This is a genomic window from Roseibium sp. AWQ4_290, from assembly GCF_056160985.1.
The window spans coordinates 1-57,671 of record NZ_JBSWYG010000029.1; the positions used below are offsets into that span (position 1 = coordinate 1).

Below are 57,671 nucleotides of genomic sequence, written 5' to 3' on the forward strand. Positions count from 1 at the left end.
CTACAATCCGCGCAGAAGGCACTCGGCTTTGGCATGGAAAAGCCCATTGGCATTCGAAGCCAGGGCCGCTTAAATGAGAACTCGGGGCGGAAACAAACCGTGACAGGTCCAACCGAAATAAGTGCCCTATCGTAAATTTTCTGAAATATCTTTCTTTTCATGATCTTCGTGCCACTTTATGAACAAGGTGCCTTGACGAGGTTCTCGAAAAGGTTGTGTGATTGGCGCCTGCATTCGATGTGCGGGGAGGACGGGTTCGGCATGGCAGAGAACGCTTCTTTGGATCAGGAAAAGCTGTCGCTGGAAAATTGCGACCGGGAGCCGGTGCATATTCCAGGGCATGTGCAGCCCTTTGGCGTTCTCTTGGCTACGGACAAGAGCCTGAGCACTTTTCAGTGGTGCAGTGAAAACGCGGAAGCTTTTCTGAGCCTCCCACTGCAGGACATTCTTGGAAAACGGCCCGGGCAGCTGTTTTCCGACACCGCACTCCATGACATCCACAATGCGCTGTCGGTTTCAACCAGCAGAAGTATCCGCGGCAATGTGGGCACGGTTCAGGTGGGACATGCCAACTTTGATTGCTGGGTTCACGTCAATGCAGACGGGTTTCCGGTCATCGAGCTTGAAGCGCTGGATTACGACCGGGAGGATGGGGCTGTGTCCGAAAACCTGCGGACAATCTGGGCCCTGCTCGCCCGCTTGCAGCAGACCGAGGAACTGGACAGCTTCCTGAAAGCGACCGCGACCGCCTTGCGCTCCATCACCGGATTCGACCGGGTGATGGTCTACCGCTTTGACAGCACTGGCGATGGCGAGGTTCTGGCGGAAGACCATACGCCGGGGCTGGAGCCCTTTCTGGGCCTGCGCTTTCCAAGCTGGGACATTCCGCAGCAGGCCCGGGCCATTATGGCGAAGTTGCCGCTCCGGGTGATCGCGGATGTCAGATCAGAGCCGGTTTGGCTGCGCGGCACAAGTGAAACCCTGCCACCGTTGGATATGACACTGGCAGCCCTGCGCGGCACCTCAAAGATCCATATTGAATATCTTTCAAATATGGGGGTGGCTGGCTCCATGACCCTGTCAATCACAGTCCAGGGCAGGCTCTGGGGCCTCATCGCCTTTCACCATCGCAAGCCGCGCCTGATCAGCGCGGCCTTGAGAAACTCGTCGGAGATCTTTGCCCAGTTCTTCTGCCAGCAGATGGAACAGCGCGTGGCAGCGGCCCGCAGCGCCTCGCGCGCCATCTCGGTCACGCTGCAGAAACGGATGCTGGCGGCGAGTGGCCAGGTGAACGAGCTGGCGGGGCTGGTGAAGGAAAGCGCTGATGCCTACTGTAAGGTGACGGGGGCCGATGGCCTGGCTTTTATGGAATCCGGGAATGTTCAGCTTTATGGCAGCACTCCGCCCGCAGAGACGGTTCAAGAGCTGAGTTCCGCTCTGTTTGGCGGCAGCGATGCAGCCCATGTGGTCTGCGTCAGTTTCAAGGACCGGCTACCGGATCTCGCCGGACCGCTTGGGGCAAGTGCGGGCGGCATTGCGCTCAAGATCGGGTCGCAAGGGGCGTCCTGTTTGCTGGTGTTCCGGGATGAGGTAGCCCGCTCGGTTACCTGGGCCGGCCAGCCGGACAAGACTGTTGACGATACCGAGACCGGCCCACGCCTGCGGCCACGCGGAACTTTTGCTGCCTATGTGCAATCGGCCGCAGGGCGCTGCCGGCCCTGGGAAGAGATGGACGTAGAGGCGGCTCTGTCCGCTCAGGAGACCCTGTCTCAATTGGATGATGCGTTGCACCGGCATCTGGGGCAGAAGGTGGAGCGGCAGCGGAATATCTATATTGCTGAACTCAACCATCGGGTCCGTAACATTCTGGCGCTGATCCGCTCGATTTCCCGCCGCGCACAGGAATCGGCCAGTTCCCTGGAATCATATGCCAAAGCCCTGGAGGAACGGATTGCCGCGCTCGGCGCCGCGCATGACCTGGCCACCAACCGGATTGCAACAGGCATCAATCTCTATGATTTGTTCCGCACGGAAATCAAGCCATTCCAGACATCCGGCAACCCAAGATTGTATTTCAATGGCGATTCTTTTGCGATTCGGGCGGATCTGGCGCCTATGCTGGCTCTTGTCATCCATGAACTCACCACCAATTCAGCCAAATATGGCGCCTTGTCCGTCAGTGACGGCAAAATCCTGGTTTCTTTCCGAGCAGACCGGGGCGGGGTGGAGGTTGAGTGGAAAGAGGAGGGGGGGCCGCCCACGACGGCGCCCAACCGCGTCGGGTTTGGCCTGGGCCTGATCGAACGGGCGATCCCTTACGAAATGGATGGGGATGCCAGGTTGTCGTTCAAAGATGACGGGTTGCTGGCAACGTTCTGGTTTCCCGAGCAGGCGGTTTCTGAGCTCGGTGAAGAGGATCTGCCCCTTTTGGCCATGCCACAGAAGAGGCAGAGGGCCGCAATTGTTCCCAAGAAAGTGCTGGTGTTGGAAGACAGTATGGTGGTTGCCATGGACTTGGCCGATACGCTGGAAAAAATGGGTGTGAGCGAGATCAAGCTGAGTTCCAATATCCAGGAAGCAGAACGGTATCTGGACATTGAGGCGCCGGATCTGGCCATTTTGGACATAACCTTGCGCACTGATACCAGCTATGAAATTGCCCGCCGCCTGCGCGCGGAAGGCATTCCGTTCCTGTTTGCGACCGGCTACGGGTCAGATCACAAGATCCCGAAGGATCTTGGAAACGCACTGGTTATGACAAAGCCGGTCGATCCGGGTAACTTGTCAAATCAAATCATTCATCTCTACAAGAAGTGATCTATGAAAACTGTCCTGATCATGGAAGATAATGTCAGCCTGGCGCTGGATTGGCAGGATGCGCTGGAGCGCAACGGCTACAAGGTGCAACTGACCTATTCTGGAGAAGAGGCCATCGAAGCGTTGAACAATAGCCTTTACGACATTGTCATCACGGACCTGTTCACGAACACAGAAAAAGGCGGGCTGTCACTGATCGGCAAGCTCTGCGCGATGGGACGCAAGGCGCCGCCTGTGATTGCAGTGACAGGGGCTCCTGATCCGGGGGGGGGAGAACTGCAAAGTAGCTTCTTCCTGCAGCAGGCGGCGCGCCTTGGGGCCCAGCAGACGCTCCTGAAGCCGTTTCCGGCGGCGGAACTGGTTTTGGCCGCTGATGCGCTGACAGGCTGGGGCTGACGTTTTGTGGCTCCGGGCATAGTCTGCTTGAGTCAAGCCTTTCCAGGCGAGCGCGTCCGGCCTATCCCTTTGTTCGCAAAACCATGCCGAAAGTCCCGAACATGTCCAGCGCTCCAGCCTCTGCCGTTCCGGGATCGGGTTGGGCTGTCTCCAGCAAGGTGCAGAACCGGCGCCAGTTTGTGCCGCCCGTCCGGGCGCAGGACGTCAAATACCCGTTTCCAATCCTGCTGTTGCGGATTTTCAACTGCGCGGCTCTGGACGACAGGACAGCCCCTCCAAGGGCGGATCCCCGGCAGACATAGAGCTTGCCCCAGGCACCGGCATCGCAGGGAGGCGGGCAGGAGAGCCGGAGCGTGCCTGTGATTTCGCCAGCGCCTTCAAATGGCGTGAATGCCGTGCCGCTGTGACTGGCGGCCTGGAACTCAAGGGGCTGTTTCTTGGGCCTCTTCTCAAGATCTGTCCGCAGCAGGGCAACGGCCTCTTGTTCCATGGCCAGCAGCTCTGCCATGTTCAAGCTGCTTGCGGCGGCCAGACCAGTCTCATGCAGCATCAAAAGCGCGCTCAGAAACCGGTGATAAGCCGTTTCGCTGGAGAAGGGGGCGAGCGCTTCCACGGCGCGTTCCGCATCGGTATGCGCTTGGCTGGTTGCCTGCCGCAGATGGTGGCGCAAGCTGGTCAGGGGGCAGTTCACTGGGGGGATGCCAGGCGCAATTGATGATGATCTATTTGACCGCGCCTGGAGGCTCTTCGGCCAGGAGCGCGTCGCAGGCCGATACGGGGGGGCGTGCAAGACATGCGATCTCGTTCGAAGTCCCTCCAAGCGCAGCCTCCGGTGAGCCAATTCCACCCAACGGACATCGTCGCACCGCTTGCCCGGTCAGCCGGACCGGCCCGCGCGATGTGCCTGGCCGTTAAACGCGATTGGGTCATCAGAGAACTCATGATCACTTGCGCCTGGTATTAGTTCGGATCTTTAAGTGTGATGCTGTCCGGCCGCCGGACCAGATCGATCCAATAGTCAATAAGGGTATCGGCCATCCGGTTCATGTCCGCCACCGTGCTGGGCTTGACGATGTGGGAATTGGCTCCGCAGGCATAAGAGCGTGTCACATGCTCGCTGGCTTCCGATGTGGTCAGCATGATCACGGGCAGGGCGGCGGTGTCGTTGTGGGACCTGAGCTGTTGCAACAGCTCATACCCGTCCATTCGGGGCATGTTAACGTCCAGAAGCACAATATCCGGGCAGTCTCCGGGCTCGCGTCCGGGGGCTTGAAGGGAGTCCAGGAACGTGAGGAAGCTGTCGCCGCTGTCAAAATGGTCAAACTTTACCCGGCGCTTGGTTCGCGCAAGCGCCTTCCTGACAGCAAAAGCGTCAATCGGATCGTCATCCACCATGGCAACATAGGCGATGTCTTCACTCACGGGCAGCCTCGTTGTCAGCACATATGACCTTGAACCTAGTACCTTCCCCTTCGCAGCTGTCCACGGAAATGGACCAGCCCTGCCGGTCACACACCGTTTGGCAGATTGCCAGACCAATCCCCGATCCATCCACTTCGCTTTGCGTGTGGAGCCTTGAGAAGGCATCGAAAATTCTGGCCTGGTCCTCTTGCGGAATACCAAGGCCGTTGTCGGTCACGCAGAACCCGGCCCCTGCTCCATTGCTCAAGGGAGATACCACAATAGCAGGTTTTTCACCGGATTTGTGATATTTTACGGCATTGGACAAAAGGTTGGTCATGAGTTGAAGGGTCATGGCTTCATCGCCGCGCACGGATGGGAGTTTTTCGATGGTAATTTTGGCGCCCGCTTCCCGGATACGCTCATCCAGATCGGCAACGGCCCGTTTCGCAATTTGCGACAAGGGCAGCTCTTCGCGTTGAATTTCCGCATTGGAGGCTTTGGAGAAGGACAGAAGATCCCGGATCAGACGGCGCATTCTGGAGGCGGCATTCTGCATGACATCCATGTAGAAGCTGGCGTCGCCCTCCAGCTTGTCCCCATATTCAGTGAACAGCATGTCGCCAAATTGCTGGATCTTGCGCAAGGGCTCCTGAAGGTCGTGGGAGGCGATATAGGCGAATTTCTTTAGCCCGTCATTGGCATAGGCCAAGTCGGAATTTGCCTTTTCAAGGGCAACAAACGCCTCATTCCGGTCGGTCACATCCACCAGAACCGCCAGGGTCCGCTCCGGCTGACCCTGTTTTCTGTCAATGATGCCGGAGAGTTCCACATCGATCAGCGACCCATCCTTTCGGATAAACTGATACTGCACATTGGTGCAATAGCCCTTTTCCCAGAAGTCGGAAATGATGTTGTCTTTAGCATGTTTTTGCGAGGCTTCGGTTAGAAACAAGGTGCTTTGGTGGCCGATGACCTCCTCGCGGTCATAGCCAAGCTTCTCAAGCCACGTATCGCTGACTTCAACGATGTTTCCCTCATTGTCGATCGAATGCATCATGACGGGAGTGCGTTTGTAAAGGTCCTCATAGGAGCGCTTTTGCAGGTCCAGTTCTGTGTTCACCCGGGCCAGCTCGATCTCCCGTTCTTTCAGATCTGTAACGTCGGTCGATACGACGAGCACCGCCCGTTCATCGTCCTCGTTGAACGTATAGGGGATCTTGTCGGTTGAACTCCAGCCATGCGTGCCGCCCCGGGGCGTGAATTTCTCGATGATGCCGTATTTGGCCTTGCCGGAATTGATGACCTCAAGATCATCCGCATGGTATTTCTCGGCCATTTCCGGAAACAGGTCCTGGGTTTCGGCCCCTTCGGCCTCTTCAACAGTCAGTCCCATGGATCTGGCCGCCGTTTCATTGATGCGCAAAATGCGGTTCTTGTCGTCCTTGTACCAGATCCGCGACGGCACATTGTCGAAGATCAGTTTCAATTCACGTTCGTTCTTGCGCAGTTTTTGGGATTGCTCGACATGCTCTGCCATTAATTCGAACCAGCGCACCAGAAGTTGCATGAAGTCCTTTTCGATGTCGGAAAACGGTTTTACCCGGTCGTGATTGAAATCCAGGAAACTGAGGACCCCGACAAGGTGGGCGTTGAGATGAACGGGGCCACCGATGAAAGCATGTACCGGTTGGCCGTCAATCAAATAGCGCTTGCCGGAAGAGGCTTCCTCTGGGGAGGAAAACGCGACAACAGCATCTTTTGCCACAACTTCCGAGCAAGGCGTCGATTTCAGATCCCTTTCCTTTGCTTCTATGATTTTCTGTGCCGCCTCATTGGCGTAGCTGTAATGGCTGATGGAGTGCTGATCTTCGGAAATACGGGCGAAATACGCACATCTCAGGCCGAAATATTCAGATCCAATTGTCAAAACCTTGTCCGCCAAATCCTCAGTGCTTCTCAGTGTTTTGATGTCAATTGAACTCAGCGCCTTGAGGGCTTGCTCCTGGCTCACGCGCCCGGTCACGTCTGTTGCCGTGGCCATATATTCCAGGGTGTCGGCATGGCCTGATCCCAGCGCGCGGCACGTGATATCCCACCAGGTTTCTTGCCCGCCGGTCTCCAGGTATTGCGAGTGGAACAGGCAGGTCTGACCGGGCTGGAGATTTTCGACTTTCTTGATGTCGATCCGAACCGGATTGCCGGGCCAGTCACCCAGCCGTGAGACATGTTCGCCCAGCAGAACCTTGCGGTCGAAGCCCGCCAGACGGGAAAAGTGCTCATTGGCATAGGTGATCTGGCCATCGGAGGCCCGCCAGCACATGACCACCTGAGGAATGTCAGTCAGCACCTGGTCATAGCGGCTGGCCATCGTCTCGATTTCGCTTTCGGCCCGTTTCAGCAGGTCAATGTCGACAATCGTAATCACCATGCCTTGTGAGGCTTCGGCCTCGTTAAGATAGGGCAGGACCCTGAACAGGTAGTGCCTGTCCTCCACGACGATGTATTCATTGTAGTCTTCAAAGAGATCCCGGTCCGAGCGGGCCCAGGTGAGAAAGCCGTCTGCGTTGAACTTTGCCGTGACATGGGAGATGGGCCGTCCGATGTCCTGGGGGATCAGGTTGAAGGTCCGGGTTGCGGCAGGGGTGAAACGCCGGATCTCCAGATCGCTGCCCAAAAACACTGTGCCGATGTCCGTGGCCTTGAGCAAATGGTCCATGTCGCTGGTCAGTTCAACCAGTTCCTCGATCTTGCGCTGATGTTCGGCACTGACCGTATAGAGCTCTTCGTTAACCGAGTGCAGCTCTTCATTGGTGCTTTGCAGCTCTTCATTGGAGGCCATCAGTTCTTCGTTTGTGGCCTGCAGTTCTTCGTTGCTGGTTTCCAGCTCTTCAATCGTAGTTTGAAGGCTCTCTTCCGTTGACTGGAGATCCCGTTCCAGTTCCTGGACACGCGCCTCAAGAAAGAGGGAGGTCTCTGACGGAGTGATTTCAATATCCGGGGCCGCTCCGCCAGGCTCCTGGATCAGTTCTTGGGTCTCTTCTATGGTCAGTAGCAGAAATTCCACTTGACCATCCGCATCCGGCAGTCCCTCAAGTCTGACGGAATAGGTGACTTTGCCGGCCTCCGTTTCGATCGGCATGGAGCGGCGGAACGGAGTGAAACTGGTGGCTTTCATCCTCTCAAGGCCAGAAGCGACCAATACTCTGAGATGCTGAGGCAGCAGCTCGGTGATCCTCCGGTTGAAACTGCCCGGCTCCAGCTTCAACAGACGGTTGGCATCGCCGAATATGTGGCTGAGTTCTCCTTCGACACTAAGCAGGAACCCGGCAGGGGCGTAGCGGGTGAGCATTTCCTTCAAGGCGTCATTGTAAGCCCGGCGGGTTTCCGTGCGATTGGCCGGAATGCCATACTGAGGCCGGCCATCCGAGCCGGGCATGTTGTCCGGATTCGTCAGGCCGTTGCGGATCAGAAGTGTTGTACTGTCCACCAGCCGGACATCGCGGATCTTTTGAAACAGGCGCCAGCGCTGGTCGATCGTTCGGAATTCGGAGTCCAGTTTGCCGACGGTTTCACTTGGGCCCAGAAACAGGAAACCGTCCTTGCAAAGCGCAAAGTGAAACAGGGCCAGGGCTTTTTGTTGGGCTAGATCATTAAGATAAATCAGTAGGTTACGGCAACTGACAAGGTCAATCTTGGTAAATGGCGGGTCCTTGATGATGTTGTGCTGGCTGAACACAACGAGCTTCCGGATAAACCCCTTGATCTGATAGTAGTTTCCGTCCGCCTCGAAATAGCGTTTGACGATGTCCGGGTCGACATTCTTCACCGCAGAGGCGTCATAGACGCCAGACCCGGCCGCATCCAGAGAGCGGGCGTGCAGATCCGTTGCCAGGACTTTCAGATTGAGCGGGATCGTGTTCTTGCGGGCATGTTCTGCCACCAGAATGGCAATGGAATAGGCTTCTTCCCCGGTCGAACAGCCGGGCACCCAGATCCTGAGCGGTGTTTCTGCCGACATCTTTGCAACGAGTTGGCCGATTGCCCTTTCGCTAACGAGGTCAAAGGCTTCCTGATCCCGGAAAAATTCCGTTACATCAATCAGCAGGTCGTTGTAGAGAGCAGAGACCTCGTTCGGATCGACAGAGAGCAAGTCGATATAGGTCATCAGGTCGTCGACGCTGTGCGCATTGCAGCGGCGCTTGATCCGACGCTCGATGGTCGCCCGTTTGTAGTAGCTGAAATCTGCGCCGTAGCGTTCCCTCAGGATGTGGAAGATCATCGCAAAGGGGTCCGTCATCCGGATCTTGTGGATGCCGCGCAGCGCCCGTGGGCTATCCCCGTTCAAATAGTCTACCAGATAATGGGCCAGAGTTTGGGGGTCGGCGACCGCATCGGCAATGTCCTGGTTGATGACACCCAGGGGCATGCTGTCGAACTTGGCTGTCGAAGGCTCCTGGACAAACACGCCGCCTCCGGCAGACTTGATCGCCAGACACCCCTCGCTGCCGTCTGATCCGGTGCCGGACAGAACGATACCAATGGCGTGCCCGCCGAATTGCTGGGCCAGGGAGGTGAAAAACGCATTGATCGGCAGATTGAGCGCGCCGACCTGGCTTGCCGGCAAGAGAATGAACTTGCCGTTTTCCACCCGCATGTCATGGCGCGGCGGATTGAGATAGATCGTGTTGGCCTCCACCTCCATGCCATCTTCCACCTTGTGAATCGGCATGGTTGAGTGCCGGGCCAGCAGCTCGTTCATCATGCTGCGGAAATCAGGAGCCAAGTGCTGAATCACCACAAAGGCGACGCCGCTGGTGGCCGGCATGGCCTCGAAAAACTGCTCCAGAGGATCGAGGCCGCCAGCGCTGGCGCCAATTGCGACAATGCGGACATCGTCCTCCGTAACGTCTTGGTCCAAATGTGTTGACATCTTGAATGTGGTCCAGCTGCAGGTCTTTAGCGCGTTCTTAATTTAATTTACGTATCGTAATGTCACTTAACGAAGAATCGCAATACTGCGCAGGATTGAAAAAGACAAAAGGTGCAACTGAATGTCCGATAGCCGCAGCGCCAGGCGCCCTCAGACTTTCATTGATTTTCAGAAACGGATCGAGAAACTGGCCACGGTTTCCGATCTTGTGCAAAAGACGCGGCAGTTGGGGGAGATCAGCCAGGAAGTACGGGGGAAGTCGACGGTAGACCGGCAGGCGGCGGCGGAAATCCGCATGATGGCGCACGGCTATATTACCCAGTTTAAGGCGGTTAAACGCAAGTCTGCGTGAGGCTCTGATCTTTTTTGAACGGTGTGAACGGCAGATTGGAACGCGGGCGGAACGGCCCGCGTTTTTATCTGGGGGCTGCTGCCCGCCGGTGATCAAAGAATTGTGAAAATACAGTTATGAGGCGAGTCATTCTGGCTGGCGGCGAAGGAAGCATGCTGGCGATGTGAGCGCTTTCGCCAGGAGTGCTCCGGTCTCATACCAACCTGAATAGATAGAAACCCATCTGATGGCGCTGGTCCGGATTGGCCGGCAAGGCGCGTTGCGCAGGACGGCCTTTATGGCCGTTCAAGCGGCGCAACGCAGTCCGGCGGGCCGGAGCAGGCCACCGGGGCCGTGTTTGAGGTCTGTTCAGCTGCGTTCCAGGTTTTGAACGATAAACCATATCGCCCTGCAACCTGCTCCTTGCCGAACAGTCCCCAAAAACGGTCAGATCGGTTCCTAGCTATTGAGGGTGGTATGAGGCTGATGACCTGGAGCCCTCCCTGGGTCAAGGGGAGGCTTGGATCAGGAGGCTGTGTGCCGGGGAAGATCACCGGACAGGTCCGACTTCTTGCGCTCCTTATCCGCATACATATCCATATCCGCCACCTTCAGCGCTTCTTCCAGTTTTGGAAGCGCGCCGATGCGGAACACCTGCAGGCCGCAGGCGATAGAGGGCTGATATCCCCCAAGGTCCGAAATGGGCAGACCGACTTGAAAGTCGAGCAGGCTTTCAGCCCGGATGACTGCCGCCATGGCGGAGGGGTCCGTGTCGGCGGCCTCAGTGACCGCGCAGAATTCATCACCGCCAATCCGGAAGAGAGCCGTCTGTGATCCGAAAATCTCACGCAAGCGGTTTGCGATGGTGCTGATCAACAGATCCCCCGCATGGTGGCCTTGAGTATCATTCACCGCTTTCAGGCCGTTAATGTCGAAAAAATGCAACCGGACGGAACGGTTTGGCGTGCGTTTGCTTTTCTGGAGCTCCTGCCAGGTCTGATCAAGCAGGCGCCGGTTTCCAAGGCCCGTCAAAGGATCGGTGTAGGCAAGATTGGTGGTCTCGTTTTCCACCTTCTTGCGCTCGATCGCATGCAAAATGGTACGGGTGAGCAACTCGCCGGAAGGCTGGTCCTTGGAGATGAAATCCTGAACACCGAGATGGAGTGCGGCCCGGGCGGCCTCCGATGCGAAACTGCCGGTGCGTACCACAACCGGCACGCCAGGACAGCTGCTAAGGCAGGTTTTGATCAGCGGAAGACCGGCAGCGTCTCTCAAATGAAGGTCCAGCAGGATGGCGTCATAGCGCCGCATAGCGAGCTGCTGCATCATTTCCCGTCTGGAGGACGCCGTTTCCAGGGAAAACCGCCCGGCGCCATCCCGGCGCAACAGCCGGTCCACCAGGAAGCTTTCCTCCCTGTCATCGTCCACCAAAAGAATGTCAACTTGGGACATGACGCAGTTCACCTTTACTCGTCAGTTTTCATTATCGGGCTTTTGTTAATAGAGTCTTCCCCTGCGGAATTATTCAACGCATCAGGAGAAAAAATACACAGAAAAGACCAATTCCCGGTTGAAATCCTAGGGAATTATTTCTTGATCCGAAATCATATATCAATAAGAACATTGTTATTTAATACATAAATCACTCTTATTTATATTTGTTGTAAAATGATTCTATCTATTTGCTGGTTTCGCTTGTTTTTATAGTTTTTTGTGTATGTATAAAGAGAAGGGTGTTCATGCTGTCGAAACGACGTGCTGGACCAAGCTAGGCCGGAACCACCATGAATCAGAAGTTGAAAATTATGATGGTTGACGATGACCCGCACGACGCGCTGGTGATCCAGAGAGCGCTGAAAGTGGGCGGGGACGTCGAATTCCTGCATTTCGAAAACGGCTATGATCTGTTCGATTATTTCGGTCTGTTCAGCTATGAGCGGCAGTCTGAGCATGAGGATGCCCAATGCATCATTCTGCTGGATGTAAATATGCCGCAAAAAGACGGCTATGAGGTGCTGAAGCTGATCCGCCTGAACCCGCGTCTCGGCCATTTGCCGGTGATTATTCTGACGTCACTGGATCTGGAGGAAAGTGTGTATCTTTCTTATAAATCCGGTGCCAATGCCCATATCACCAAACCGTCGTCTCCAGACGAAATGGCCCGCTTTGCTGATGCATTCTCCAAGTTCTGGCTGGACTTGGCGCGCAAGCCCAACCCGGACATTTTAATCGGCGGTGCCCGCAGCCACTAGTGTCGTTTTTGGAATTTTATCCGCTCCGGCGCGCGCTGCACAAATGAGGCGTATTCAAGTCCACCACACTAGAGTATCGTTTGCTAAGTCTGCACCATTTGACCGGAACCGACATCAAGCAGAACACCGGCCCCGTATCTACGACGACGCGCTTGTTGCCATAAGCCTGAAATTCTCCGGCCGGCTCAATAACTTCATTCATCTTCGCAAACTGGCTTCGCTTCGTGTCCGTCCGGTGAATCCGGTCTTCATGGTGCGACGCGCTCTGTTCCGCTGCTTTTGCAGCGGAACACCATTGCATGAGGCGTTGATGCGGTTGATCTTGTGGACGGCGATTTGCGCCAGAACCCAGGTCAGCCAAGCTTGCGGGTCGGTGTTGTTAAGTTTTGCGGTTTCGATCAGGGTATAGGCGATAGCCGCAGATTTGCCGCCGCCTTCTGAGCCCATGATCATTGAATCACAACCTTTTGATTTCACTTAACCACTTTTAGATCCGGCTCAAAAGCGTTCTATAGTCTATTTACATCAATTGGAAACAGCTTAGTCTTAATATGACGGACTTTCAGGGGGGGGAGGCCAGAAATTGTCAATTGAAGGTGTATCTGCCCTAGATTCCGGTCTTCAACATCCAAAGAATTTGGACTTTAAAATGAAATATTTTTTTTCATTTTTCATAACATTGTCCTTCTTATTTTGTTTTTTTATAGATAATGAAGCCAATGCGTCTTCAGAAGCGGACAACGGCTATATTGACGAATTGATAGACGTCATCTTGGCTAAGACTGATACTCCAGATGCCGCCAAGCGCCGTGTCATTGAACGAACAGACGTGTCGCGTGGTAGAAAATTGGCGGCTTTGATTGAGGGCGAGCTTATTGAATACTCTGCGATGGCAACCAGCCCGAAATGGGAAGAAAATCTGATCACGATACGGATCCCACTAAGGAAGGGATTGCAGGGGTACCGTCTCTTTTTCATAAGGCAGCGTGATCAGGAGACCCTAAAAAAGATTAATTCAATTCAGGACTTTAAAAAACTTCCTACTGGGTCCGGGACACAATGGTCCACTCGATTGCCGATGGAGCAAGCGGGATTTGTCGTCATAAATGGCGATAGCAAAGAAAATCTTTTCAAGATGCTTGAGGTGGGCCGGTTTACAACTTTTGGCCGCGGAATTGACGAGATTTTTTTCGAGCACGAACAGATTCGAAATGAATTCCCGGATGTCGTTATAGATACACATATCGCCCTGTATATCCCAACACCGACCTACATATTCGTCTCGCCCAAACGTCCGGATCTGGCAAAAAGATTTGAAGATGGTCTGCGCAAAATGATGCAAGATGGTTCTTTTGACGAAATTTTCTACAAGTACTTTGCAGATGATCTGAAAAAAGCCGGTCTCCATAAACGGAAGATATTTCAAATACCAAATCCGGCTCTTACTCCAGATACGCCTTTGGAAACGCCAGAATACTGGCTAGACCCCGCAGCCCAGCCGCCGTCGTAAAGCGGAACCTTTATGCACTGAATCAAATGTGATGTGACATTGGATTTTGGGTTTGATTCAAGCTTTCCAGCAATGGAGGGTGATTTGTTGGGCCGGGCATTCGTCAGCCTGCCCGGAGCAATCGTATCGCGGCATCCCGCCCGAAGAGATAGAGCAGGCAGCGCAAGGCTTTACCCCGGTCTGTCTCAAGATCCGGGTCGGTTTCCAGGATCAGTCTGGCGTCGTCCCTGGCCACTTCCATAAGGTCGGCATGGTCCTCTGCCCGGGCGATGCGGAACCCGGGCGTTCCCGATTGGCGGGTGCCGAGGATTTCGCCGCCGCCGCGCAGTTTCAGATCTTCCTCGGCAATCAGAAAGCCGTCATTGGTTTCCCGCATGATGTTCAGCCGTGCGCCCGCCGTTTCTCCAAGCGGCCCCTTGTAAAGAAGGACGCAGGAGGACGGTTTGTCCCCCCGGCCGACGCGGCCCCTGAGCTGGTGGAGCTGGGCGAGACCAAACCGTTCTGCATGTTCGATGACGATGATGGTAGCATCCGGAATGTCAACGCCCACTTCAATCACGGTGGTCGCGACCAGAACCTTCGTGTCTCCGCCTTTGAACGCAGCCATGGCCGCGTCTTTTTCCTCTGCGCTCATACGTCCATGCACCAGGGAAATGCGCCGGCCCAGGGCATGTTCCAGAACCCGGTGCCGGTCTTCCACGGCGGCAAGGTCGATTTTTTCCGATTCCTCCACGAGTGGGCACACCCAATAGACTTTTTGCCCGTCCTGAATGGCGGCGCCCACCCGCGAGATGATTTCGTCCAGCCGGTCGAGGGACACGGAAACGGTTTTGACCGGTTTGCGTCCGGCCGGTTTTCCGGTCAGGCGCGAGACATCCATATCGCCGAAACAGGTGAGCACCAGTGTGCGCGGGATCGGGGTTGCCGTCATCACCAGCACGTCAACGCCTTCTCCCTTGCCGGACAAAGCGAGGCGCTGATGCACCCCGAATCTGTGCTGCTCGTCCACAACGACCAGCCCCAGGTCCTTGAAAGAGACAGAGCCTTGAAACAGGGCATGAGTGCCAACCACAAGATCGATCTCGCCCTGATCCAGTTTTTCCTGCAATAGCCGCCGCGTTTTCTGGCTGTCCTTGCCGGTCATGAGCGCCAGCCGGATCCCGGTCCGGCTGCAAATCGCTTCCATCGACGCAAAATGCTGGCGGGCCAGAATTTCAGTCGGGGCCATCAGAGCGCCTTGTGCGCCGGTTTCAATTACCTGGGCAAGGGCGGCGAGGGCGACCACGGTTTTCCCGGCGCCGACATCCCCCTGAAGCAGCCGCAACATGCGCGTCGGTTCGGCGAGATCCCCGTTGATCTCTTCAATCGCCTTGGATTGGCTGCCGGTGAGTTGAAAGGGCAGGGCGTTGATGACGGCCTGTTGCAGCTTGCCTTCGGGTGTGCGGGCGATGCCGCCGAGCGTGCGCATGTTGGCCCGCACAAGCGCAAGGGCAAGCTGACTGGCCAGCAATTCATCATAGGCAAGGCGCTGCAGATAGGGGGATTGCGGCTCGGTGTCCTGGCGGTCCTTGGGTTCGTGGAGCGTGCGCAGGGCGTCGTTGAAATCCGGCCAGCCGGTTTGGTGCAGATAGGCCTCGTTCAACCATTCGGGCAAAACGGGCACGCGGTCCAGCGCAGCGCGCATGGCCTTTTGCAGGGTTTTGGAGGCAAGGCCTGCCGTCAGCGGATAGACCGGTTCGATGGCCGGCATGTCTGCCGCTTCTTCCGGTTTCAGGGAATAGTCCGGGTGGACCATCTGCGGCCGTTCATTGAACCACTCCACCTTGCCGGATACGATCCGCCGCTCCCCTTCCGGGAAGGTTTTTTCCAGCCAGTCCCGGCGTGGATGAAAGAAGACAAAAGTAATCTGGCCCGTATCGTCATGCGCGCTGATCCGGTAGGGCGCTTTTGAGTGGCGCGGCGGGGCATGATGCTGGCCGACTGTTACGTCCAGGGTGACGATGTCACCATTTTCCGAATAGGCGATACCCGGCCTGTGGCGCCGGTCGATCAGGCTGTGGGGCACATGAAACAAAAGATCGGCAACTGTTGCATCCCGGTCCGGCTGGCCGCCGACAAGGGCGGAGACCAGTTTGGCGATTTTCGGCCCGATGCCCGGAAGGGTCGAGACGGGGGCAAATAGCGGATCAAGAACGGGTGGGCGCATCTTGTATAACTGACAGGCTCTTTCAGGCGGCGCGGCTTCAGCGCCTCATCTCTGTTCTTGCATGAAGTGGAAGACGCACGCAATAAGGAGAACAATAAGTGAACAAATATCTGAACCAATTTTCGACAAGGCCCTGACAAGCCAGCTTGCTGGCGTTATATAACCGTCACGATTTTTCCGGACCGGTGGCCCTGTTAAGAGACTGTGCTCTCCAGATCCTTCCGGCGCATCTTTGAAAATAGGCTGACGATGTCCGATACGACCGGCAAACCAAGTGATGACCCGAGAAGCGCCCGGCCGCCCAGGGTAAAGAGGATCCTGTTCCGCTGCTGGCACCGGGGCATGAAAGAGATGGACCTTCTGCTGGGGGGCTTTGCAAACGCGCAGATCGATACTCTGACAGAAGAGGAGCTGCGCGAGCTGGAGCATCTGCTCACCGCCCATGACCAGGACCTTTATGCCTGGATGACAGGCCGCAAACCTTTGCCCGTGGAGTGGGACGGCCCGCTTTACCGCCGGATCATCGCTTATCACGAAACGGCCGGCCCCGCCGGGATCACGCAATAAGAACAAGGACTTATCTTGGTGTTTGACAGGCTGCTCAAGGACCTGGCCAATGTAACTGTGGCCGGGGTGCCCGATGGCGCTGAAAGCTATGCGCTGGCGCGGCTTCTGGCGGAAAGCAAGGCGGACGGGCTGGCGCTTGTTTTTGTGGCGCGCGATGCCACCCGCATGGCCATGATCAGCGAAGCGCTCGGTTTCTTTGAACCTGAGGCGAATATCCTTCAGCTGCCGGCCTGGGACTGTCTGCCCTATGACCGGGTGTCACCGAACCCGGCAATCAGCGCGCGGCGCCTGATGGCTCTCGGCCAATTGGCACGCGGCGTGTCCGGCCCCGGCAAGACGGTTCTCTTGACCACGCTGAATGCTGCCGTGCAGCGCTTGCCGGAATGCAGTTTCATGGCCGAACAGACTTTCGCCATGGCGCCTGGCAATCAGATTGATATGACTGCGATTGCCAACTGGCTGGAAATGAATGGATTTTCCCGCACACCGACCGTGCGTGAGACCGGGGAGTTTGCGGTGCGCGGCGGCATTGTCGACCTGTTCGCGCCCGGAACTGAGGAGCCTGTCCGGCTGGATTTTTTTGGTGACACGCTGGAATCGATCCGCTCATTCAATGCCGAGACCCAGCGCACATCCAAACAGCTCAAGAGGCTGGATCTGGTGCCGATGAGCGAAGTGGTTCTCTCGGACGAGGCCATCTCGCGGTTCCGCCGGTCCTATCTGGCCGGTTTTGGCGCCGCCAGCCGGGAGGATGTGCTCTACCAGTCGATCAGCGACGGCCGCCGCTATGCGGGTATGGAACATTGGCTGCCCCTGTTTCATGACCGTCTGGAGACCCTGTTTGACTATATCGGGGACACTCCGATCGTGCTCGACACCAGCATGGCCGACGCGGTGCGCGAGCGGACCGAGCAGATCGGTGAACATTACAAGGCCCGTCAGGATGCCCGCGACATGGGCGCCAGTTCCGGAACGGTTCCCTATATGCCGATCGAACCGGATAGCCTCTATCTGACAGAGCGGGAATGGACCGGGATGATTGCCGATAGGGCAAGCGCTGCGCTCGATCCGTTTACGCCGCCACCAGGCTCGGGAAAGACAGTCGTCGAACTTGGCGGGCGCCAGGGACGGAGCTTTGCTGCGGAACGGGCCGCGGGAGACGTCAATATTTTCGATGCCTTGACCTCCCATGTGCGCGATCTGCAAGGGCAGGGCAAACGCACGGTCATCGCCTGCTGGTCAGAAGGCTCACGGGACCGGCTGGGACAGATACTGGGCGACCATGGACTTGGCTCCGTTCAGGAGGTTGCCACGCTCAAGGACGTGGAAGGCCTGTCTGCCAGAACCTCTGCGCTCTGTGTGCTCGGCATTGAGCACGGGTTCGAACTGAAGGATGTTGCGTTCATCGGCGAACAGGACATTCTGGGCGACCGGCTGGTGCGCAAGTCCCGGCGCAAGGCCAAGGGCGCGAATGTCATTACCGAGGCCACAGGTCTTTCTGAAGGCGATCTGGTTGTCCATGTGGATCACGGCATTGGCCGCTTTATCGGTCTGAAGACCATTGAGGCTGTGGGGGCACCGCATGATTGCCTTGAACTGCAATATGCGGGCAGCGACAAGCTGTATCTTCCTGTTGAAAACATTGAGCTTTTGTCTCGCTACGGCTCGGAAGACCAGGAGGCCCAGCTGGACAAGCTGGGCGGCGGTGCCTGGCAGGCGCGCAAGGCCAAACTCAAGAAGCGCATTCTGGAAATCGCCGACGGCCTTATCAAGACCGCAGCGGCCCGGGCGCTTAAAACCGCGCCGGTGGTGGAGACCCCGGACGGGGTCTATGACGAATTTGCAACCCGTTTTCCTTATGAGGAAACCGATGACCAGCTGACCGCGATTGATTCCGTCTTCGAGGATCTGTCTTCCGGGCGGCCCATGGACCGGCTGGTTTGCGGCGATGTTGGCTTTGGCAAGACGGAAGTGGCGCTGCGAGCGGCCTTCATTGCTGCCATGTCCGGACGGCAGGTGGCCGTTGTTGTGCCCACCACCTTGCTGGCCCGCCAGCATTTCAAGACCTTTTCGGAACGGTTTCACGGCCTGCCGATCAACGTGGCCCATGCGTCCCGGCTCGTGCCAGCAAAGCAGCTGACCCAGACCAAAAAAGGGGTTGCTGACGGGTCGGTCGACATTGTGGTCGGTACCCATGCGCTGCTGGGCAAATCGATCAGCTTCCGGGATCTGGGGCTTTTGATTATCGACGAGGAGCAGCATTTCGGGGTGAAACACAAGGAACGGCTGAAAGAGCTGAAGTCGGACGTTCATGTACTGACCCTGTCGGCAACCCCCATTCCCCGCACGCTCCAGCTTGCCTTGACCGGCGTGCGGGAACTTTCGCTGATTGCCACGCCGCCGGTGGACCGGCTGGCGGTGCGCACATTCGTCTCGCCCTTTGATCCGCTGGTGGTGCGCGAAGCCTTGCTGCGGGAGCATTACCGGGGTGGGCAGAGCTTTTATGTCTGTCCGCGTCTGTCGGATCTGGCCGAGCGCCAGGCATTTCTGGAAGAGCAGGTGCCGGAACTCAAAGTGGCCGTTGCCCATGGTCAGATGCCTCCGGGTGAATTGGAGGACGTGATGAATGCCTTTTATGAGGGCAAGTACAACGTCCTTCTGTCCACCACCATTGTGGAATCCGGGCTGGACATTCCAACGGCCAACACGCTGATCGTGCACCGTGCGGATATGTTCGGCCTTGCACAGCTCTATCAGCTGCGCGGCCGGGTGGGCCGGTCCAAGACCCGTGCCTATGCACTCTTTACGGTTCCGGCCAACAAGACGCTGACCACCACGGCTGAACGGCGCTTGAAGGTGCTGCAATCCCTTGAAACACTCGGCGCCGGGTTCCAGCTGGCGAGTCATGATCTCGACATTCGCGGGGCCGGAAATCTGCTGGGCGAGGAACAGTCCGGCCATATCAAGGAGGTCGGGTTCGAGCTTTATCAGCAGATGCTGGAAGAAGCGGTGGCCCAGTTGAAGGATGGCGGCGCCGAGACCGGCGAGGAGCAGTGGTCACCGCAAATCAATATCGGCACGCCGGTGCTGATCCCGGATGACTATGTCGCGGACCTGCAATTGCGGCTCCAGCTCTATCGGCGCCTCGGGGACGTGACGGAGGCCGAGGAGATTGATGCCTTTGGTGCAGAACTGATCGACCGGTTCGGTCCGCTGCCCGACGAGGTCCAGCATCTCTTGAAGATCGTCTACATCAAGGGGCTGTGCCGCAAGGCCAATGTGGAGAAGGTGGATGCGGGGCCGAAGGGCATGGTGATCAGCTTCCGCAACAGCGAGTTCTCCAACCCGGCCGGCCTTGTCGGTTATATCGCCGAGCAGGGTGTTCTGGCCAAGATCCGGCCGGACCAGAAGGTTGTGCTCAGCCGCGACTGGGAGCGGACCGAAGCCAGGCTGAAGGGCACGGCAACTGTTCTGACCAAACTGGTGCGGCTGGCGGCGGCTTAGGATCTTTGGTCCGTTCAGCGGGGGGTAGTGAACAGATTGTCTCCGGTTTGGGGTTCCAGACGGGTGTCTGGTTCTCAAGGGTCAGTACCGGAGCCGCCGGGTCGATCCAGGGAGCGCGACCGTCTTCAAAGCTGACATCGGTGAAGATGATCAACGGGATCACATCGAATGGGTTTCTTGCCGGGCTTGAAAGGGTCAGCCGGATTGCGTTGGTTTCCCTCTGGAACCCGTCTTGAAATGCTAGGACGGCAAAGACATGTCCCGACTGCTCGTAGCCCCTCATGAGATAGATACCTGAGTTGAAGGTGTATTTGCCGACGTCAACCCAGCCCCCCGCCTTTGCAGCCTTGTCGAGGTCTTCCATCAAGCCGCTCCTGCCAAGGTGCGGATAGCCGCCGACTGACTTTTCCGGCCGCCTCAGGGCAAACGTTACTGTTGCTTTGGGAAAATCCTCCCGCAGGAATGCAAGGAGCGGCGCCCAATATGACAGCAGTACTGTATTTTCTGCGTCAGATACCTGCCAGTCCTCCTGTAGGACGATCTGCGGCGGCAAAACGGGAACCTCGACAGAAGTGTCCGGGAACAGCCGGGAGAACACGTGTTTGTCGAGCACTGCCAGCGTGATCCCAGCTGAGACCATTGCCCCAAACACGATACCGGACAGGTGAGCAGCTAAACGCATGTTTTTCTTCCTTGAAAAGTTGTCAATGAAATCAATCAAGCGCAGCGAGGGGCTTTCAGCTTTCGAGGCGCATGTGCCTGAAAGACCGAAAGAAGGACATGAACCGGGTTCCTCAGCGTTGTTTGCCCAGAAACCGGCCCAGATTGTGGCGCTGGAGTCTTAGACCGGCAGATACCCTGCCTATGGCACCCCGGGCAGGATCTGCTCCTTTGAGCTCAAGTTTGCCCGGTCCGGTTTCCGATGGCGCTCCGGCAAAGGAGGCGGTCCCCGGTCTCCGGCTTCCCGCATTTTGGGTTGGATTTGAGCCGTCATCTCAAGACTCTATTAAACCTAACGGCGCATAGTGCTGGAACAAAGAGACCAGAGTATAGCGTTAAGGTCCGATAGAGTGCCCCGAGCTGCCACACGTCAGAGAAAACAGTCTTTTCTGCGCCGTCTTGTTACACCTGCAATTGCCATTGCAGCCCTTGGTTATTTCGGGTTCCACGCCATGAGCGGAGAGCTTGGCCTAGTCGGTCGGGCGATGATCGAAAGCCAAGTGTCAGAACTGGAATCAGAACTGGCTGTTCTTTCTGCTGAGCGCAAGGATCTCGTTGCCCGGGTCAGTCTTCTGCGCCCCGAAAGCCTGGATCCGGATATGCTGGATGAACGGGCCCGCCTCAATCTCAATCTGGTTCATACGGACGAGCTCGTGGTGCTTCGCCCTGGCCATCATTATAGTATGAACTTAAAGTAAGTTGATTTTCCAAATTTAACATAATTCAAGTTAAGTGTCTAAAAATCTCGTCTATTCAATAAGATAACTTGATCTCATCCGCCAAAAACGACAGATTGGATTGACAGGAGCAACAGGATAAGTTGCACCTACCTGTCTTAGGGGAAACGTCACGCCGAGATTGAGGGTTATGGCCACAGCATCAAAGACCAATGCCGCTAGCTCGAAGAGCACAAGCCGGACCCGCGGTTCCGCCAGCAAGGCGCAACCTGCGATCGCAGAGTTCGACAAGGATGAAGAACTTCACGCTTACCGCGAAATGCTTCTGATCCGCCGATTTGAGGAAAAAGCCGGGCAATTATACGGCATGGGCCTCATCGGCGGATTTTGTCATTTGTATATCGGGCAGGAAGCTGTCGTGGTCGGTATGCAGATGGCCAAGAAGGACGGCGATCAGATGATCACCGGCTACCGCGACCATGGTCACATGCTGGCAATGGATCTTGATCCGGGTGCTGTCATGGCCGAGTTGACCGGGCGCCGGGGCGGCCTGTCAAAGGGCAAGGGTGGCTCCATGCACATGTTCTCCAAGGAGAAGCATTTCTATGGTGGCCATGGCATCGTGGGGGCCCAGGTCTCGCTGGGAACCGGGCTGGGTTTCGCTAACAAGTATCGCGAAAACGGCAACGTTGCGATGGCGTTTTTCGGCGACGGTGCGTCCAACCAGGGCCAGGTCTATGAGAGCTTCAATATGGCGGAGCTATGGAAGCTGCCTGTTGTCTATGTGATCGAGAACAACAAATACGGCATGGGCACCAGCGTCAGCCGGGCGTCGGCGACGACGGATCTTTCCCAGCGCGGCGCGTCCTTCGGAATTCCGGGCGAGCAGGTGGACGGTATGGATGTGCGCGCCGTTAAGGCCGCCTCCGACAAGGCACTGTCCTGGTGCCGCGAAGGCAAGGGTCCTTACATTCTGGAGATGATCACCTACCGCTATCGCGGTCACTCCATGTCCGACCCGGCGAAATACCGGTCCAAGGACGAAGTGCAAAAGATGCGAACCGAGCACGACCCGATCGAGCAGGTGCGCTCCCGCCTGATTCACAACGGCTGGGCAAGTGAAGACGACCTCAAGTCCATCGACAAGGATGTGCGCGCGAAGGTTGCCGAAGCTGCGGAATTTGCTCAGAACGATCCGGAACCGGACGTTTCTGAACTCTATACCGACATCTTGCTGTAACGCCGGGGGAAAATATGCCTGTAGATATTTTGATGCCGGCGCTGTCGCCGACAATGGAAGAAGGGAAGCTTGCGAAGTGGTTGAAAGCCGAAGGCGATACCGTTTCCGCAGGTGATGTGATTGCCGAGATCGAAACCGACAAGGCCACGATGGAAGTGGAAGCGGTTGACGAGGGCACGCTTGGCAAGATCCTGGTCCCCGAGGGAACAGACAACGTCAAGGTCAACGAGAAAATCGCCGTCCTTCTGGGCGAAGGCGAAGACGCCAGCGCCATGGATACGGCCGCAGCAGCTCCGGCCGCCGCGCCCGCACCGGCAAGTCCGGCGGCTGCAGCTCCTTCAGCCGCACCTGCTGCCCCCGCACCGGTCACCTCTGAGCCCGCGTCTGACCCGGAAGTTCCGGAAGGAACGGCGATGAAGAGCTCAACGGTCCGTGAAGCCCTGCGTGATGCCATGGCCGAGGAAATGCACCGGGACGCGGATGTCTTCGTCATGGGCGAGGAAGTGGCCGAGTATCAGGGCGCCTACAAGATCACCCAGGGGCTTCTGGATGAATTCAGTGCCAAGCGCGTCATTGATACGCCGATTACCGAACACGGCTTTGCCGGTCTAGGTGTCGGGGCGGCTATGGCAGGCCTGAAACCCATTGTAGAGTTCATGACCTTCAACTTCGCCATGCAGGCGATTGACCAGATCATCAACTCCGCTGCCAAGACGCTCTATATGTCCGGTGGCCAGATGGGCGCGCCAATTGTTTTCCGCGGCCCGAACGGGGCAGCGGCCCGTGTCGGCGCGCAGCATTCCCAGGACTATGCGTCCTGGTATGCCCATGTGCCGGGTCTGAAAGTGGTCCAGCCTTATTCCGCAGCGGATGCCAAGGGCCTGTTGAAGGCAGCGATCCGGGATCCGAACCCGGTGATCTTCCTGGAAAACGAGATCCTCTACGGCCACTCCTTTGACATTCCGGATATGGAAGACTTTGTCCTGCCGATCGGCAAGGCCAAGGTGGAACGGGGCGGCACGGATGTCACGCTGGTCTCCTGGGGCATCGGCATGACCTATACGCTGCAGGCAGCTGAGGAACTGGCGGCCATGGGCATTTCCGCAGAGGTGATCAACCTGCGCACCATCCGCCCTCTCGACATAGACACTGTTCTGGCCTCCGTTCGCAAGACGGGGCGGATTGTCACCATCGAGGAAGCCTACCCGATGTGTTCGGTGTCTTCCGAAATCGCCTATCAGGTTCAGGAAAAAGCCTTCGATTATCTCGATGCGCCGATCCTTCGGGTGACCGGTAAGGACGTTCCGATGCCCTATGCCGCAAATCTTGAAAAGCTCGCGCTGCCGAGCGTTCCGGAAGTCATCGATGCGGTCAAGGCCGTGACCTACACAGCCTGAGGCGAGGGAGACGGACATGCCAATCAATATCACCATGCCGGCCCTTTCCCCGACCATGGAAGAGGGCAATCTGGCCAAATGGCTGGTCAAGGAAGGCGATCAGGTTGCTGCGGGCGATGTGATCGCCGAGATTGAAACCGACAAGGCCACGATGGAAGTCGAAGCAGTGGATGAAGGCACGGTCGGAAAGATCGTCGTGCCCGAAGGCTCTGCGGGCGTGAAGGTCAACGCGCTGATTGCCGTTCTGCTTGAGGACGGCGAGGAGGCCAGTGCCATCGATACGTCCGGTGGCGCAGCTCCAGCGCCTGCTGCAGCGTCTGCAACAGCCCCGGCAACTGCCGCTGCATCGGCTCCGTCTGCTGCTCCGGCGGCAGCGCCCGCCGGACCGGCTCCTGCAGCCGCAGACGGCGTGCGTCTGTTTGCCTCGCCTTTGGCCCGGCGCCTCGCCAAGCTGAATAGCCTGGATCTCAACGCCTTGTCTGGCACCGGGCCCCATGGCCGTATCGTCAAGCGCGACATTGAGGCGGCGATTGCCACTGGAACCGGCAAGGCAGCTCAGGTGGCAGAAGCGCCCAAGGTGGCTGCTGCCGCTCCGGCGCCTGTCTCCGGCCCGTCTGCGGATCAGGTGCTCAAGCTCTTTGACGAAGGCTCTTATGAGCTCGTGCCCCATGACGGCATGCGCAAGACCATTGCCAAGCGCTTGACGGAATCCAAGCAGACCATTCCGCATTTCTATGTGTCGGTGGACTGCGAACTGGATGCGCTTCTGGCCCTGCGGGCGCAGCTCAACGGCTCTGCTGCCACCGACAAGGATGGCAAACCGGCCTACAAGCTGTCGGTGAATGACATGACCATCAAGGCGCTTGCGCTTGCCCTGCGCGATGTTCCGGATGCAAACGTGTCCTGGACGGATGACAACATGGTTATGCACAAACATGCCGATGTGGGGGTCGCTGTGTCAATTCCGGGCGGTCTGATCACCCCGATCATCCGCCGGGCGGAAGAAAAGCCGCTTTCGGTCATTTCCAACGAAATGAAGGATCTCGGCAAGCGGGCCAAGGAACGCAAGCTGAAGCCCGAAGAGTATCAGGGCGGAACGACTGCGGTCTCCAACATGGGCATGATGGGCGTGAAGGATTTCTCGGCCGTCGTGAACCCGCCCCATGCCACCATTCTGGCGGTCGGTGCTGGTGAAAAACGCCCGGTGGTCAAGGACAACGCGCTTGCCGTGGCAACGGTTATGACCGTGACATTGTCCACCGACCACCGCTGCGTGGACGGGGCGCTCGGGGCGGAGTTGCTTGCCGCTTTCAAGGGCTACATCGAAAATCCGATGAGCATGCTGGTTTGACCCATGCTCTCCGGCGCGGCGGCAACGCCGCGCCGTTTTTGAACGATGATTTCTTTCGCCGGGGAAAACACCATGGCTGACACCAATTACGATGTGATCATCATCGGCTCCGGGCCGGGCGGGTATGTGACTGCGATCCGGTCCGCCCAGCTGGGCTTCAAGACCGCCATTGTCGAGCGCGAGCATCTTGGCGGCATCTGCCTCAACTGGGGTTGTATTCCGACCAAGGCACTGCTGCGGTCCGCTGAAATTTTCGACCATGCCAACCACGCCAAAAGCTTCGGCCTCACGCTGGAAGGCACCATGAAGGCTGACGTCAAGGACGTGGTGGCCCGCTCGCGCGGCGTGTCTGCGCGGCTGAATGGTGGCGTCGGCTTCCTGATGAAGAAGAACAAAATCGACGTGATCTGGGGTGAAGCCAAGCTCACCAAGCCGGGCGAGATTGTTGTCGGCAAGTCAACCAAGCCGGTGGTCGAGCCGCAGCACCCGGTGCCCAAGGGCGTGAAAGGCGAGGGCACCTATACGGCCAAGCACATTGTTGTTGCGACTGGTGCCCGTCCGCGTGCTTTGCCGGGGATAGAGCCGGACGGCAAGCTGATCTGGACCTATTTCGAGGCCATGAAACCGGCCAAGATGCCGAAGTCTCTGGTGGTGATGGGCTCCGGTGCCATCGGCATCGAATTCGCATCCTTCTACCGCTCCATGGGTGTGGATGTGACTGTGGTCGAGCTGATGGCCAACGTGATGCCGGTGGAAGACGCGGAAATTTCGAAATTCGCCCGCAAGGCGCTGGAAAAGCGGGGTCTGAAGATCATCACGGAAGCCAAGGTGACCAAGGTCGACAAGGCGGCCAATTCCATAACAGCCCATGTGGAGACCAAGGACGGCAAGGTGAGCCAGATCACGGCGGACCATCTGATTTCCGCCGTCGGGGTTCAGGGCAATATCGAGAATATCGGTCTGGAAGCCCTTGGGGTGAAAACCGACCGGGGCTGTGTCGTCATTGACGGGTATGGGCGCACGAATGTTCCGGGTCTTTATGCCATAGGCGATGTGGCCGGACCGCCCATGCTGGCGCATAAGGCCGAGCATGAAGGTGTGATCTGCATCGAAAAGATCGCCGGTGTGCCGGATGTGCATCCGATGGACCACCGCAAGATCCCGGGCTGCACCTATTGCAATCCGCAGGTCGCCTCTGTTGGCTTCACCGAAGCCAAAGCCAAGGAGCAAGGCCGCGAGATCCGCGTCGGCCGCTACATGTTCAATGCCAACGGCAAGGCCATTGCCCTTGGTGAAGACAACGGCATGATCAAGGTGATCTTTGATAAGAAAAGCGGCGAGTTGCTGGGGGCGCATATGTGCGGCGCCGAAGTGACCGAACTGATCCAGGGCTTCGTGGTGGCCATGAACCTTGAGACCACCGAAGAAGAGTTGATGCACACGATTTTCCCGCATCCGACCCTGTCGGAGATGATGAAGGAATCTGTGCTCGACGCATACGGAAAGGTTTTGAACGCCTGATTTACGAAGGCTTCGGCAAGGATCTGCCGAAGCCGCTTTCCTGCAGTCATGGAGACAGGTCTTGCTTGCTTCTATCTGCGACGGATTGAGATTTCTGTGTCGATGGGGAAGCTGAACGCTCAAGCCTCGTGAGGAGGTGACGTTGACTGCTTCGTTGAATGTGCTGCTTGTTTACGTTGCGAACATGGCCCGAAGACTGCTGAAACAGCAGTTTTTCACTGGGTGGCAGTCGTCCAGGGCGTCGTACCTGTTTCCGATGCCGCATTGCCGGTTCCTTGGCTCTTCCGGGTGCATTTGGAGAGGGGGAGCATGTAACCGCTATCAGCCTGCAAAGAGAAGCGCGCAAGCTCACGTTCAAGTGTATTTGGCATGCAGGAGTGGTTTTTGGACTTGGCCTTCCATAGCCTGCCAGTTTTTTGCCAATTGGCGCGTCAACGCCCTGTCTGTGAGTTGTGCTGACACATCCTTTAGCTACAGTGCTTCTATCGAAAGAGCGGAGCATGGTTCACGCGCTTAGTTGTTGGGGAAAAGGGAAAGCGAAATGGATGCAAAAGCAATTTTGATCTGGGTGGTCATCGGAGTTGTAGCCGGGTGGCTGGCAAGCTTGTTTGTCGGCGGCAGTGGGGGGCTCCTCAAATACCTTTTGACCGGTGTCATCGGAGCTTTTGTCGGCGGGTTTCTCGTCAAGGCGACCGGGATAAATATCAATCTCGGCAATGCTCTTGTGAACGAGATTATTGTGGCCGCCATCGGTGCGATTATTGTTGTTCTGATTGCCCGGGTACTGGTTTGAACAGAGAAAAGGACTATCCGCGATGGGCTTGATTGTCGCAGTTTTCATCGGCCTTGTCGCGGGCGCGGTTGCTCACCGGGTGCTTAACAGCCGGGGAGGGGTCCTCGGCAGCCTGGTGGTTGGGTTGATCGGTGCCTTGATCGGTGGAAAACTGGCGGAAATTTTCCGTCTGCAGGTTACTGGTGGCATTCTGGATCAACTGATCCTGGCCACCATTGGCGCCATTTTGTTCCTGTTTTTGTGGCGTAAGCTGCGGGGGTAATCGGAAGGACGGGAGCCTAAATGGATCAATTGTCTTCACGTGCCGCCACCCGGCTGGCTACATATGGAACTCTTGCGCCCGGACGGGCCAATCACCATCAGCTGGCCGATATCAAGGGGCGCTGGCGCAGGGGCACGGTGCGTGGGCGGCTGGTTCAGACCGGCTGGGGAGCCGCGCTCGGGTTTCCCGGACTGGTTCTGGATTCGGAAGGCCAGACGATTGAAGTCTTTCTTTTCGAGGCCGACAGCCTTGCCGAACTTTGGGGGCGGTTGGACGCCTTTGAGGGGGATGGCTATCAACGCGTGGAAACGCTGGTTTTGACCGATGAGGGCGATGTGCCAGCCTCGATCTATGTGGTGCGGGAAGAGGATGCGCCGGGTCCTCTGGACGAGCCCGGTATGGAGGCGTTTCCCTTAAGAACATCCGACAAGCTGCGCTATGCGGATACGGACCGGCAGGGCCACGTGAACAATGCGGTCTTCAACACGTTTCTGGAGACAGGCCGGGTCGAGCTTCTGATCGGCGGTCAATTGATGGATGAAGGTGCCGCCTTTGTGATTGCCCGGCTGGAACTTGATTTTCTGGCCGAAGTGACCTGGCCTGGCCAGGTGGAGATCGGCACTGCGGTCAAGGAGATCGGGCGCAGCTCCTTCAAACTGTTTCAGCAGGTGTTCCAGGATGGCCGGCCGGTGGCCGAAGCGGTCACCGTGATCGTCCAGATAAACGAGGTCAGCCGCAAGGCGCATGCCTTGACGGAGAAGGCCCGGCAAAGGCTGGCAACACTGGTCAGACCTGCGCTTAGCACATAGCTGGCTCACCACCATTTTGGCTTGACCTTTCAGAGGAATAACGACACTTAAGGCCCATGGTTACGATTGTCGACACGCTTAATAGCCCGAGACCGAAATCCGATGCCCGCCCGCGTCATCCGGAGAAGGAACATCGTCCGGACAATCCGGTGCAGCGCAAGCCGAAATGGATCCGTGTCAAGGCGCCGACCTCGCCGGTTTACCGGGAAACCCAGGATGTGGTGCGTCAGAACAATCTGGTAACCGTCTGTGAGGAAGCCGGCTGCCCCAATATCGGAGAATGCTGGTCCAAGAAACACGCCAGTTTCATGATCCTGGGCGACACGTGTACACGGGCCTGCGCCTTCTGCAACGTGCGCACCGGCATGCCGGGAGCCGTCGACCAGAATGAACCTCAGGGGGTGGCCGATGCGGTGGCGACCATGGGGCTGGAACATGTTGTGATCACGTCGGTTGACCGGGATGATCTGGATGACGGCGGTGCCCGCCATTTTGCCGATGTCATCCAGGCCATCCGCAAGACTGCACCGAAGACGACGGTCGAAGTGCTGACACCGGATTTTTTGCGCAAGGACGGGGCGCTGGAAATTGTGGTTGAGGCAAAGCCCGATGTGTTCAACCACAATCTTGAAACGGTTCCGTCAAAGTATCTGACCGTGCGGCCCGGTGCGCGCTATTTCCATTCCATCCGCATTTTGCAGAAGGTGAAGGAACTCGATCCGGAAATGTTCACCAAATCCGGCATCATGGTCGGCCTTGGAGAAGTCCGCAACGAGGTGCTTCAGCTGATGGATGACCTCAGAGCCGCCGATGTGGATTTCCTGACTGTTGGCCAGTATCTCCAGCCGTCCAAGAAACACCACCCGGTGCTGTCCTTCGTGACGCCGGAGGAATTCAAAGGGTATGAACGGATTGCCTATGCCAAGGGCTTTTTGAAAGTCTCTGCAAGTCCGCTGACCCGCTCGTCCCACCATGCGGGGGAAGACTTCGCCGACCTTCGCGCTGCGCGCAAGGCCAAGCTCGGTCACTGAAACACGCGTCCCAAAGGCCCGGACAGTCTGCATGCCCAGTTTTTCATCCTCACATAATGTCAAGCATCCGGCGGACAAAATGTTCCGTCTTGTGGCGGATGTGGAGCAATACCCGGAATTCGTGCCTCTGTGCCAGGACCTGCATGTGCGCGGCCGCAAGGAGCTGGAGGATGGCCGTAGCGTGCTGGTGGCCGACATGACGGTGGCCTACAAGCTGTTCCGGGAAACCTTTACCAGCCGGGTTGAACTGCGCCCGGCTGAGCGCACGATTTTGGTGGAATATCTGGACGGCCCGTTCAAGCATCTTGAAAACAAATGGACCTTTGAAGAGGCTGGAGAGGGCAGCTGCACGGTCGGCTTCTATATTGCCTATGAGTTCAAGAGCCGCACGCTTGGATCCCTTATGGGCGTGATGTTCGACAAGGCCTTCCGGAAATTTTCCAGCGCGTTTGAGGCCCGGGCCGATCAGGTCTACGGCGCCTGACCGGCCTCAGGCCGTCTCTTCATACCCGTCTTTGTGGTTGGCTTGCCCGCTGAAAGTGGCGGGCCGGGTGTGTCAACCAACCTCAAAAAAATAAGACCCAATGTGGCCGTCACATGTTGTGCCGCGCCGGAGCTGGCGGTGCAAGGCGCCGGGGCCTGCCCGGTCAATGAAATGCTTGCCCGTCCGTCCATCAGGCGCAATCTTGTAACACCGGTCCGGCCCGTCTTGCTGAGTGCCAATGAAGGTTATTTTCTGTCCGTAAGCCGACAGTCACGGGAAACGAGCCTGTTTGTGGACTGGATCAGCAGGATCGCCTCAAAAAATCCTGTCCGGTTCTCTGTGTGACCCTGCGCGTATCCTAAAGAAGGATTCTGTCTTCATTTGAATTGTTTGAAGGCGTCCCGGATCGTACGCAGGCGGCTTGATCTCATGTTCAGCGGCGCATTTTCCGCCCGCAATTTGGCAATCTCCCGCTCGGACAATCCCAGTTCTTCCAGGGTTGCGAAGGCGGTTTTATCCGAGCAGACGACGGTGCGGGTCTGACCCGTGACTTCTTCAAGAACGAGCGAATTGCCGGCTTCCGACTGTTCTTCTGTCCAAAGAACCGTCCCGGAGGACACCCAAAAAGTCCGGTCGCAATAGCGCGCCTGATAGTAGCCGACCTTTGGCTTGGTCAGGATCTCGTGAAAGCCGGTGAATTTGCCGTTGGAGAATTGGGAACGGATGTAGAAGTCACTTTGCGCAATCGCAGTGCTCGACAGGCAAATGCAGCCTAGCACTGTTGCGGTAATCCAAGAGACAGAGTGTTTCATCCCCGATGTCCTTATGTGAGCCCATATGTGCCCCACTTGATCGAGAATAAAATCTTTAGATTACTTATTTGTTAACTTTTGCCTCGGGCTGGCTACTCGGTAGGCTCGTGTTATTCGCCCCGGAGCGATTGCGCGGCTTCATCAAGATTTTGAGGATTGAACGCCTCGCGTATGGAGGCAAAACGGTCCTCCCGTTTCTTGCTCGCGCCGTTATCATACAATTCATGCATCACGAGCCGGGGATCGTCTTCGATGCCGAGACCTTTGAGGGTCACCTGTTCTTCGGGGTGCTCGCAAATGGGCCGCCAGCCTTTCCCCCAGTTATGTTCCACCCGCACCTCGTAATTCTGCTCCACCTCAAGTTCGGTCCAGGCCACCGTCGCATACCGGACCCAGTAGGTGCGGTTGCAATAGCTGACTTCAACGAGGCCCTCGGACTTCCTTTTATAGATCTTGTGGGACCCCCGGAATGTCTGATGGCCATCTCGGGAAATGAGATAGATGTCTCCTATCTTGGGTACGTCGCTCTGGGCCATGGCGCCGCTGGCAGACAGAAGGCAAAACCCGCCTAGAAGCGTGAGAATTTTCAAGCGCATGAGATTGGTCCCCTGCAGCGGGTCTTGGGTGCCCCGAGAGGTTTTTGTTGTGACGACCGTAGCGGCAACATAGAAGAGGTTCTTATAGAACATGTTGATTGCCGACGGTGCGTTTTACTAAAAGTTGATATAATTCGCTGGTGCTAAATTTCAGGCGGAGGGGGTGAAAGGTGCGGCGGCACATCAGCGCTCGTGGTAGCTGCCTTCGGCTTCCGCTTCTTCAGGCTCATCCGTGCCGAAAAATGATTTAATCGAGGCCAGAAGGTTCTTTTGTTTTGGGTTTTCTTCCAGACTGTTGAGATAGTCTTGGGGGCTGAGTTTGACGCCGATATCCTTCAGGGTCACCTGCTGTTCGGGGCTGGCGCAAATAGGGCGCCACCCGCGTCCTGAATTGTATTCGAGGCGGATGATATGGCCCCGTCTGGCCTCAATCTGGGACCAGGCGATCGTGCTGCCGCGTACATAATAGGAATAGGCGCAGTATTGAACCTTTCTGGTGCCGACAGAGAGCTTGGTGAAGACTTTGTGGCTGCCAATAAACGAGCCGGACGTGTTGCGGGCGATCAGAAAGTAGTCTCCCGCAAGCGGCGGGGTCTCCGCAATTGCAGATCCGCTCATACTTGCCATGACGACTAGAAGTGCCAGAAACCGCTTCATGCCTGCACGATACGTGGTTCACGCAACGGTACGTCAAGTAGTTTTTATAATGTAAAAACCTGCGTTGCAGCAAAAATTCCAGTATCGTTAACGAGTCTTTTCTGTGGTCAGGGCGTTCAAGGCAGTCCTAAGAGCGGTTTGAACTGTCTCCAGGCGGATTGACTGCCTGCCTCGGTCTGCAAACCGGCAATGCATATGATGGGTCGGCTGACCGTATCTGGCGACGGCCAGATGCACGGTGCCGACTGGTTTTTCCTCAGACCCGCCGCCCGGGCCTGCAATTCCGGTCACGGAAACAGCAATGCCGGCCTTGGAGCGGGACAGGGCTCCTTCGGCCATTGCAAGAGCGACCTCCTTGCTGACCGCGCCTTCGCGGGCGATCAGTTCGGCGGGGACGCCCAGCATCTCCGTCTTGGCCTCGTTTGAATAGGTGACGAAACCCCGGTCCACAGCGGCCGAGGACCCTGCAATGTCTGTCAGTGTGCCGCAGATGAGTCCACCGGTGCAGGATTCGGCAGTGGCAATCATGATGTCCCGGTCCTTCAAGGCGTCCAGCAGCGTTTCAGCCAGGGGGATCAGGGCACTTAAACTGGTCAAAGGGGCGTCAGTCATAGTCCGATGTCTCGTTCTCATCAAAGGGCAAGCGTACGGTGACGCTTGCAAGGGCCGCGATTCCTTCCTTGCGGCCTGTGAATCCGAGCCGTTCCGATGTGGTCGCCTTGATGGAGACCCGGGAGACCGGCAGGCCGCAAATACGTGCAACGGTTTCGCGGATCTGCGGCCGGTGCGGACCGATCTTGGGCTCTTCACATACGATGGTGACATCGATATGAGCCAGGCGGCCCCCGAGCGCTGCGACCCGCCGGATGGCATCGTCCTGAAACTGGTCTGATGCGGCGCCTTTCCAGGCAGGATCACTTGGCGGGAAATGGCTGCCGATGTCACCATCTCCAATGGCGCCGAGAGTGGCGTCGGTGATGGCATGCAGTACCACATCCGCGTCCGAGTGGCCTTTCAGCTTCCTTGTGTGGTCAATCGTGACGCCGCCGAGGATCACGGCTTCGCCGTCTTCAAAGGCATGAACGTCATAGCCAATCCCTGTGCGGACATCCTGCAGGGCGTCGAGAGAGGGGGGCTGGGAGCGGGGTTTGGTTGGGTCTGTCATGGAAGCCTGGCGGTCTGCGCGTGTAAGATCGGCGAGGGTGGTGATTTTGAAATTGTCCGGTGAGCCTTCGCACAGCTGGACGGTCAATCCGGCCCATTCGGCAAGGCCTGTATCGTCGGTAAATCCGGTTTCATGCTCATGGTCCGCTTTCAGGTGGGCGTTCAAAATGAGCTCAAACGGGAAGGCTTGCGGTGTCTGGGCAGCCCACAGGTTTGTTCTGTCGACTGTTTCCAGGCGCCCGCCGGTTGTGTTTGACCGTTTCAGCGTATCTGCAACGGCAAGTGCGGCCAGGGCGCCATCTGCGCCCGTGTCCAGTGTGGTCAGAATGTCGTCCAATACCCTCAAAGGGACAAACGGGCGGGCCGCATCATGGATCAGGACAAAGTCGCAAGCTTCTGGTCTGAGCGCCTTGAGCCCTTCCAGCACGGAGGCCTGGCGGGTGGGGCCGCCAAAGGCGGCATTCAGGAGCTTGGCGCGGGTGGTGGGCGCTGTGGTTGCGGCTGCGGCGTCGAACAGGTCTTGGTCATCTGCGTGGATGACAGTCAGAATTTTTCCGATCCGAGGATGATTCGCCAAGGCTTCCAGTGTATGAGACAGCACCGGTCGGCCGCAGAGGCGTCTGTATTGCTTCGGCTGTGTGTCGCCGGGCGCCGCCAGACGGGTGCCGCGCCCCGCCGCAACAATCAGGGCGGCTGCGGTTTTGGCCATTGACGGTCTCCTTGCGGGCTGGTCCTGCATAAAACTTTGACGGTCTTTAACGAAGATCATACGTCTTTCGCAAATTTAGACTTGTTGCGTTGCATAAATTGTCTACAATATAGGCAGAAAGAAATTTGCACAGGTAATGAGCAAAAGAGAGAGCCTGGTGTCCGCACCCGTGAAATCCCTCGCTATTGGATCGACTATTTTACCGAACTCGGCCGTTCTGGCGCCGATGTCCGGGGTCACAGATCTGCCCTTTCGGCGTCTGGCTGCGCGTTTCGGCGCGGGCATGGTTGTCAGCGAAATGGTGGCCAGCGAATCCTTCATAAAAGGGTATGCGGAAACCCAGATGCGGGCCGAGGCCCAGGACGGTGGGCTGCATGTTGTCCAGCTGGCCGGCCGGGAAGCGCGCTGGATGGGTGAGGCGGCCAAGGTTATTGCGGATCTGGGTGCCGACGTCATTGACATTAACATGGGGTGTCCTGCGAAAAAGGTCACATCGGGCTATTCCGGGTCCGCCTTGATGCGGGACCTTGATCATGCGCTGTCCTTGATTGAGGCAACGGTTGGAGCGGTCGATCTTCCGGTCACCGTGAAGATGCGGCTTGGCTGGGACGATACCTCGTTGAATGCCGCTGAGCTTGCCTGCCGCGCGGAGGCAGCCGGGGTGCAGCTGATCACCGTGCACGGGCGCACCAGGTGCCAATTCTACAAGGGCAAGGCCGATTGGAAGGCGATTGGCCGTGTCAAAGCGGCAACACGGCTACCCGTAATCGCGAACGGCGACTGCAAAAGCCCGGAAGATGCACATGCTATGCTTGAGGCGTCCGGTACGGATGGGGTGATGATTGGACGGGGGGCCTATGGCCGTCCCTGGCTGCCCGGTCATGTGGGCCGGTATCTTCTAACGGGTTCCTTGCCTGCTGCCCCGAGCGGAGCGGATCTGGCGGAGCTTGTGGCGGAGCATTACCAGGCGATCTTGAGCCACTATGGCCAGTTTCAGGGCGTGCGCATCGCCCGCAAGCATCTGGGCTGGTATCTGGACGAGGCGCTTGCCCAGGGCAGCGCGCCCTTGCCCGGCCCTGTTCGCAAAACCCTGATGACGTCCAGCCAGCCGGAAGAGGTGCTCCGGTTGGCTCTGGACTGGTTCTCCAATTCAAACGAACGGACGGCTGCGTGAGCAAAAAAATGACCGAAGAGGGCCGTGTGGCCATGCTCGCCAGCGACGGCCCGACTATTCTCGACGCTCTGCCGCATCCGGTTCTTCTTGTTGCGCCGGACGGTGTGATTGAATCGGCCAATATGGCGGCTGAAATTTTCATGCGCTCCAGCGCGGCCGTGCTCCGGCGGCATCCGATCAGTGACTTTGTTCCCTTTGGCAGCCCCTTGCTGACCTTGCTTGAACAGGTGCGCGAACGGGCTGCGCCAGTCAACGAATACAAGGTGGATATCGGTTCGCCTCGCATCGGTGCGCCCAAGATCGTCGACATCAATGCAGCGCCGGTGGCCGACCGGCCGGGCGCCGTGGTGCTGATGTTCCAGGAACGAACCATGGCGGAAAAAATCGACCGGCAGCTGACTTCCCGCGGTGCGGCCCGGACGGTGACCGGGCTTGCCGCGATGCTGGCCCACGAGATCAAGAACCCCTTGTCCGGCATCCGGGGCGCCGCCCAGCTGCTGGAACAATCGGTTGCCGATGACGACCGCTCCCTGACGCGGCTGATCATGGACGAGACCGACCGGATCGTGAAACTGGTCGACCGGATGGAGGTCTTTTCCGACGAGCGGCCGATCGAGCGTGAGCCGGTTAATATTCATGTTGTGCTCGACCGGGTCAAAAGCCTGTCCGACAATGGGTTTGCGCGCGGCAAGCGTATCGTGGAGACCTACGACCCCTCCCTGCCAGCGGTCTATGCCAATAAGGATCAGCTGATTCAGGTGTTCCTCAATCTTGTGAAGAATGCCAGTGAAGCCATTGGCGATGACCCGGATGGTGAAATCCGCATTTCGACTGCTTTCAGGCCTGGCGTGCGGCTGTCCGTTCCTGGAACAGATCAGCGGGTCAGTCTGCCGCTCGAGTTCTGCGTGCAGGACAATGGCCCGGGCGTGCCGGATGATCTCCTGCCGCATTTGTTTGAACCTTTCATCACCACAAAAACCAACGGATCCGGGCTTGGGCTCGCGCTTGTTGCCAAAATCATTGGCGACCATGGCGGTGTCATAGAATGTGACAGTCAGCGTGAAAGAACTACGTTCCGTATCCTCATGCCTGCCTATACCGGCGGAGGCCTGGCATCCCCAGGTCAGACGAGCCAAGGAACCGAATAACAATGCCGACAGGTACGATCCTTGTTGCAGATGACGATGCTGCGATCCGCACAGTTCTCAATCAGGCTCTGTCCAGGGCCGGCTATACGGTCCGGCTGACCTCAAACGCATCGACGCTTTGGCGGTGGGTGTCATCAGGAGACGGGGATCTGGTGATCACGGATGTGGTCATGCCGGACGAGAATATCTTCGATGTGCTGCCGCGCATGAAGAAGATGCGTCCGGAATTGCCGGTTCTTGTCATGAGCGCGCAAAACACCTTCATGACCGCTATCAAGGCGTCGGAAAAGGGCGCCTATGAATACCTGCCAAAGCCGTTTGATCTCAAAGAGCTGACGAATATTGTCCAACGGGCGCTTGAAGAGCCAAAAAAGCGGCCGACGCTGGACATTGACGATGCCGGGGAAGGCATGCCCCTGGTCGGCAGATCTCCGGCGATGCAGGAAATCTACCGTATTCTGGCCCGGCTGATGCAGACCGATCTGACGGTGATGATCAACGGGGAGTCGGGAACCGGCAAGGAGCTGGTTGCCCGTGCGCTGCACGACTATGGCAAGCGCCGCAACGGCCCGTTCGTAGCGATCAATATGGCCGCGATCCCGCGCGACCTGATCGAGGCGGAGCTGTTCGGCCATGAGAAAGGCGCCTTTACCGGGGCACAGAACCGGAGTTCCGGCCGTTTTGAACAGGCCGATGGCGGCACGCTGTTTCTCGATGAAATCGGTGATATGCCCATGGAAGCCCAGACGCGGCTTTTGCGGGTACTGCAGCAGGGGGAATATACCACGGTTGGGGGGCGTACGCCGATCAAGACGGATGTGCGCATTGTTGCGGCCACCAACAAGGATCTGCGCCATCTGATTAATCAGGGACTGTTCCGGGAGGATCTGTATTTCCGGCTGAACGTCGTACCGATCCGGTTGCCACCCCTGCGTGAGCGGGTGGAGGATATTCCGGATCTGGTGCGCCATTTCTTTTCCATCGTGGAAAAGGAAGGTCTTCAGGCCAAGCAGATTGACCAGGGTGCGCTGAACATGCTGCGCCGCTACAGATGGCCGGGCAATGTGCGCGAGCTTGAGAATCTGGTGCGACGGTTGGCTGCGCTTTACCCGCAGGATGTCATCAGTGAAAGCCTGCTGGATCAGGAACTGAGCCAGCCAAGTGTCACTTCGGCCGAAGAAGATGTTTCAGAAACCATCAATCTCGGCGGCTCGGTGGAAAAATACCTGAACGGCTATTTTGATACGTTTGGAGAAGCTCTGCCTCCCCCGGGCCTTTATCACCGCATCTTGCGGGAGGTGGAATATCCGCTCATCAGTGCGGCGCTTGCCGCCACACGGGGCAACCAGATCAAAGCGGCCGAGCTTTTGGGAGTAAACCGGAACACCCTGCGCAAGAAAATCCGGGACCTGGATATTCAGGTCATGCGGTCGGCGCGCTAACAAAGGCACGTTTGGTGTCTTGTCGTGTTTACTGTGATCAGCCGGAATGAGGCCGCATGAAGCTTGCCTCATTCCGCAGAAGGCTGTCTCCCTGGGATAGGTAGGTCTGACAAGGGAATTTGCCTCATTTCGGCCTGTTTCTGACCTGCGCCGGAGAAACATTAGCAGCGAATGAACTTTAAAAAAATCTATTGAAATCAGTTTCTTGACCAGATGCTCTGGATCTTCCACTGAGAAATTTACTCCTGTGGCGGGCTCTGTCGCAATTTCGCAACATTGTGTGATAACTTTGCAGCATTCGATGAAGCGCACCGGAATTTCTACCGGAGCCAGGGGGATTTAGAGGCTGCATGATTCTGGGAACGGTTCAGCAATCCGTCTTGCAATCGAGTGCCGCAGGCAAGGTGTGGCGCCGGGCGGGTCTTGGGGTCATGGTGTTCGCGCTTGTATCCATCACGGTCACGTTTGTGATATTGATGGGCTTGACCTCCATTGATCCGACCCGGAATGTGATCCTGACTGCCATGGCCATCAATGGCGTTCTGGCAGCGGTGCTGCTCGGGGTTATTTCCGTTGAAATCCTGAAGCTCTGGCAGGCGCGCCGGCGCGGGCGCGCCGCAGCTCGGCTTCATGTGCGGGTGGTGGCCCTGTTCAGCCTCGTGGCTGCTGTTCCAGCTGTGCTGATGGCGATCTTGGGCGCTGTTACCCTCGACAGGGGGCTGGACCGGTGGTTTGAGGATCGCACGCGCCAGATCATCGACAATGCCCTGACTGTTGCCCAGGCCTATCTGCAGGAACACGCCCGTGTTTTGCGTGGTGACCTGATCGCCATGAGCAACGATATCGACCGGGCCAAGGCAATCTATGAGTTTGAGCCGACCCGGTTCGACCAGTTTTTCTCCACCCAGGTGTCCCTGCGCGGCATTCTCGCCGCGATGATCCTGAATGAAAACGGGGAAGTGGTGACCCGGGTGGTCCTGGACCCGAATGCAAAGATCCCGTTGCCGCCCTCGGAAAGTTTCTTCCGCGCAAAATCCGGCGACCCGACCCTGATTGCGCCGGGCAAGTCCAATCTTGTGGGTGGGATCATGAAACTGTCGGCCTATGACAATTTCTATCTTTATGCGGTGCGGGCAATTGATCCAAGGGTGGTGGAGTATCTGCGTCTGGCGGAGACCGGCGCCTCCCAGTACCAGCAGATGGAAAATTCCCGCTTTGGGGTCCAGGTTGCCTTTGCGCTTGTCTATCTGGGGGTGGCGCTGGTGCTGCTCCTTTCGGCAATCTGGATCGGTTTCGGCTTTGCCAACCGGCTGGTGTCCCCGATCCGGGCGCTTATTTCGGCAGCAGATGAAGTCACCAAGGGGAATTTGGCCGTCAAGGTGGCAACCGAAAAGTCCGGCGGAGATCTGACCAATCTGGGACAGACTTTCAACAAGATGACCGGTCAGCTTCTGGGCCAGCGGGATGCGCTGCTGGCAGCCAACGAGCAGATCGATCGGCGCCGCCGTTTTAATGAAGCCGTCTTGTCCGGTGTGTCGACCGGCGTCATCGGCGTGGATGACGAGGCTTCGATCATGTTGATCAACCGGTCCGCTTTGGAACTGCTGCAGTTGGATGAAGTGCAGATCCTGAACAAGCCACTCAATGAAGTTGTGCCGGAACTTTCCGAGTGTGTCGGCAGCCTTCTCACCGGAGATGTGGACCGGTTGCCTGAGACCCAGATTGAAGTCACCAGGGGGGGGCGGTTGCGCACCATCAATGTGCGGATCACAAGCGAACAGTCGACCCGCCGCGAGCATGGTTACGTCATCACGCTGGATGACATCACCGATCTCGTCTCCGCCCAGCGCAACTCGGCCTGGGCCGATGTGGCCCGGCGCATAGCCCATGAAATCAAGAACCCGCTGACACCCATTCAGCTCAGCGCAGAGCGGATACGGCGGCGCTATGGCAAGCGGATCGAGGAAGACCGGGAGGTGTTCGATCAATGCATCGATACGATTGTCCGGCAGGTCGGTGATATCGGCCAGATGGTCGATGAATTCTCGTCCTTTGCCAGAATGCGCAAGCCCAAGAAACTGTCCGGGGACCTGCGCGAAGCAGTCCGGGATGCGGCGTTCATGCAATCGGTCGCCAATCCGGACATCTCCGTGACAGCCGATCTGCCCGACACACCGGTGACAGCGGTTTATGATCCGCGGCTTGTTGGCCAGGCCCTGACCAATGTGGTCAAGAACGCGACCGAAGCTGTCGGTGCCAGGGAGGGCGAGAACCTGCCCAAGGGGCTCGTGAACGTGCGTCTCTATACGGAGGGGCTGGGGCCAAAGGAAATGGTGGTTGTCGATGTAGTCGACAATGGAATCGGGCTGCCGGAAGAAAACCGCAGCCGCTTATTGGAGCCCTATATGACGACGCGGGAAAAGGGGACGGGGCTCGGGCTCGCCATCGTCCGCAAAATTTTGGAAGACCATGGCGGCGGCGTCGAATTGCTCGATGCGCCCAAAACGTCGCCTGATTCAACAGGCACTCTGGTCCGTCTCACTCTGGCAGCGCATGCCGAGATCGACCTGGAGAGCGAAAACCAAGATCAAGAAACAGTGGCAGCTCATGGCACATGATATTCTCGTCGTAGACGACGAAACTGATATTCGGGAAATGATTGCCGGAATTCTCGATGATGACGGATATGGCACCCGCACGGCCCATGGATCGGACAGCGCCCTGGCTGCGGTCAAGGAACGAAAACCGTCCCTGGTCATTCTGGACATCTGGCTACAAGGCAGCCGGCTCGATGGTCTGGCCCTTTTGGATGTCCTGAAGGAAACAGATCCAGACCTGCCGGTCGTGATCATTTCCGGCCACGGCAATATCGAGACGGCCGTATCCGCGATCAAGCGCGGCGCTTATGACTATATCGAAAAGCCGTTCAAGGCCGACCGGCTGATCCATATCGTTGAACGCGCCCTGGAAGCCTCCAGCCTGAAGCGCGAAATCCGGGATCTCAAGCAGCGGAGCGGTGAAACCAGCGACATTGTCGGCGGATCGTCGGCTGCCCAGACCCTGCGCACGACAATCCAGAAGATCTCCGGCACCAACAGCCGTATCCTCATTGTTGGTCCGTCCGGGGCCGGGAAGGAGCGGGCGGCGCGCATGATCCATGATCAGTCACCGCGCCAGAAAAGTCCCTTTGTGGTGCTGAATGCGGCGACTATCACGCCCCCGCGCATGGAAGAGGAACTTTTCGGGATTGAGGATGAACAGGGAAAGCTGCGCAAGATCGGCGCTCTGGAAGAAGCCCATGGCGGCACGCTCTACCTTGATGAAGTTGCCGATATGCCTGCCGAGACACAGGGCAAGATCCTGCGGGTTCTGGTCGAGCAGAGCTTCACCCGTGTCGGGGGCAGCCAGAAGGTGCAGGTGGATATCCGGATCCTGTCTTCCACTTCAAAGAACCTGGAAGAGCATATAGCGTCCGGCCTGTTCCGGCAGGACCTCTATCACCGGCTCAGCGTGGTTCCGTTGCGCGTGCCGGGGCTTGCCGAACGGCGGGAGGATATCCCCGTTCTCGTGCACCATTTCATGGAACAGATTTCAGCTGCGTCCGGCATTCCGCTCCGCCCGATCGGGGATGACGCCATGGCCGTTCTCCAGACTCATGACTGGCCGGGCAATGTGCGTCAGCTGCGCAACAATGTGGAGCGGTTGATGATTTTGAGCCGGGGCGAACCGGACAGCACGATCACCGCCGATCTGTTGCCTGCCGAGATTGGTGAAACCTTGCCGAGCCTGCCCACCTCCGGCACCGGGGAGCATTTGATGTCTGTCCCGCTGAGGGAGGCCCGGGAGATCTTTGAACGGGAATATCTGCAGGCGCAGATCAAAAGATTTGACGGTAATATCTCGCGGACTGCCGAATTTGTCGGTATGGAACGGTCAGCACTGCACCGCAAATTGAAAACACTCGGCATGACCTGATGGGCAGTGGGCGCAGGTCAACTGTTTAGCGGGAAAGGGATCTCCCCATGAAAATCGTCATTTGCGGCGCCGGTCAGGTCGGATATGGAATTGCCGAACGCCTCGCTGCGGAACAGAACGATGTTTCGGTGATAGATTCCTCGCCGCAGTTGATTAACGCCATTGGCGATCAGCTGGACGTGCGCGGTTTTGTCGGTCACGGAGCCCATCCGGACATTCTGGCCCAGGCCGGGGCCGAAGAAGCGGACATGATCGTGGCCGTTACGCTCTATGACGAGGTGAACATGGTCGCTTGCCAGGTGGCCCATTCCCTCTTCAATGTGCCCACCAAGGTCGCCCGGATTCGTGCGCAGTCCTATCTTCAGGGGCGCTGGCGCAATCTGTTCTCCCGGGACAACATGCCGATCGATGTGATCATTTCCCCAGAAATCGAGGTGGGCGAGATGGTGCTGCGGCGGCTGGCCTTGCCCGGTGCCGTGGAAACCGTCCGCTTTGCCGACGATCAGGTGGTGGTTGTCGGGATCATGTGTGAAGAAGACTGCCCGGTCGTCGATACGCCGCTGCGCCAGTTGACCGAATTGTTCCCGGATCTGGGGGCTGTGGTTGTCGGTCTGTTCCGCAACAATCGCCTGTTTGTGCCCAAGAGCACCGATTCCATTCTGACCGGCGATCTGGCCTATGTGGTGGCCCGGCGCGATCAGGTTCGGCGGACCTTGAGCATTTTTGGTCATGAGGAGCCCGAAGCGGCCAAGGTGATCATCGCCGGGGGCGGCAATATCGGGCTTTATGTCGCCAAGGCGCTGGAACAACGCCAAAGCGGCACCAAGATCAAGCTGATTGAAGCCTCGCGCGAGCGGGCCATGTCCGTGGCCGACGATCTCAAGCGGTCCGTCATCCTTCATGGCAGTGCCTTGGACCAGATCATTCTGAATGAGGCCGATGCCGGGGACGCCGATACGATGATCGCGCTGACCAACGAGGACGAGGTGAATATCCTGTCTTCGGTCATGGCGAAAAAGCTGGGCTGCCGCCGCTCCCTGTCGCTGCTCAACAATCCAAGCTACCCGGCCTTTGCCAATGCGCTGGGAATTGACGCCTTCATCAACCCGCGCGCTGTGACGATTTCAAGAATCCTGCAGCATGTGCGCCGGGGACGAATCAGGGGCGTGCATTCTCTTCAAAACGGCGCGGCTGAAATTGTTGAGGCGGAAGCGCTGGACACTTCACCACTGGTGGGTAAGCCCTTGCGGGAAATTGATCTGCCATCCGGTATCCGCGTGGGGGCGGTTTTCCGCAATGGCGATGTGCTGACCCCCAATGGCGACCTTCAAATTCAGGCCCAGGACCGTATTGTCATTTTTGCCGTGGCCAACCGGGTCCGGCAGGTTGAACAGATGTTCCGGGTCAGCCTTGACTTCTTTTAGGTCATTTTGTCCGATTTCTGATCTTGCAATCGCCTGAACGACCAGTCACAACTGGCGGTAAGGTCCGATTGACCAACACATTTTTGCCTATCCAGGAGGGATTATGAGCCGCATTGCCTATGTAAATGGCCAGTATGTGCGACACGCAGAGGCCGCGGTGCATGTTGAAGATCGCGGGTATCAGTTTGCCGACGGCGTTTATGAGGTGTGCGAGGTCTGGAACGGCAAGATCGTGGACATGCCCCGGCATCTTGACCGTCTGGACCGGTCGCTCTCCGAATTGCGGATTGACTGGCCCATGGTGCGCGGTGCTGTGGAGTTCGTTCTCAAGCAGGTGATCCGCCGCAACCGCGTCCATAATGGCCTGGTCTATATCCAGGTGACACGGGGTGTTGCGAAACGGGACCACTTCTTTCCCTCGGACGACGTGGCGCCGTCCATTGTCGTGACTGCGAAGTCCACCAGCCCGGTTGCGGCGGAAGCTGCTGCGGAAAAGGGGATTTCTGTGGTCAGCTATCCGGAAAACCGCTGGCCGCGCGTTGACATCAAGACCGTTGCTCTTTTGCCAAATGTGCTTGCAAAGCAGCACGCCAAGGAAAATGGCGGCAAGGAAGCCTGGTATGTGGATACGGACGGTCATGTGACCGAAGGCGGCTCCACAAATGCCTGGATCGTGACCAAGGACGGCGTTCTGGTGACCCGTCCGGCCGAAAGCGGAATTCTGCGCGGCATTACCCGCACGGTGGTGCTGGATCTTGTCGAGAGAGAGGGGCTGTCTTTTGAAGAACGCCCATTCACTCTTGAAGAAGCCTTTGATGCAAAAGAAGCTTTTGTAACCGCCGCGTCAACGCTGGTGATGCCGGTGACACGCATTGACGGAAAAATAATCGGAAACGGTCATCCGGGTTCGGTTTCAACCCGATTGCGTGATTCGTTCCATACTGCTACTGATTTGCAGACGGCATGATTCGGAAGGCTAAAAAGGCCTTGTGAATGAGACCCGAAGGAGTTGAGGCAGACGGCTCCCGCAGGTGGGCAACATGAAGAGCGGGCAGGGCGTCAAACCTTGGCGTTTGATTTTGAACAGCTTTTTGCAATAAGCTGCCGATACGCCGGATGCTCGGCCGCATCCGGGAAAAAACAGGATAAAAAGACTTATGGCTGAGCGCGCACAAAATCTCCAGGACACCTTTCTTAATCACGTTCGTAAACAAAAAACGCCTCTTACAATTTTCCTCATCAATGGTGTGAAATTGCAGGGTGTGGTGACCTGGTTCGATAACTTCTGTGTTTTGCTGCGACGGGACGGGCATTCGCAGCTTGTTTACAAACACGCGATTTCCACAATTATGCCAAACGGACCTGTTCAACTGTTCGATCAGGCTGAGGAAAACGCTGAAAAGGCTAGCTGATTGAAACCGAAGTCTCGCGCGGACGATTTTTCAAAATCTAACGGTGCCGAAGAACCGGGTCAAAAATCGATGAAAATGAAAGAGGCCGGGGTGGATCGTCTGCCCCAGCCCTTTCGTGCGATGATCATCGAGCCGGTGCTTCAACTGCGCGGCGAGGGTGCTCAAACAGACTTGAGAGGCAATCGCAGCCCGGAGGCGCGCCTTGACGAGGCCATCGGTCTGAGCGCGGCCATCAATCTCAACATGGTGCATTCCGGCGTGGTCCGTGTGAACAATCCGAAACCTGGAACTCTGTTCGGAGACGGCAAAGTGTCTGAACTTGCCGGAATTGTCGCAAGTGAAGATCTTGATCTTGTGGTGATTGACCATCCCCTGAGCCCTGTTCAGCAACGGAACCTGGAGCGGCGCCTGAAAACCAAGGTCATCGACCGCACAGGTCTCATCCTGGAAATTTTCGGCGACCGGGCCCGAACCAAGGAAGGCCGCCTGCAGGTCGATCTGGCCCATCTAACCTGGCAAAAGAGCCGTCTGGTGCGATCCTGGACTCACCTGGAACGGCAGCGCGGCGGTGCGGGCTTCATGGGCGGTCCGGGGGAAACCCAGATTGAGGCCGACCGGCGCCAGATTCAGGACCGCATTATTGCGCTTCAAAAACAGCTGGAAAGCGTGCGCCGCACCCGGGATCTTCACCGCAAGAAACGCAAGAAAATCCCCCAGCCGGTGGTGGCGCTTGTCGGTTATACCAATGCTGGCAAGTCAACGCTCTTCAATCGGCTGACGGAATCGGATGTCTTCGCCAAGGATCTGCTCTTCGCGACCCTTGATCCCACTTTGCGCAAGGTGACGCTGCCTCATGGCAAGGACATTATCCTGTCCGACACGGTGGGGTTCATCTCGGATCTGCCAACCCATTTGGTGGCTGCCTTCCGGGCCACGCTGGAAGAGGTGCTGGAGGCGGATCTGATCCTGCATGTACGGGACATTTCCCATCCCGATACGGAAGCCCAGGCCGAGGATGTGAAAAAGACCCTGGATGACCTTGGTGTCGATGCCCAGACGGGGGCTCCGGTCATTGAAGTCTGGAACAAGATCGATTGTCTGGACGAGATCTACCGGGACAAGCTTCTGGATGAGGCCGGAGACGACGGCCCGATTGCTCTGTCTGCCTTGACTGGTGCCGGGCTGGACCATCTGGCCAGCCGGATCGATGCTTTTATCGCCCAGCATGACGACATTTTATGCGTGCAGGTGCCGGTGACCGATGGCGCTTTGCTGGCGAAGCTTTATCAGGTCTCTGAAGTGCTCACGCGCGACGACACGGAAGATTTCGTCACGGCGGAAATCCGCGTGTCCGACAAGCAGCGCGGCCCGTTCCGGGAGCTGTTCGCGGCCTATATCCTGGAGGAAGCGGCGGACCCGGCCTCAGATGAGACGTTTCACTAGTCACCCTGTTCTGAAGTTCGTCTGATTTTCCAGTGTGGTTTTCGGAACTGAAATACGCCACGGCGCGCACTGCACCCAGCATGCGTATTTCAATTTTACCACTCTGGCGCGTTTTACAATCCAGGACGCCGCCTCGGTTTTGCGCGGTGCTCTGAAATCATCTGGCATCTGGTCTATAGCCTCAGATGGCTTTCTTCCGCAGGTGCTTGTGGCTTAAGGTTCGGGTGGAAGAAACGCCCGCCACAAGGACATCAAAATGAACCCCTTCATTTTCAACACACCAAAATCGGTTCAGTTCGGAACCGGGGCAATGTCGCGCATCGGCGGCCTGGTCAAAGGGCAGGTCGGTGGCCGTGTGCTGCTGGTGACTGACCCGGGCATGATGGAAACCGGCATTGTGGAGCGGGCTGTTGATCTTCTAAAGGCTTCTGATGTCGAGGTTGAGCTGTTTACTGAGGTTCAGGCCGACCCACCCGAATCGGTTGTGCTGCAAGCAGCCTCACAGGCGCGGGACAGCGGCGTTGACGGGGTGATCGGTCTGGGGGGCGGATCGTCGCTGGACGTGGCCAAGCTGGTGGCGCTGCTTGCCGCAGGCATGGAGCGTTTGCAGGATGTCTATGGGGTTGGCAAGGCGGCAGGGCCGCGTTTGCCGTTGATCCTTGTGCCGACAACCTCCGGCACCGGATCGGAAGTCACGCCGATTTCCATTGTCACAACCGGCACCAATGAGAAAATGGGCGTGGTTTCGCCAGTATTGTTGCCGGATGTTGCGCTGCTTGATCCGCAACTGACCTATGGCCTGCCACCGCATATCACGGCGGCGACGGGCATTGACGCCATGGTGCATGCGATTGAGGCCTATGCATCGGCAAGCCCGAACAACAATCCCGTGTCCCGGGTTCTGGCCACCGAGGCGCTGACGCTCATGGGGCGCTCTCTACTGACGGCGGTACGGGACGGGGCCAACGAGGCAGCCCGTTCCGACATGCTGCTCGGTTCCATGCTGGCCGGGCAGGCTTTTGCCAATTCACCGGTCGCGGCCGTTCACGCTCTCGCCTATCCCCTGGGTGGCCATTTTCACATTCCCCATGGGCTCTCCAATGCGCTGGTGCTGCCCCATGTCTTGCGGTTCAACGTGGTGACGTCGCCCCAGCCTTATGCGGAACTTGCGCCCTTCGTCTTTCCTGATCTGGCGCGGCTGGAAGGGCAGGAGCGGGCGGCTGCGTTCTGCGACAGGCTGGCGGCGCTTTCGGCAGACTGTGGTCTTCAGGCCAATCTGCGGGCGATGGATATTAGGGAAGATGACCTGCCGCGGCTCGCATCCGACGCCATGAACCAGACCCGCCTTCTGGTCAACAATCCCCGGCCTGTGGCGGAAGCTGATGCTCTGGCGATCTACCGCGCGGCGTATTAACCGGAGAAATCATCCCCATCTTAGCTGAGAAAACCGGTCAGATGAGCCTCTATCGATTGAGACCGGTCCAAGGCAAGGGCGCTTAAGGCGCCTTTTTGGCCTTTTGCCACTCGTTTTCCATCTCTTCCAAAGACATTGCCTCCAGGCTGGTGCCGGTCTTTAAGGCGTGGTCTTCAATGGCCGCAAAGCGGCGGCGGAATTTCCGGTTTGTGCGGCGCAGGGCCTCTTCCGGATCAATATCCAGATGCCGGGCCAGATTGGCGAGTGCGAACAGGGTGTCGCCCAGTTCGTCTGTGATCCGGTCCCGGTCCGGCTCTGTGCTGGCCAATTCCGTATCAAGCTCAAAGGTTTCTTCGCGGATCTTCTCCAGAACAAGCCGGGCGTCGTTCCAGTCAAAGCCGACCCTTGATGCGCGGCGCTGCAGCTTTTCTGCTTCCTGAAGTGCGGGAAAGGCGGTGGGAACATCGTCGAGCAAGCCCGTGGCAGTTTCCATCATTCCCTGTTTTTCACGCTCGGCCCGTTTTTCCGCCCGTTCCTCGGCCTTGATGCGCTCCCAGATGCCTTTAACAAGGGCTGGTCTGTCTCCATTCTCATCGCCGAAGACATGGGGGTGGCGGCGGATCATCTTTCTGGTGATGCTTTCCACCACATCACCGAAGTCGAAGACCTTGTCCTCTTCGGCCATGCGCGCGTGGTAGACGACCTGCAGCAGAAGGTCGCCCAATTCGTCGCGCAGATCCACCATGTCCTTCTTTGCAATTGCGTCGGCGACCTCATAGGCCTCTTCCAGCGTATAGGGGGCGATGGACTCGAACGTTTGTTCCAGATCCCAGGGACAGCCGGTGACCGGCGTTCTGAGCGCTTCCATGATCTCTAGGAGGCGGGAAATGTCGCGGCTTGGGGTCATGGCAGTGGCCCTGATATGTCATGGCTGGATCTTTCCGCCGCCGGAATGCGGATCGCCGGAAAACGGATCAATGGAGACCCAAGCTTTACGACAGATTTGCCTTTCGGGAAACTGTCCTGTCCGGTGTGGCGTGATGCTTTGCGCCGGACAGGCTCAGAAAGTTCAGTTATCCACGGATGGACGGGTGCCAGAAGGTGACCGCTCGTTCGAGCACGGCGATGGCGCCGTAAAACAGCGATCCGGCCAGTGCCGCCATAGCAATTTCCGCCCAGACCATGTCCACATTCATCCGGCCGACTTCCGTTGAAATGCGAAAGCCCATGCCGACAATCGGTGTGCCGAAAAATTCCGCAACAATGGCCCCGATCAGCGCCAGGGTGGAATTGATCTTCAAGGCGTTGAAGATGAACGGCATGGCCATCGGCAGGCGCAGTTTGATCAGGGTCTGGACATAGCTCGCCGCATAGGTGCGCATCAGGTCCCGCTGCATGGCTTCTGAAGCCGCCAGCCCGGACACCGTGTTCACCAGCATGGGGAAGAAGGTCATGATGACCACAACAGCGGCCTTGGAGGGCCAGTCAAAGCCGAACCACATGACCATGATCGGGGCAACGCCAATAATGGGCAGGGCCGACACCAGATTGCCGATGGGCAAAAGCCCCCGGCGCAGGAAGGGCACACGGTCCACCAGAATGGCCACCAGAAAGGCCGAGCCGCAGCCGATCACATAGCCTGCCAGAACGGCCTTCAGGAAGGTCTGCTGGAAATCCGCCCACAAGGTCGGCAGGGACGTGGTCAGGCGCAGCCAGATTTCCGAGGGCGCAGGCAGCAGTACCTTGGGAACCCCGGCTCCGGTCACCACAAGCTGCCAGATGACCAAGAGGGAGATCCCGAAAAGAGCGGGTATGGCGAGGTTCACGAGGCGCTGCGCGGCGGCTGAACGCGTTTTCCAGACCGCCAGCCGCTCAACAAACAGCCAGGCGGCGGCCCAGGTGGCGGCGGTCAGCGCCCAGAACCCAAGGGCAGCACCGCCCGGGTGATTGGAGACGGTTGCAATCAGCAGCCAAGCCGCAATGGCTGTTACGAGGCCAAGGGCCAGATCACCAACCGGATTGCGCAGGAACCCGAGCTCATAGCGCACACCGGCAATGGCCAGAAGTCCCAAACAGATGGAGAGCCTTGGTACGTCCATCACGCCGAGATCGGGTTCGAAGATCCGGCTGAACAGGCCCACAAGGACCATCAGCACGATGAACCAGGCCAGAAGGGCAGGAATGCCGAAACGCTTTGCAGAGGCGGATTGAGCTGTCATTGGGCCATTCCCATGCGTTTCAGGACGATTTTTTGCAGAACCCCGATGAGCGCAACCAGAGTGCCGGCCAGAAAGGCGGCGACGATCAGGGCTGACCAGATCTGAATGGTCTGGCCATAATAAGAGCCAGCCAGCAGTCTGGCGCCGAGACCTGCAACGGCTCCGGTCGGCAGTTCCCCGACGATGGCGCCAACAAGAGATGCGGCCATACCGATCTTCATGGAGGTGAACAGGAAGGGCACAGCATAGGGCAGGCGCAGTTTCCAGAAGGCCTGGACCCGCGTCGCCGAATAGGTGTGCATCAGATCCATATGGATGACTTCCGGCGAGCGCAGACCCTTTACCATACCCACGGTGACCGGAAAGAAGGACAGGTAGGTGGAAATCATGGCCTTGGGCAGCAGGCCGGAAATGCCAATTGCATTCAGAACCACGATGATCATCGGGGCAATCGCCAGGATCGGAATGGTCTGGGAGGAGATTACCCAGGGCATCAGAGACTTGTCGAGCACCTTTGAATGCACGATGCCGACGGCCAGAAGGATGCCAAGGGTCGTTCCGATCAGAAAGCCGAGCAGGGTGGAGGAGAGGGTGATGCTGCTGTGATAAACCAGTGACCGTTTCGATGTGATTTTCTTTTCGGCCGTTGTTTTCCAGATTTCGGCAACAACCTGGTGCGGGGCCGGCAGAACGGGCCGTTCCTGGGCCCAGGTATCGGCAATCAGCTGGGTGACCGGCACATCCGTCTGGCCGGCCCGTTCATAGAGCTCCTGTTGGAAAGGCGTGTTGAGCGCCGCTGCCGCGATGTACCAAATGGCAAAGATGGCGAGCACGACAACGGTAACCGGGCCGAGTGTCCCGGACATGAGCCCGGCAAAGGGGTTGGTCGATTTGGGAGAGGATAGAGCTGCGTCCGTCATGCCACTTCGTCCTTGGTTTGCCAGGCAAACAGAATGTCCGGCAAGTTCTCCTCGTTCTCGCCTTCTGTCCGGCGGATCTCTTTGAACTTCTCTCTTTCGTAAAACGTCCGGGCACCAGAGTTGGCGACAAAGGTCCACAGGTTCAGGCCACCAGGAGAGCGGTCTTTGATGTGGTTCAGGATCATTTTGCCCAGGCCCTTCCGTCGTGCGTGCCGGGCAAGGTAAAAGCCTGTGATAAAGCCATCGGAGCTCGTGGCCGCAAATCCCTGAACGGAGGCCTGCGGCCCCTCTACGACCGTGACCGTCCGGTTCGTAAAGACAAAGTCCCGGTGATGACGGATGACGTCGTCATGGGAATGCAGGCGAGGCATCCACGGGGTTTCATCAATCCAGTCATTGAGGATCTGTCCGCAGGCTGTCATGTCTTTGTAGGAGGCCGCACGGATTTTAGCGGCTGCAGTGGATTCAGTCCTCATAGGAATGCCCCGCTCTGAGCCCGTCCCGGACCCGGTGGGCGATTTTCAGGAATTCCGGCGTTTCGCGGATGTCCAGGGTCCGGCCGCGCGGCAGGTCGCTTTCAATCACATCGTAAATCCGGCCCGGCCGCGGGCACAGAACCACGATCTTGGTGGACAGGAATACGGCCTCCGGAATGGAGTGAGTGACAAAGACCACCGTCTTGTTTGTCTTGGCCCAAAGTTGCAGGAGCTGTTCATTGAGGTGATCGCGGACGATTTCATCCAGGGCGCCAAAGGGCTCGTCCATCAAGAGCAGATCAGGTTCGACAGCCAGCGCGCGGGCGATTGAGGCCCGCTGCTGCATGCCGCCGGACAGCTGCCATGGGAATTTCTTTTCAAACCCAGCCAGGTTAACCAGCTCCATATTGCGGGCGATGCGCTGCTGCTGTTCCTGGCCGGACAGACCCATGATCTCAAGGGGGAGGGCAATGTTTTTTGCGATGGTCCGCCATGGATAAAGGGCTGCTGCCTGAAACACATAGCCATAGGCGCGGTTGAGCCGGGCCTCCTGAGGCGAGACGCCGTTGACGGCAATGGACCCGCCGGTCGGCTGTTCCAGATCCGCGATCACGCGCAGCAATGTGGTCTTGCCGCAGCCGGACGGGCCGATAAAGGAGACAAAATCGCCTTCCTCGATCTTTAGGTCAATCTCGGACAGGGCATGGACAGGGCCATCATTTGTCTGGAAGGTTAGCGACAGGTTTTCAATGTCGATGACATGTTTTTCCTGATCCTTCATGGCGTCTTCAATTCCGTCTTCGATTTCGGCGGCTGTCAGCATGTCATATTCCGTTGGTTGTCTTGTCACCCGGCGCTGCAAGCTGATGGCAGCTGCTGCCGGCGAAGTTGCCGGGTGAACGCGGACCGGTTTGGGCGTTGGCCAACCGCTCCGCCGTCTTCAGACGTTTTTCAGCTCAGACGCCGCTGGCCGGAATGCCGGTGCGTTCCACCTTGCGCGGCGCGGTCAGCTCTTTCCAGGTGCTGAGAGCCGTGTTGACCGCCTGGAAGGGCTTGCGGGCGACAAATTCTCCATGGCCCTGTTTCGGGTTGACCGTGCCGTCTTCCACCGCGACCCGGCCACGGGTGAGCGTGAAGCGCGGCAGGCCCTTGACGGCCTTGCCTTCAAAGACGTTGTAGTCGATGGCCGATTGCTGGCTGGAGGCGGAAATGGTCTTTTCCAAAGCCGGGTCCCATACCACCAGATCCGCGTCTGCTCCAACCAGAATTGCTCCTTTTTTCGGATAGATATTGAGGATCTTTGCAATATTGGTTGAAGTGGTTGCGACAAATTCGTTCGGGGTAAGACGGCCTGTATTCACCCCATAGGTCCACAGCATGGGCATGCGGTCTTCCAGGCCGCCGGTGCCATTCGGGATCTTTGTGAAGTCGCCGACGCCGGTGCGCTTCTGCTCTGTTGAGAAGGCGCAATGGTCGGTAGCGACTACCTGCAAAGAGCCGGCAGCCAGACCGGCCCAGAGCGAGTCCTGGTGTTTTTTGTCCCGGAAGGGGGGGGACATGACCCGGCGGGCTGCATGGTCCCAATCGGCATGTTTGTATTCGCTGTCATCCAGGGTCAGATGCTGGATCAGCGGCTCGCCATAGGCCCGGATGCCGTTCTGACGGGCCCGGCGGATGGCCTCATGGGCCTGTTCTGAAGAGGTATGCACGATATAGACCGGCACACCGGCCATATCGGCGATCATGATGGCCCGGTTGGTGGCTTCTCCCTCCACTTCCGGCGGGCGGGAGTAGGCATGCGCTTCCGGGCCATTATTGCCCTCGGCCAGCAGTTTCTGCTGCAGGGAGGCGACCACATCGCCGTTTTCCGCATGGACCAGGGGCAGGGCGCCCAGCTCGGCGCAGCGCTGGAACGAGGCATACATCTCGTCGTCATTCACCATCAAAGCGCCTTTATAGGCCATGAAATGCTTGAACGTGTTGATGCCCTTTTTCTGAACGACTTCCTGCATGTCGTTGAAGACCTGCTCCCCCCACCAGGTGATCGCCATATGGAAGGAATAGTCGCAATGCGCCATGGTGGACTTGTTGTCCCACATTTGCAGGGCTTCCAGCAGGGACTGGCCGGGCGAGGGCAGGGCGAAGTCAACCACCATCGTGGTGCCGCCGGCCAGGGCTGCGCGCGTCCCGCTGTCAAAATTGTCCGAGGAAAAGGTGCCCATGAAAGGCATTTCCAGGTGGGTATGAGGGTCAATGCCGCCCGGCATAATATAACACCCGGTCGCATCCAGCGTTTCGTCGCCGGACAGGTTCGGCCCGATCTCAACGATCTTGCCGTCTTCGATCTTCACATCGGCGTCATAGGTTAGATCTGCGGTGACAACCGTGCCGCCCTTGATCACTTTGCTTGCCATTTGTGTTCCCCTTTGTCTGGTGTCCGCGTTTTCGCGGATTTGTCTTGAACCGGTCTCCTCAAGTCCCGAATGCGCTTCGGAACCTTGGAGGGGTCTTGGTACACCTGTCTTTTCTGCACGGTCGCCTCATCCGAAAGGCACAGCGCCGTCCCGGACCTGATCCGGGACCCTCAGTCTCAAGATCCTCTAAAAGGGGATCTGGTCACTCACGTCTTTCCAGTCTGGATTGGCTTCTTCAATCAATTGATCCTTCCAGGCCCGTCTCCACCTTTTCAATCTCCGCTCCTGATGAACCGCATCAATTGCCTCCTCAAAGACCTCGAAATACACAAGTGTTTTGATGTTGTATTTCAGTGTGTGGCTGCCACGTATTCCCGCCTTGTGTTGTTCAATCCGGCTTCTCAAGTTGCGCACTGAGCCTATATAGATCGGCCCTCTTGGCCTGTTTGCCAGAATGTAGACGAAATAGGTCACCGAGGCTGCGGCTCTATTTTGGTCCCGGCTCAAGGCCGGGACGGCGGAGAGAGCAGGGGCAGCCAGTTTTCATGTCGACTCTTGGATCCCTTTGTTACTTGAAGCGCTGTCCCGGACTTGATTTGGGACTCCAGACCGATTGTTACTCCACGATTACCGCCGTTTCGACCACCGCATGGAACAGAACATCGGCGCCCGCCTTTGCCCAGTCCTTTGAGATTTCCTCCGCCTCGTTGTGGGACAGGCCATCGACGCAGGGGCACATGATCATGGCAGTGGGCGCAACCTTGTTGATCCAGCAGGCGTCATGGCCCGCACCGGAGATGATGTTGCGGTGGCTGTAGCCGAGCCGTTCGGCCGCGCTGCGGACTGCTTCGACGCAGGTCTTGTCAAACTCGACCGGATCGAAACCGCCGACTTTTTCAAAGGCAACGTCGAGCCCCATCTCATCGCAGATCTTTTTGCCGCCGATCTTCAGCCGGTCTTCCATATCCTTGATCACGGCCAGATCCGGGGAGCGGAAGTCGACCGTGAAGACCGTCTTGCCCGGGATCACATTGCGGGAATTGGGATAGACATCAATGTGGCCGGCGGCACCCACCGCATGGGGGGCGTGGGACCAGGCGATCTCGTCGACCAGCTCCAGAATGCGGGCCATGGCAAGACCTGCATTCTTGCGCATGGGCATCGGGGTTGAGCCCGTGTGGCTGTCTTTGCCGGTGACTGTCACTTGGGTCCAGGACAGCCCCTGGCCATGGGTGACGACGCCGATATCCTTGCCTTCCGCTTCCAGGATCGGTCCCTGTTCGATGTGAAGCTCGAACATGGCGTGCATCTTGTCCTTGCGGGCGCCCACCTCTTCCTCGCCGACCCAGCCGACCCGTTTCAACTCGTCACCGAAGGCCTTGCCTTCCGCGTCTTCCCGGTCATAGGCCCATTCCTGGGTGTGAACACCGGCAAACACCCCGGAGGCCAGCATGGCCGGGGCAAAGCGTGTGCCTTCTTCGTTGGTCCAGTTGGTGACCACGATGGGATGTTTGGTCTTCACCCCAAGATCATTGAGGCTGCGGATCAGTTCCAGCCCGCCGAGAACCCCCAGAACACCGTCATATTTGCCGCCGGTCGGCTGGGTATCGAGATGGGAGCCGACATAAACGGGCAGGGCGTCCGGATCGGTGCCGGGCCGGGTCATGAACATGTTGCCCATGGTGTCGACTGCCATGGTCATTCCAGCGTCTTCGCACCATTTCTGGAACAGTTTGCGGCCTTCGGAATCTTCGTCTGTCAGGGTCTGACGGTTGTTGCCCCCGGCAACGCCCGGGCCGATCTTGGCCATTTCCATCAGGCTTTCCCAAAGCCTGTCCGCATTGATCCTGAAATTTTCGCCCGGAGCAGCCATTGTTCGTGTCTCCTATTTCAATTCCGTTTCGACAAAGGACATGGGCGCGTCCCCGCCATTGATCACATTGTGTTCCACGCCTTCATCGCGCCGGTAGACAGTGCCGGGCGGCATGGTGACTTCCCGTGTGCCGCCGCCGGGCTCTTCCAGCAGCATCACACACTCCGTAAGGGTTGTGATGACGTAATCCATGGAATGCCGGTGCCAGCCGGTTTCCGCCCCCGGTTCGAAATCGAATCGGGTGACACGCACCTTGGTATCGTCAATCAACTGGGTCGCAATTGCCTGGGGCCGGTCGGTCATCTTAAAACCCTGCCTTTCCGGGTCAGTCGATTGTTGTCAGTACGTGCCGCAAGGTGGCGAAGAGCTCGTCGATCTGCGCCTTGGAGATGATCAGAGGCGGGGAGAGGGCGATGATGTCGCCGGTGGTGCGGATCAGCAAGCCCTCCTCATAGGCTTTCAGGAACGCGGAGAAGGCCCGCTTGGTCGGCTCGCCCGCGATCGGAGACAGCTCTATGGCGCCGATCAGGCCAAGATTGCGGATGTCGATGACATTCGGGCAGTCCTTGAGCGCATGGAGGCCGTCTTCCCAGTACTGCGCCAGATCGGCTGCGCGGGTCAGAAGGCCTTCCTCCTCATAAGTGTCCAGGGTGGCCAGGGCCGCAGCGCAGGCCAGCGGGTGGGCGGAATAGGTATAGCCGTGGAAAAGCTCGATCATGTGGTCGGGGCCGGTCATGAACGCTTCGTAGATGTCGGAGCTGCAGAAGACCGCGCCCATGGGCACCACCCCTGACGTCAGGCCCTTGGCCGTGGTGACCAGATCCGGGGTGACCCCGAAAAAGTCCGTGGCAAAGGGCGAGCCCAGGCGGCCGAAGCCGGTGATGACCTCGTCAAAGATCAGGAGAATGCCATGCTGGGTGCAGATCTCGCGCAGGCGTTCCAGATACCCTTTGGGCGGGATCAGAACGCCAGTCGACCCGGCCACCGGCTCCACAATCACCGCCGCGATGGTGGAAGGATCATGCAGCTGGATGATACGGATCAGCTCTTCGGCATAGTCAGCCCCGTTTTCCGGCATACCCCGGGAGAACGCATTGCGCTCCGGGTCGTGGGTGTGGCGCATGTGATCGACGCCGGTGAGCATGGTGCCGAAGGTTTTGCGGTTGGCCACGATGCCGCCAACCGAAATGCCGCCGAAGCCGACGCCATGATAGCCGCGTTCGCGGCCGATCAGACGGGTGCGGGTGCCCTGACCGATGGAGCGCTGATAGGCGAGGGCAATTTTCAAAGCCGTGTCGACACTTTCAGAACCGGAATTGGTGAAGAAGACATGATCAAGCGGCGAGGGCATCATGGCCGCAAGGCGGGCTGCCAGTTCAAACGCCTTGGGATGGCCCATCTGGAAGGCTGGGGCATAGTCCAGCTCGGCGATCTGCCTTTGCACCGCCTCCACCACTTTCGGGCGGGAATGGCCGGCGTTGCAGCACCAAAGGCCCGCTGTGCCATCCAGCACCTGGCGGCCGTCTGCGGTGGTGTAATGCATGTCCTTGGCGGAGACGAACATGCGCGGGTTCTGTTTGAATTGCCGGTTGGCTGTAAACGGCATCCAGAAGGCTTCAAGATTGTTGGTTGCAGCCTGGCTCGGTGCTGACATGCGTCCTCCTTCGCGGCCCTGATTGTGAACAGGGGCGGGTGCTATTCGATTCAGGGAAGGACATACGGGCCACCGGCCGGCCCGGCAGGTCGGCGGAAACGGCGGTTCGGGTCCTCTCCCCATGCTGTTCCCGGATCCTGGCCTGCGCTTCTGCGCCCGTCAGGGTCCGTTCGATCTCTGGTGGGCCGTTCGGCCCGGCACGGCTTTGCCGGTTCGTTATGATGATCAGAAGCGCTGCCTGCTTCAAGACTTCCCCGTTGCGGGGTGCCCATTGATCGACTAGCCTTCTGACCGATTGGTCAATTTAACCTAGGGGGGATTTGACCAAACGGTCAAGATGCAAATTCCTTTGGCGTGACCAATTTATGGTCAATTGCGGGCAGGAGGCGCAGCGGCCGGACAGACCGCCGCCGGATGGGGCGGGAACAGACAGGGCAGGACCTTTTCGGGGCGGCCGTTTTGGCCGGGAATGGACTATTCGATGGCAGATTTAGACGGCCGGTTCGCAGAGACCGCAAGAAGCGGTTTGAGCCGTATTCAGGA

The 57,671-nt window shown here is 57.9% G+C and carries 51 protein-coding genes (1 of these 51 running past the window's edge); 29 read left to right on the forward strand and 22 right to left on the reverse strand.

What is annotated here, in order from left to right; translation table 11 throughout:
- The first annotated feature begins 261 nt into the window (after positions 1-261).
- Together ACXAH0_RS22870 and ACXAH0_RS22875 are read left to right on the forward strand one after the other, a co-directional pair.
- Positions 262-2,817 (forward strand): HWE histidine kinase domain-containing protein, encoded by a 2,556-nt coding sequence (locus ACXAH0_RS22870; RefSeq protein WP_475195327.1) that lies wholly within the window; start codon positions 262-264, stop codon positions 2,815-2,817.
- 3 nt (positions 2,818-2,820) lie between these two features.
- Positions 2,821-3,213, forward strand: a complete 393-nt coding sequence (locus ACXAH0_RS22875; RefSeq protein ID WP_475195329.1) for a response regulator — start codon at positions 2,821-2,823, stop codon at positions 3,211-3,213.
- A gap of 61 nt (positions 3,214-3,274) precedes the next feature.
- Here the strand turns inward: ACXAH0_RS22875 and ACXAH0_RS22880 are convergent, their stop codons facing one another.
- From ACXAH0_RS22880 to ACXAH0_RS22890, 3 genes are all read right to left on the reverse strand, one after another.
- Positions 3,275-3,904 (reverse strand): biliverdin-producing heme oxygenase, encoded by a 630-nt coding sequence (locus ACXAH0_RS22880; RefSeq protein ID WP_475186882.1) that lies wholly within the window; start codon positions 3,902-3,904, stop codon positions 3,275-3,277.
- A gap of 269 nt (positions 3,905-4,173) precedes the next feature.
- Positions 4,174-4,635, reverse strand: coding sequence for a response regulator (locus tag ACXAH0_RS22885; RefSeq protein WP_475186885.1), 462 nt, complete (start codon positions 4,633-4,635; stop codon positions 4,174-4,176).
- Complete coding sequence (locus ACXAH0_RS22890; RefSeq protein ID WP_475195332.1) at positions 4,628-9,547, reverse strand: chemotaxis protein CheB; 4,920 nt, start codon at positions 9,545-9,547, stop codon at positions 4,628-4,630. The genes ACXAH0_RS22885 and ACXAH0_RS22890 overlap by 8 nt, the downstream gene beginning before the upstream one ends.
- A gap of 121 nt (positions 9,548-9,668) precedes the next feature.
- Here ACXAH0_RS22890 and ACXAH0_RS22895 point away from each other — a divergent pair, with 121 nt between their 5' ends.
- Positions 9,669-9,899, forward strand: coding sequence for a hypothetical protein (locus ACXAH0_RS22895; protein WP_475186889.1), 231 nt, complete (start codon positions 9,669-9,671; stop codon positions 9,897-9,899).
- A gap of 504 nt (positions 9,900-10,403) precedes the next feature.
- Here the strand turns inward: ACXAH0_RS22895 and ACXAH0_RS22900 are convergent.
- Positions 10,404-11,330, reverse strand: coding sequence for a GGDEF domain-containing response regulator (locus ACXAH0_RS22900; protein ID WP_475195335.1), 927 nt, complete (start codon positions 11,328-11,330; stop codon positions 10,404-10,406).
- A 353-nt stretch (positions 11,331-11,683) separates the two neighbouring features.
- Here ACXAH0_RS22900 and ACXAH0_RS22905 point away from each other — a divergent pair, with 353 nt between their 5' ends.
- Positions 11,684-12,130, forward strand: a complete 447-nt coding sequence (locus ACXAH0_RS22905; protein WP_475195339.1) for a response regulator — start codon at positions 11,684-11,686, stop codon at positions 12,128-12,130.
- A gap of 198 nt (positions 12,131-12,328) precedes the next feature.
- Here the strand turns inward: ACXAH0_RS22905 and ACXAH0_RS22910 are convergent, their stop codons facing one another.
- The gene (locus ACXAH0_RS22910) at positions 12,329-12,607 is read right to left on the reverse strand and encodes a transposase domain-containing protein (protein WP_475195342.1); all 279 of its coding nucleotides are present in this window, start codon (positions 12,605-12,607) and stop codon (positions 12,329-12,331) included.
- Positions 12,608-12,713: 106 nt separating this feature from the next.
- On the opposite strand from ACXAH0_RS22910, the gene ACXAH0_RS22915 reads away from it, so the two are divergent.
- Complete coding sequence (locus tag ACXAH0_RS22915; RefSeq protein WP_475195345.1) at positions 12,714-13,640, forward strand: type 2 periplasmic-binding domain-containing protein; 927 nt, start codon at positions 12,714-12,716, stop codon at positions 13,638-13,640.
- A 103-nt stretch (positions 13,641-13,743) separates the two neighbouring features.
- Here ACXAH0_RS22915 and recG read toward each other — a convergent pair whose 3' ends face one another.
- On the reverse strand, positions 13,744-15,846 hold the full coding sequence (recG, locus tag ACXAH0_RS22920) for an ATP-dependent DNA helicase RecG (protein WP_475195348.1): 2,103 nt from the start codon (positions 15,844-15,846) through the stop codon (positions 13,744-13,746).
- Between the two features lie 249 nt (positions 15,847-16,095).
- On the opposite strand from recG, the gene ACXAH0_RS22925 reads away from it, so the two are divergent.
- Together ACXAH0_RS22925 and mfd are read left to right on the forward strand one after the other, a co-directional pair.
- Positions 16,096-16,413: an FAD assembly factor SdhE gene (locus ACXAH0_RS22925; protein ID WP_475195351.1), complete on the forward strand. Its 318-nt coding sequence runs from the start codon at positions 16,096-16,098 to the stop codon at positions 16,411-16,413.
- Positions 16,414-16,431: 18 nt separating this feature from the next.
- A complete protein-coding gene (gene mfd, locus ACXAH0_RS22930) occupies positions 16,432-19,917 on the forward strand; it encodes a transcription-repair coupling factor (RefSeq protein WP_475185431.1) in 3,486 nt (1,161 codons plus the stop codon).
- On the opposite strand, the gene ACXAH0_RS22935 is transcribed toward mfd, so the two are convergent.
- Positions 19,832-20,599: a hypothetical protein gene (locus tag ACXAH0_RS22935; protein WP_475195354.1), complete on the reverse strand. Its 768-nt coding sequence runs from the start codon at positions 20,597-20,599 to the stop codon at positions 19,832-19,834. The genes mfd and ACXAH0_RS22935 overlap by 86 nt on opposite strands.
- Here ACXAH0_RS22935 and ACXAH0_RS22940 point away from each other — a divergent pair.
- From ACXAH0_RS22940 to ACXAH0_RS22990, 11 genes are all read left to right on the forward strand, one after another.
- Positions 20,598-20,762 (forward strand): hypothetical protein, encoded by a 165-nt coding sequence (locus ACXAH0_RS22940; RefSeq protein ID WP_475195356.1) that lies wholly within the window; start codon positions 20,598-20,600, stop codon positions 20,760-20,762. The two genes, ACXAH0_RS22935 and ACXAH0_RS22940, sit on opposite strands and share 2 nt — an antisense overlap.
- Positions 20,763-20,987: 225 nt before the next feature.
- On the forward strand, positions 20,988-21,335 hold the full coding sequence (locus ACXAH0_RS22945; RefSeq protein ID WP_475185438.1) for an FtsB family cell division protein: 348 nt from the start codon (positions 20,988-20,990) through the stop codon (positions 21,333-21,335).
- A 169-nt stretch (positions 21,336-21,504) separates the two neighbouring features.
- Entirely contained in the window at positions 21,505-22,554 is a 1,050-nt protein-coding gene (pdhA, locus tag ACXAH0_RS22950) for a pyruvate dehydrogenase (acetyl-transferring) E1 component subunit alpha (protein WP_475185440.1), read from the forward strand.
- 14 nt (positions 22,555-22,568) lie between these two features.
- A complete protein-coding gene (locus ACXAH0_RS22955; RefSeq protein ID WP_475195357.1) occupies positions 22,569-23,951 on the forward strand; it encodes a pyruvate dehydrogenase complex E1 component subunit beta in 1,383 nt (460 codons plus the stop codon).
- Between the two features lie 16 nt (positions 23,952-23,967).
- The gene (locus ACXAH0_RS22960; protein WP_475195363.1) at positions 23,968-25,302 is read left to right on the forward strand and encodes a pyruvate dehydrogenase complex dihydrolipoamide acetyltransferase; all 1,335 of its coding nucleotides are present in this window, start codon (positions 23,968-23,970) and stop codon (positions 25,300-25,302) included.
- A gap of 72 nt (positions 25,303-25,374) precedes the next feature.
- A complete protein-coding gene (lpdA, locus tag ACXAH0_RS22965) occupies positions 25,375-26,823 on the forward strand; it encodes a dihydrolipoyl dehydrogenase (RefSeq protein WP_475195366.1) in 1,449 nt (482 codons plus the stop codon).
- A gap of 541 nt (positions 26,824-27,364) precedes the next feature.
- A complete protein-coding gene (locus ACXAH0_RS22970; RefSeq protein ID WP_475185452.1) occupies positions 27,365-27,616 on the forward strand; it encodes a GlsB/YeaQ/YmgE family stress response membrane protein in 252 nt (83 codons plus the stop codon).
- A gap of 22 nt (positions 27,617-27,638) precedes the next feature.
- Positions 27,639-27,878 (forward strand): GlsB/YeaQ/YmgE family stress response membrane protein, encoded by a 240-nt coding sequence (locus tag ACXAH0_RS22975; protein WP_475195368.1) that lies wholly within the window; start codon positions 27,639-27,641, stop codon positions 27,876-27,878.
- 20 nt (positions 27,879-27,898) lie between these two features.
- Positions 27,899-28,687, forward strand: a complete 789-nt coding sequence (locus ACXAH0_RS22980; RefSeq protein ID WP_475195370.1) for a thioesterase family protein — start codon at positions 27,899-27,901, stop codon at positions 28,685-28,687.
- A 56-nt stretch (positions 28,688-28,743) separates the two neighbouring features.
- The gene (gene lipA / locus ACXAH0_RS22985; RefSeq protein WP_475195372.1) at positions 28,744-29,718 is read left to right on the forward strand and encodes a lipoyl synthase; all 975 of its coding nucleotides are present in this window, start codon (positions 28,744-28,746) and stop codon (positions 29,716-29,718) included.
- A 31-nt stretch (positions 29,719-29,749) separates the two neighbouring features.
- Positions 29,750-30,202: a type II toxin-antitoxin system RatA family toxin gene (locus tag ACXAH0_RS22990; protein ID WP_475185461.1), complete on the forward strand. Its 453-nt coding sequence runs from the start codon at positions 29,750-29,752 to the stop codon at positions 30,200-30,202.
- 377 nt (positions 30,203-30,579) lie between these two features.
- On the opposite strand, the gene ACXAH0_RS22995 is transcribed toward ACXAH0_RS22990, so the two are convergent.
- From ACXAH0_RS22995 to ACXAH0_RS23015, 5 genes are all read right to left on the reverse strand, one after another.
- Positions 30,580-31,014: a hypothetical protein gene (locus ACXAH0_RS22995; RefSeq protein ID WP_475195375.1), complete on the reverse strand. Its 435-nt coding sequence runs from the start codon at positions 31,012-31,014 to the stop codon at positions 30,580-30,582.
- Positions 31,015-31,124: 110 nt separating this feature from the next.
- Positions 31,125-31,610: a hypothetical protein gene (locus ACXAH0_RS23000; RefSeq protein ID WP_475195376.1), complete on the reverse strand. Its 486-nt coding sequence runs from the start codon at positions 31,608-31,610 to the stop codon at positions 31,125-31,127.
- A gap of 183 nt (positions 31,611-31,793) precedes the next feature.
- A complete protein-coding gene (locus ACXAH0_RS23005) occupies positions 31,794-32,228 on the reverse strand; it encodes a hypothetical protein (RefSeq protein ID WP_475195377.1) in 435 nt (144 codons plus the stop codon).
- Positions 32,229-32,354: 126 nt separating this feature from the next.
- Positions 32,355-32,879, reverse strand: a complete 525-nt coding sequence (locus ACXAH0_RS23010; RefSeq protein WP_475195380.1) for a CinA family protein — start codon at positions 32,877-32,879, stop codon at positions 32,355-32,357.
- Complete coding sequence (locus tag ACXAH0_RS23015; RefSeq protein ID WP_475195381.1) at positions 32,872-34,140, reverse strand: bifunctional 2-C-methyl-D-erythritol 4-phosphate cytidylyltransferase/2-C-methyl-D-erythritol 2,4-cyclodiphosphate synthase; 1,269 nt, start codon at positions 34,138-34,140, stop codon at positions 32,872-32,874. Before ACXAH0_RS23015 ends, ACXAH0_RS23010 begins: the two co-directional genes overlap by 8 nt.
- A 136-nt stretch (positions 34,141-34,276) precedes the next feature.
- On the opposite strand from ACXAH0_RS23015, the gene dusB reads away from it, so the two are divergent.
- From dusB to ACXAH0_RS23065, 10 genes are all read left to right on the forward strand, one after another.
- A complete protein-coding gene (gene dusB, locus ACXAH0_RS23020) occupies positions 34,277-35,314 on the forward strand; it encodes a tRNA dihydrouridine synthase DusB (protein ID WP_475195384.1) in 1,038 nt (345 codons plus the stop codon).
- A gap of 8 nt (positions 35,315-35,322) precedes the next feature.
- Positions 35,323-36,462 carry a two-component system sensor histidine kinase NtrB gene (locus ACXAH0_RS23025; RefSeq protein ID WP_475185533.1) on the forward strand — a complete coding sequence of 380 codons (1,140 nt, stop codon included), beginning with the start codon at positions 35,323-35,325 and terminating at the stop codon, positions 36,460-36,462.
- Positions 36,463-36,464: 2 nt separating this feature from the next.
- A complete protein-coding gene (gene ntrC / locus ACXAH0_RS23030) occupies positions 36,465-37,904 on the forward strand; it encodes a nitrogen regulation protein NR(I) (RefSeq protein WP_475185486.1) in 1,440 nt (479 codons plus the stop codon).
- Between the two features lie 350 nt (positions 37,905-38,254).
- Positions 38,255-40,522 carry a sensor histidine kinase NtrY-like gene (locus ACXAH0_RS23035; RefSeq protein ID WP_475195386.1) on the forward strand — a complete coding sequence of 756 codons (2,268 nt, stop codon included), beginning with the start codon at positions 38,255-38,257 and terminating at the stop codon, positions 40,520-40,522.
- Positions 40,512-41,879: a nitrogen assimilation response regulator NtrX gene (ntrX, locus tag ACXAH0_RS23040; RefSeq protein ID WP_475185491.1), complete on the forward strand. Its 1,368-nt coding sequence runs from the start codon at positions 40,512-40,514 to the stop codon at positions 41,877-41,879. The genes ACXAH0_RS23035 and ntrX overlap by 11 nt, the downstream gene beginning before the upstream one ends.
- Before the next feature lie 47 nt (positions 41,880-41,926).
- Positions 41,927-43,303 carry a Trk system potassium transporter TrkA gene (gene trkA, locus ACXAH0_RS23045; RefSeq protein WP_475185493.1) on the forward strand — a complete coding sequence of 459 codons (1,377 nt, stop codon included), beginning with the start codon at positions 41,927-41,929 and terminating at the stop codon, positions 43,301-43,303.
- 103 nt (positions 43,304-43,406) lie between these two features.
- Positions 43,407-44,270, forward strand: a complete 864-nt coding sequence (locus ACXAH0_RS23050; RefSeq protein ID WP_475185495.1) for a D-amino-acid transaminase — start codon at positions 43,407-43,409, stop codon at positions 44,268-44,270.
- Positions 44,271-44,460: 190 nt separating this feature from the next.
- Positions 44,461-44,715 (forward strand): RNA chaperone Hfq, encoded by a 255-nt coding sequence (gene hfq / locus ACXAH0_RS23055; RefSeq protein ID WP_006934516.1) that lies wholly within the window; start codon positions 44,461-44,463, stop codon positions 44,713-44,715.
- 69 nt (positions 44,716-44,784) lie between these two features.
- The gene (gene hflX, locus ACXAH0_RS23060; protein ID WP_475195389.1) at positions 44,785-46,158 is read left to right on the forward strand and encodes a GTPase HflX; all 1,374 of its coding nucleotides are present in this window, start codon (positions 44,785-44,787) and stop codon (positions 46,156-46,158) included.
- Positions 46,159-46,414: 256 nt separating this feature from the next.
- On the forward strand, positions 46,415-47,572 hold the full coding sequence (locus tag ACXAH0_RS23065) for an iron-containing alcohol dehydrogenase (protein WP_475195391.1): 1,158 nt from the start codon (positions 46,415-46,417) through the stop codon (positions 47,570-47,572).
- A gap of 82 nt (positions 47,573-47,654) precedes the next feature.
- Here ACXAH0_RS23065 and mazG read toward each other — a convergent pair whose 3' ends face one another.
- The 10 genes from mazG to aptA form a co-directional block, all read right to left on the reverse strand.
- Positions 47,655-48,479, reverse strand: coding sequence for a nucleoside triphosphate pyrophosphohydrolase (gene mazG / locus ACXAH0_RS23070; protein WP_475195393.1), 825 nt, complete (start codon positions 48,477-48,479; stop codon positions 47,655-47,657).
- Between the two features lie 166 nt (positions 48,480-48,645).
- Positions 48,646-49,791 (reverse strand): ABC transporter permease, encoded by a 1,146-nt coding sequence (locus ACXAH0_RS23075; RefSeq protein WP_475185509.1) that lies wholly within the window; start codon positions 49,789-49,791, stop codon positions 48,646-48,648.
- Positions 49,788-50,711, reverse strand: coding sequence for an ABC transporter permease (locus ACXAH0_RS23080; protein WP_475185512.1), 924 nt, complete (start codon positions 50,709-50,711; stop codon positions 49,788-49,790). The genes ACXAH0_RS23075 and ACXAH0_RS23080 overlap by 4 nt, the downstream gene beginning before the upstream one ends.
- Positions 50,708-51,187 carry a GNAT family N-acetyltransferase gene (locus ACXAH0_RS23085; RefSeq protein WP_475195395.1) on the reverse strand — a complete coding sequence of 160 codons (480 nt, stop codon included), beginning with the start codon at positions 51,185-51,187 and terminating at the stop codon, positions 50,708-50,710. The genes ACXAH0_RS23080 and ACXAH0_RS23085 overlap by 4 nt, the downstream gene beginning before the upstream one ends.
- Positions 51,177-51,968: an ABC transporter ATP-binding protein gene (locus tag ACXAH0_RS23090; RefSeq protein WP_475195415.1), complete on the reverse strand. Its 792-nt coding sequence runs from the start codon at positions 51,966-51,968 to the stop codon at positions 51,177-51,179. The genes ACXAH0_RS23085 and ACXAH0_RS23090 overlap by 11 nt, the downstream gene beginning before the upstream one ends.
- Positions 51,969-52,143: 175 nt before the next feature.
- On the reverse strand, positions 52,144-53,601 hold the full coding sequence (gene hydA, locus ACXAH0_RS23095) for a dihydropyrimidinase (protein ID WP_475195397.1): 1,458 nt from the start codon (positions 53,599-53,601) through the stop codon (positions 52,144-52,146).
- A 186-nt stretch (positions 53,602-53,787) separates the two neighbouring features.
- Positions 53,788-54,075: a GIY-YIG nuclease family protein gene (locus ACXAH0_RS23100; RefSeq protein ID WP_475195398.1), complete on the reverse strand. Its 288-nt coding sequence runs from the start codon at positions 54,073-54,075 to the stop codon at positions 53,788-53,790.
- Between the two features lie 142 nt (positions 54,076-54,217).
- Positions 54,218-55,474, reverse strand: a complete 1,257-nt coding sequence (locus ACXAH0_RS23105; RefSeq protein WP_475195401.1) for a Zn-dependent hydrolase — start codon at positions 55,472-55,474, stop codon at positions 54,218-54,220.
- A gap of 12 nt (positions 55,475-55,486) precedes the next feature.
- The gene (locus tag ACXAH0_RS23110) at positions 55,487-55,777 is read right to left on the reverse strand and encodes a cupin domain-containing protein (RefSeq protein ID WP_475195403.1); all 291 of its coding nucleotides are present in this window, start codon (positions 55,775-55,777) and stop codon (positions 55,487-55,489) included.
- Positions 55,778-55,799: 22 nt separating this feature from the next.
- Entirely contained in the window at positions 55,800-57,128 is a 1,329-nt protein-coding gene (aptA, locus tag ACXAH0_RS23115) for an omega-aminotransferase AptA (protein ID WP_475195406.1), read from the reverse strand.
- Between the two features lie 481 nt (positions 57,129-57,609).
- Between aptA and ACXAH0_RS23120 the strand changes: the two genes are divergently transcribed.
- Positions 57,610-57,671 carry the 5' portion of a TetR family transcriptional regulator C-terminal domain-containing protein gene (locus ACXAH0_RS23120; protein ID WP_475195407.1) on the forward strand. Its footprint extends 622 nt past the window's final position, so the window shows 62 of its 684 coding nt (coding positions 1-62); the start codon lies at positions 57,610-57,612; the stop codon falls past the right edge of the window.

Coding starts and splice junctions, on each gene's coding strand:
- ACXAH0_RS22870 (WP_475195327.1), top strand. CDS start 262: ATGGCAGAGAACGCTTCTTTGGATCAGGAAAAGCTGTCGCTGGAAAAT.
- ACXAH0_RS22875 (WP_475195329.1), top strand. CDS start 2,821: ATGAAAACTGTCCTGATCATGGAAGATAATGTCAGCCTGGCGCTGGAT.
- ACXAH0_RS22890 (WP_475195332.1), bottom strand. CDS start 9,547: ATGTCAACACATTTGGACCAAGACGTTACGGAGGACGATGTCCGCATT.
- ACXAH0_RS22895 (WP_475186889.1), top strand. CDS start 9,669: ATGTCCGATAGCCGCAGCGCCAGGCGCCCTCAGACTTTCATTGATTTT.
- ACXAH0_RS22900 (WP_475195335.1), bottom strand. CDS start 11,330: ATGTCCCAAGTTGACATTCTTTTGGTGGACGATGACAGGGAGGAAAGC.
- ACXAH0_RS22905 (WP_475195339.1), top strand. CDS start 11,684: ATGATGGTTGACGATGACCCGCACGACGCGCTGGTGATCCAGAGAGCG.
- recG (WP_475195348.1), bottom strand. CDS start 15,846: ATGCGCCCACCCGTTCTTGATCCGCTATTTGCCCCCGTCTCGACCCTT.
- ACXAH0_RS22925 (WP_475195351.1), top strand. CDS start 16,096: ATGTCCGATACGACCGGCAAACCAAGTGATGACCCGAGAAGCGCCCGG.
- ACXAH0_RS22940 (WP_475195356.1), top strand. CDS start 20,598: ATGTTTTTCTTCCTTGAAAAGTTGTCAATGAAATCAATCAAGCGCAGC.
- ACXAH0_RS22935 (WP_475195354.1), bottom strand. CDS start 20,599: ATGCGTTTAGCTGCTCACCTGTCCGGTATCGTGTTTGGGGCAATGGTC.
- pdhA (WP_475185440.1), top strand. CDS start 21,505: ATGGCCACAGCATCAAAGACCAATGCCGCTAGCTCGAAGAGCACAAGC.
- ACXAH0_RS22955 (WP_475195357.1), top strand. CDS start 22,569: ATGCCTGTAGATATTTTGATGCCGGCGCTGTCGCCGACAATGGAAGAA.
- ACXAH0_RS22960 (WP_475195363.1), top strand. CDS start 23,968: ATGCCAATCAATATCACCATGCCGGCCCTTTCCCCGACCATGGAAGAG.
- lpdA (WP_475195366.1), top strand. CDS start 25,375: ATGGCTGACACCAATTACGATGTGATCATCATCGGCTCCGGGCCGGGC.
- ACXAH0_RS22970 (WP_475185452.1), top strand. CDS start 27,365: ATGGATGCAAAAGCAATTTTGATCTGGGTGGTCATCGGAGTTGTAGCC.
- ACXAH0_RS22975 (WP_475195368.1), top strand. CDS start 27,639: ATGGGCTTGATTGTCGCAGTTTTCATCGGCCTTGTCGCGGGCGCGGTT.
- ACXAH0_RS22980 (WP_475195370.1), top strand. CDS start 27,899: ATGGATCAATTGTCTTCACGTGCCGCCACCCGGCTGGCTACATATGGA.
- lipA (WP_475195372.1), top strand. CDS start 28,744: ATGGTTACGATTGTCGACACGCTTAATAGCCCGAGACCGAAATCCGAT.
- ACXAH0_RS22990 (WP_475185461.1), top strand. CDS start 29,750: ATGCCCAGTTTTTCATCCTCACATAATGTCAAGCATCCGGCGGACAAA.
- ACXAH0_RS22995 (WP_475195375.1), bottom strand. CDS start 31,014: ATGAAACACTCTGTCTCTTGGATTACCGCAACAGTGCTAGGCTGCATT.
- ACXAH0_RS23000 (WP_475195376.1), bottom strand. CDS start 31,610: ATGCGCTTGAAAATTCTCACGCTTCTAGGCGGGTTTTGCCTTCTGTCT.
- ACXAH0_RS23005 (WP_475195377.1), bottom strand. CDS start 32,228: ATGAGCGGATCTGCAATTGCGGAGACCCCGCCGCTTGCGGGAGACTAC.
- ACXAH0_RS23010 (WP_475195380.1), bottom strand. CDS start 32,879: ATGACTGACGCCCCTTTGACCAGTTTAAGTGCCCTGATCCCCCTGGCT.
- ACXAH0_RS23015 (WP_475195381.1), bottom strand. CDS start 34,140: ATGGCCAAAACCGCAGCCGCCCTGATTGTTGCGGCGGGGCGCGGCACC.
- dusB (WP_475195384.1), top strand. CDS start 34,277: ATGAGCAAAAGAGAGAGCCTGGTGTCCGCACCCGTGAAATCCCTCGCT.
- ACXAH0_RS23025 (WP_475185533.1), top strand. CDS start 35,323: ATGACCGAAGAGGGCCGTGTGGCCATGCTCGCCAGCGACGGCCCGACT.
- ntrC (WP_475185486.1), top strand. CDS start 36,465: ATGCCGACAGGTACGATCCTTGTTGCAGATGACGATGCTGCGATCCGC.
- ACXAH0_RS23035 (WP_475195386.1), top strand. CDS start 38,255: ATGATTCTGGGAACGGTTCAGCAATCCGTCTTGCAATCGAGTGCCGCA.
- ntrX (WP_475185491.1), top strand. CDS start 40,512: ATGGCACATGATATTCTCGTCGTAGACGACGAAACTGATATTCGGGAA.
- trkA (WP_475185493.1), top strand. CDS start 41,927: ATGAAAATCGTCATTTGCGGCGCCGGTCAGGTCGGATATGGAATTGCC.
- ACXAH0_RS23050 (WP_475185495.1), top strand. CDS start 43,407: ATGAGCCGCATTGCCTATGTAAATGGCCAGTATGTGCGACACGCAGAG.
- hfq (WP_006934516.1), top strand. CDS start 44,461: ATGGCTGAGCGCGCACAAAATCTCCAGGACACCTTTCTTAATCACGTT.
- hflX (WP_475195389.1), top strand. CDS start 44,785: ATGAAAATGAAAGAGGCCGGGGTGGATCGTCTGCCCCAGCCCTTTCGT.
- ACXAH0_RS23065 (WP_475195391.1), top strand. CDS start 46,415: ATGAACCCCTTCATTTTCAACACACCAAAATCGGTTCAGTTCGGAACC.
- mazG (WP_475195393.1), bottom strand. CDS start 48,479: ATGACCCCAAGCCGCGACATTTCCCGCCTCCTAGAGATCATGGAAGCG.
- ACXAH0_RS23075 (WP_475185509.1), bottom strand. CDS start 49,791: ATGACAGCTCAATCCGCCTCTGCAAAGCGTTTCGGCATTCCTGCCCTT.
- ACXAH0_RS23080 (WP_475185512.1), bottom strand. CDS start 50,711: ATGACGGACGCAGCTCTATCCTCTCCCAAATCGACCAACCCCTTTGCC.
- ACXAH0_RS23085 (WP_475195395.1), bottom strand. CDS start 51,187: ATGAGGACTGAATCCACTGCAGCCGCTAAAATCCGTGCGGCCTCCTAC.
- ACXAH0_RS23090 (WP_475195415.1), bottom strand. CDS start 51,968: ATGAAGGATCAGGAAAAACATGTCATCGACATTGAAAACCTGTCGCTA.
- hydA (WP_475195397.1), bottom strand. CDS start 53,601: ATGGCAAGCAAAGTGATCAAGGGCGGCACGGTTGTCACCGCAGATCTA.
- ACXAH0_RS23105 (WP_475195401.1), bottom strand. CDS start 55,474: ATGGCTGCTCCGGGCGAAAATTTCAGGATCAATGCGGACAGGCTTTGG.
- ACXAH0_RS23110 (WP_475195403.1), bottom strand. CDS start 55,777: ATGACCGACCGGCCCCAGGCAATTGCGACCCAGTTGATTGACGATACC.
- aptA (WP_475195406.1), bottom strand. CDS start 57,128: ATGTCAGCACCGAGCCAGGCTGCAACCAACAATCTTGAAGCCTTCTGG.